Source organism: Mycobacterium sp. NTMscope_MAC_12 (assembly GCF_976985675.1).
In genome coordinates this window covers 3440036-3496002 of sequence record NZ_CDRJYY010000001.1, presented here as the reverse complement: position 1 = coordinate 3496002, position 55967 = coordinate 3440036, and the positions used below count along the sequence as shown (strand labels likewise).

The window sequence follows — 55967 nt, the reverse complement described above, 5'->3', positions numbered from 1 at the left end:
GGCGCGTTCGTAGACGGGGACACCCCCGCGCGCCAGCCAGGCGCCGGGAATGTCGAAGGCGCCGTAGATCGGCCGGATCGTGATGCCGGCCAGGTCGGCGGCGACCACCGCCGGCGGGTGCAGGTGCGCGACGGCCGCGTGCTGCGGATGGGCCAGCATCGTTTCGACGTGGATGGGCAGTTCGTTGGGCACGCGGTACCCGTCGAGTTCGCCTGGGGCGCCGGCGGTGCCGTCGAATCGGACGAGCCGGATGTCGCCGGGCCGGGTGAACGCCACGCCGGTGTCGGTGTCGCTGCGGCAGCGCACCAGCAGGCGGTCGTCGTCGACCCGCCGGCTCAGGTGGCCGAGGATGCCGTCGACCAGGCCGCGGGCGGCCGCCACGCGGCAGGCCTGCGCTATTACGGCGCGCTGCTGGTCCAGGTCCGTCATCGCGGCGCGCCCAGCCCGAATCCGCCGTCGGGGCGCACGGTTTCGCCGGTGATCCCGCGGGAGCGGTCGGACGCCAGGAACACGAAGCTGGACGCGTGGTCGGCGCCGGTGAGCGCGACGTGCAGGGGAGTCCGCGCCGCCACCTCGCGGGCCCGGCCGGGGGTGTCGTCCAGGCGGGTGTCGCCCAGCCCCAGGCTGGCGAGGCCGCGCAGGTCGGTGTTCAGTGTGCCGCCGGGCGCCACCCCGTTGACGCGGATCCGCGGCGCCAGCTCGTGGGCCAGCGCCGAGACCAACCCGCGCACCGCGAATTTCGAGGAGACGTAGAGTGCGCCGCCGCGCCCCGGATAGAACGACGAGGCGGACTCGGTCAGCACGATCGAGGACCCTCCCGAACCGCCGGCCCGTTGCAGCGCCGGGATCGCCGCCTTGACCGACTGCGCATGGCTCAGCACGTTGGTGCGAAACATTTCGTCGAACGCGCCGGGCAGGTCGTCGGGGTCGATGTCGCCGATGCCCCTGTAGAAGTCGAAGATTCCGACGCAGTTGACCAGCGTGTCCAGTCCGCCGAAGGCATCCACCGCGGCGGTGACCGCCTGTTCGTTGGCCTCGTACGTGGTGGCGTCGCTCTCGACCACCGGCACGTCGGGCAGCTGCGCGCGCAGCGCCGCGCACTTTCCCCGATCACGTTCCAGCGCAGCGACTTTCGCCCCCTCGTCGCGGAACGCGTCCACCACGGCGCGGCCGATCCCCGAACCGGCGCCGACGACCAAGGCGCGCTTGCCCTCAAGCCAGCCCGTCATCGCGCTCCTCGGGGTCATCGGGTAGCAACGGCGCGTAGGAATTGCCGACCATGGCAGCCAGCGTACGGGGATTCTGCCAGGTCAAGGCCTCCACCTCGAGCGCGTCGAGGGTGATCGACTGCCCGGATCTGGGGGCGCTGATCTGCAGGCGTGATCCGTTGCGGGTGTCGACCCGGCGCACCACGACCTCGGTGAACTCGTTGGCGATCGTGATGGGTTCGTCGCTCATAGGAACACCGCCAGGTTCTGCATCCGTAGTACCGACTCGTCGGCGAGGATGGTGCGGCGCGCCAGCTTCCAGCGATCGCCACACCGGCGCAGCACGTCCTCGCGCCCGCAGGACAGCAGGGCGCTGTCGTTGACGTCGCCGCGGCTGCGAAACAACAACTCGGCCGATTCGACGACGAGGTCGTCGGGGTCGTCGCACGCGAAGGTGCGCACGTTGGTGATGAAGTGCCGCAGCCGCGACGGCGGGTCCTCGGCCCACACGTGCTCGGTGCCCATCCGCGCGACCCGCTGGCTCAGCGAGTACTTGTCCTCGTCGAAGTGCGCCATGCCGGGGCTGGTGTCGAACCCGGCGCCGCGCGCGGTCGTGACCCGCACCGGCATCGTGTAGCGGACGTCGTCGGTCAGCGTGTCCAGCCACGCCTCATACCGCTGGCCGTCGAGCAGGTACGCCTCGTCCACCAGGAACTGGTGCGCCTCGAGGTGCCGAGGGTCGTTGAAGGGCAACGGTTTTCTCATGCGCCGGCCTTCTGCAGGTAGTCGGCCCACATGGTCACCCACGCGCGCTGGTTGTGTTCGTTGTAGCCGACCTGCGCGCGTCCGGGGCCGTGAAAGGCGCTGGGCGGCAACGCCTCGACGACGGGGCGGTCGTCGGCGAGCAGGCCCATCCGGCTGTTCAGCAGCAGCCGCCGCGCCATCGAGCCACCCGCGGTGGTGGTCAGCGAGACCCAGTTCTCCACATCGTCCTGCTCGAACATGCCCGTCGACCCGAAGCACATCAGGTACGCCTTGTACGAATCCTGTTTGTACTGCGGGGGAGCGGCGGAGTCCACGGCGAACCACGAACACACTTCGGTCTCGTTCTCGCTGATGGGCTGCCATAACCGGATGGAGATGAATGGCAGCACCTCGTCATCGCGATCGCGCACCTTGGGCCAGTTGTGTACGAAGCTGAGGTTCGGAAAGCAGGTCGCGGCCGAGATCATGAACCCGTCCTCGCCGACGACCCGCTGCTGTTGCGGTGTCCACACGTCTTTGATCCGGTCGATCATCTCGGTGGGGTAGCCGACGTAGCGCATCCGCTCCTCGAAGCTGCCGGGCGGCAATTTGTAGGTGGTTCCTCCGCCGCGGTGCGCCCAATAGGTGGCGCCGTCCTTGCGCTTCTGGGCTTTCGGCTCGCGGAACAGGCCGATGTCGACGATCGACGCGTGGGTGTGCGGGGTGTGGTACATGTCGCCGGCGAAGTTCTCCGCGCCGATCTTCCAGTTCGCCTTGATCCGCCAGCGCTGCGGCCCCCGCACCTCGACGCCGCCGGCGCTTTGTTTGGTGTAGTAGTCCAGGTAGAACCTGAAGTCGCCCAGGAAGTCTTCCAGCGGTTCGGCGAACGCGTCGAGGCTGATGAACAGCAGGCCGTTGTAGCTCGCGAAATTCGGTGCGGGCAACAGGGTTTGGTCCTTGGCGAACCCCTCGTCACCACCGTAGGCCTCCCGGTGGAACGGCAGCCCGGTGAGCCGTCCGTCATTGCGGTAGGTCCAGCCGTGGTAGGGGCAGCGGAAGTTGGAGGCGTTTCCCATCTCCGCGCGACAGACCTGCATTCCGCGGTGCAGGCACATATTGAACAGGGCCCGCACGGTGCCGTCCGAATCGCGCGTGATGATGAACGAGTCGTCGAGGACCCGGCGCACCACGTAGTCGCCGTCGTGCGGGATTTCGGACTCGTGTCCCACGAACGTCCACGCCCGGCCGAACAGCCGTTCCTTCTCCAGCGCGAACAGTTCTTTGTCGTTGTAGATGTGCGCGGGGATCATCCCGCGGCGCACGTTGTCGAAGACCCCGACCAATTCGTCGCTGTGGTCCCTCATCAAGATCCTCTGTTCTCAAGAAATACTCTCCGCTCAGTAGAATCCCGCAGTCTTCGACGCCGGTCAATCGCCGGGGCGATCGGGTCGGCGGGTGGCCACCAGAATCCTTGGGGCCGATTCACAGGTTGCACACAATTACAAGCCGGAAACCCCCGGCTACGGTGGGTCACGGCAGCCGTTCGACGTATGTGAGCGCGGAGTAAACTCCGGGTAATCGTTCGGTTTTGCGGTTATTAACCGTTGTTTTTCACTGATTTGAGGAAAGGCGGGGCGCCATGGTGGGTCGGCCACGAGGGGGTCGATTGCAGCGGGTTGGATCGAAGGTTCTGGCCGTTATCGGGCGCCAGGAGTGGATGGATCGACCGAGCTATCGGTTCGAACACCTGCTCAGCTTCGCCTACAACGGGCTGGGCGGCGCCCGCAACACCGTCACCAACGCGCTGAACGGAGTGTGGCTCGGGCACCCGGTGCACCCGCCGCTGGCGTCGCTGACCAGTGGCGCGCTCGGCACGACGGTGGCGCTGGACGCGCTCAGCGTGCTGCCGGGCCAGCCCGCCTCCGAGGTCGTCGACGCCTCGCGATTCGCCTCCCGCGCCCTCGGGGTCGGCATCCTGGCGAGCCTGGGCTCGGCCGTCACCGGCGTCACCGACTGGCAGCACACCCACGAGGAGGACCGCCGGGTCGGCGCGGTGCACGGCCTGTTGAACGTTGCCGCCACCGCGCTGTACATGCAGTCGTGGTGGGACCGGCGCAAGGGGCGCCACGGGCGAGGCATCCTGCTCACCGCGCTGGGCTACGGCATCACCGTCGCCGGCAGCTACCTCGGCGGGGCGCTGGTCTTCGACTCCGGCATCGGCATCGACCAGTCTGGTCCGCGGCTGCGCACCTCCACCTGGACGCCGGTCCTGCCCGCGAGCTCGTTGAACGGCAAGCCGGTGCGCGTCGAGGTCGACGGGGTGGGCCTGGTGGTCTGTCAGACCAAGCCCGGTGAAGTCGCGGCGTACGGAGAATTCTGTCCCCACCTGGCCGCCCCGATGGCCGACGGCTGGATGGACCGTGGCCGGTTGGTATGCCCCTGGCACGGCTCATGGTTCGCGGCCGAGTCGGGCGACGTGGTGCGCGGTCCGGCGGCAGCGCCGCTGCCGTGCTACGAGGCCAGGTTGGTCGACGGAGTGGTCGAAGTCCGCGGCGAGCAGCAGCCCGCTCCCGGCGGCGCGGTCGGAATCGCTAAAGGAGGAGCCAATTGAACGCCTACGAGGTTCTCAAGGAACACCACATCGTGCTCAAGGGTCTCGGCCGCAAGGTCAGCGAGGCGCCGCTGAATTCCGAAGAGCGCCATGCCCTTTTCGACGACATGCTGATCGAGCTCGACATCCACTTCCGGATCGAGGACGACCTGTACTACCCGGCGCTGCGCGCGGCCACCAAGCTGATCGCCGTCGCGCACGCCGAACACCGCCAGGTGGTCGACCAGCTCTCCGTGCTGCTCAAGACGCCGCAGAACGCCCCGGGCTATGAGGACGAGTGGAATTCGTTCAAGACGGTCCTCGAGGCGCACGCGGACGAAGAGGAACGGGACATGATCCCGGCTCCTCCGCAGGTGAAGATCACCGACGCGGAGCTCGAGGAGTTGGGCAACAAGATGGCCGCCACCATCGAGCAATACCGCGGCTCCGCCGTGCACCGCCTGCGGACCAAGGGCCGCGCGGCGTTGATCCGCGCCCTGTAGGGGACCATCGAGAGTAGCGTCACGGCTCATGGACGCCGGGTGTGTCGCTTCTCAGGCCGACATCACGGCGGAGATCGCCCGCATCGCAGCGCAATACCCGGGCGCCGCCGGGGGGCCGCACGGGCAGCCGCGGCTCGACTATCCGCCGTACCGCAGCACGACGCTGCGCCATCCGAAGCAGCCCCTGGTCGCCGTCGATCCCGAAGGGGTCGAGCTCTGGGCGCCGTGCTTCGGCCCTCAGGACGTCGACCCGCTCGACGCGGACCTGACGGCCGGGCATCCGGGCGAGCCGCTCGGGGAGCGCGTCGTGGTGAGCGGACGCGTCCTCGACGACGGCTGCCGGCCGGTGGCGGGTCAGCTGGTCGAGATCTGGCAAGCCAATGCCGGCGGGCGCTACCGCCACCAGCGTGACCAGCACCCGGCCCCGCTCGACCCGAACTTCACCGGCGCGGGCCGCTGCCTGACCGGGCCGGACGGCTCGTATCGGTTCCTGACCATCAAGCCCGGCCCGTACCCGTGGCGCAACCACCACAACGCCTGGCGCCCGGCGCACATCCACTTCTCCGTCTTCGGAACCGCTTTCACCCAGCGCCTGGTCACCCAGATGTACTTTCCCGGCGACCCCATGTTCGAGCTGGATCCGATCTTCCAGTCGATCCTCGATCCGACCGCACGGCAACGACTGATCGCCCGCTACGACCACGACCTCACCGAGCCCGAGTACGCGACCGGGTACCGGTGGGACATCGTCCTGGCCGGCGGCGCGCCCACCCCCACCGCGGGTGCGCATGACTGAAACAGCGTGCACGCCAGGGCAAACGGTCGGTCCGTTCCTCGACCTGGGATTGCCGTACCCCGGTGACAGCGAGCTGGTCGACCACGCCCATCCGCAGGCCATCCGGCTGCACGGCACGGTGTACGACGGCGGCGGCGCCGTGGTCCCCGACGCGTTGGTCGAACTCTGGCAGCCCGACAGCGCGGGACGCATTGCGCGGCAGTCCGGTTCGCTGCACCGCGACCATGGGGCACCGGTGTCGTTCACCGGCTGGGGCCGGTGCGCGACCGACGGCGCCGGACGTTACGCGTTCACCACCCTGACCCCCGGTTCGGTGATCGACGGGCGGCCGCCGTTCTTCGCGCTCACCGTGTTCGCGCGCGGGCTGCTGAACCGGCTGTTCACCCGCGCCTACCTACCCGGCGCCGACCCGGACGCCGATCCGCTGCTCGCGGCCGTCTCCGCCGAGCGCCTGGCCACGTTGCTCTGCGCCGCCGAAAACGACGGCGCCACATACCGTTTCGACATCCACCTGCAGGGCCCGGCCGAGACGGTGTTCCTGGAGTACCGGGCGGACACGCGATGACCAACCTGCTGTGGCCCGGGGACCATCGAGCCGGCGAGCACATGACCGACGAGGCCCTGCTGGGCTCGATGGTCGCCGTGGAATCCGCGTGGCTGAGCGCCCTCGCGGGCGCCGGTCTGGCGCCCGCCGACTGCGCCGCCGCGGACCTGTGGAACCTGGTCACGCACAACGATTGTGCGACACTCGCCGTTACCGCCGAGGACGGCGGCAACCCGGTCATTCCCCTGGTGACGCTGCTGCGCCAACGCGCCGAGCCCGCCGTCGCGCCGTGGATCCACCGCGGACTCACCAGCCAGGACGTCCTGGACACCAGCCTGATGCTGGCCACGCGCGCCGCCGCCGACGAGCTGATCACGCAGCTGAGAGAGCAGATCTCCGCGCTGTCCGAACTCGTCGCCCGGCACCGGGCCACGCCGATGGTGGCCCGCACCCTCACCCAGCACGCCGCGCCCACCACCTTCGGCGCCAAGGCCGCCGGCTGGCTGAACGGGGTCGTCGACGCCGTCGAACGGGTCGCCACGCTGACCACGCCCGTCCAGATCGGCGGCGCGGCAGGGACCTTGGCCGCCACCACGGAGCTGGCGGCGTTGCTCACCGGCACCCTCGACCCGGCCGGGGTGTCGGCCGGCCTCGCCGCGGACACGGCAACCGCGTTGGGCCTGCAGCCGCGGCCGCCCTGGCACACGGCCCGCGCGCCGATCACCGCGGCCGCCGACGCTTTCGTCGGCTGCACCGACTGCTGGGGCCGCATCGCCTCCGACGTCGTCACGCTGGCCCGCCCGGAGATCGGCGAACTCAGCGAGCCGGTAGCCGACGGCCGGGGCGGCTCGTCGTCCATGCCGCACAAGCGAAACCCCGTGCTGTCCATCCTGATCCGCCGCGCCGCCCTGGCCGCGCCACCGCTGGCCGCGACCCTGCACACCGCCGCGGCGCTGGCCAACGACGAGCGGCCCGACGGGGCCTGGCACGCCGAATGGGACACCCTGCGCACCCTGGCCCGGCGCGCCGTCGTCGCGGGATCCCAAACCGCCGAGCTACTGAGCGGACTGGCCGTCCATACCCAGCGCATGTCCGAAAACCTTGATGCTGCAGATGTTTTGGGCGAGCAGCAAGCGGTCGCCGAGCTGGCGGGTCGAGCGCCGTCACCGACCTACTTCGGCGCCGTCGACCGGCTGGTCGACGACAGCCTGGGCCGCGCCGCGCGGGTACTCGCTCAGCGCTGACGGGCGATTTTCAGTCGGCCACCGCGATCTCGATGGACAGGCACTCGCCCAGGGCGTGCGCCGCGGCCCAGTCGCCGCCGCACACGGCGCGCTCGAGTTCGTCGACCAGCGGGCTGTCGGCACCCAGGTCGGCCAGCCACGCCGACACGGTCGCCGTGATCTGATGAGCGGGCACCCGGGCGACATGCCCGCGGTGCAGCCGGTCGGTCAACTGGTAGATCGTGGCCGTCGGCCTGCGCTGTGGCCAATGAACCATCCATTTCGGTGAATTCATCGTCCCCTCCCCGCTAGCCTCAACGACTCATCCATCCCAGGCGGCACGTCTGGCTCTAGGCCGCAATAGTACGTCTGTACCAATGCGTGGGTTGTCATTTCGGCCGTCAAAACTCGAACTTTTTCGCGGTTTTTGTTCATCGCCGTCGCCTACCTGGTTCTGCAGCAGAAGAGCAGGCCGATCAATGCCGCGCCAGTGAGGCACGGCCCGCCCGGGACATGATGCGTTGCAAGACGTTGTGGGACAGGTCGCCGTCGTTGGCCACCCTGGCGAGGCCACGCCGCCTCAGGAACATGTCGAGCCGCCGATCCGGCGACCAATCGGCATAGATGGAGCCGAGGTAATGCGACTGCAGGAAATCCGACGCCAACGCGTCGAGGTCGGAATCCGTCAGCGACGGCGGGCTAGCACCCATAGCCGGCAAGCTCCTTCGTTCTCCCCACACTGCCGCAGCCAAGTTACGTCAGGGGGCGTCACTAAACCGTCACGCAGAGATTGCGGAACGGGCCCAAAGTCGGAACCCGCTGTCAGAAGCGGCGCAACGGCGAACGGGGGAGGCCGTCCTCAAGCCCTGCGGGGCGCTAGCCGGTGGCCGATGCCGCCGGCTTGTGGGCGACGATCGCGACGGCGGCCAGTTGCTTGCGATGCTTGCGGAACGTGCGGCGCATCGCCAGCACCCGCTTGCGGGCATCGGGGTGAAGGAGCACGTTCCTGGCGAAGCGCAGCGCCCCGACAAGACCCTCGTCGGAGACCAGCCTGCGGGGCTGCAGCAGGGCCATCGGAGCGGTGGTGACGTTGTCGACCACCAGTCCGTGCTCGGCGAGCAGTTTCGACCACTCGGCAATCGTCAACGGGCGCGCGTTCACCTTGATCGAACGCGCGAGCGCCTGCCGGATGTCGGTGCTGATCTCCTCCGACACCGTGTCCGGGGTGAGGGCGAGTTCGTGGATCGCGTAGCGGCCCCCCGGGCGCAGCACGCGGGCGGCCTCGGCGACGATGGCGTGCTTGGCCGCGTCGCCCTGCATGGTCAGCATCGCCTCTCCGATGACGACATCGCTGCTGGCGTCCGGCAATCCGGTCTCGGCCGCGTCCGCCACCCGCACGGCGGCATTTTGTGCACCGAGATCGGAAAGCACGCCGCGGACCATGTTGGCCGCGTCCGGGTCGCCCTCGGCGCCGACGTAGGACCGTGGCCCGCGGGCGACGATCTCGGTGGCGGTACGGCCCAGGCCCGGCGCCAGCTCGACGACGTCGGCGCCGCTCAGCTCCGCGCGGGACAGCAGGGTGCGGGTCAGCTCGACCCCGCCGGGGCGCAACACGCGTTTGCCGAGCCGCGCCAGCAGCCAGTGGCCGGCGACCGCGCTGTCATCACGGCGCGATGCCGGCAGCGGGAGTTCGGAACCTGCTCGTTGTCCTGGCATCAGATCTCCTGTGGGGCAGCGCTTTGCGGTGACTCCGGGACCAGCTCGAGGTGTCCATGGCGCACCGGGGGTGGGGTGTCGACGAGCTTAGCGTTGGCTTTCACCGTTCTCCGAGCTCAAAGCTAATTATTACAAGATATGTTGTGTAAACTCTAGCCCATGACCTACGTGATCGGGAAGCCATGCATCGATGTGATGGATCGCGCGTGCGTCGACGAATGTCCCGTGGATTGCATTTACGAGGGCGGCCGGGCGCTCTACATTCATCCAGACGAGTGTGTCGACTGCGGTGCGTGCGAGCCGGTTTGTCCGGTGGAGGCGATTTACTACGAAGATGACCTGCCTGAGGACCTCAAGCCGCACCTCGCCGATAACGAAGCATTCTTCGCTGAGACGCTGCCGGGCCGCGACGAACCCCTCGGGTCCCCGGGCGGGGCGGCCAAGATCGGCCCGCTCGGCGTTGACACACCGCTGGTGGCGGGTCAGCCCAGTACCGTTCATTCGGACGGGGCATGAAGGACGAGCAGTGTGAGGGATCCGGTGAAGACCCAGAAGACGCAGAAGCCCCAGAAGGCCCGGCAGGTCGAGAAACTCCAGGAGCTCCAGGGCTCGGTCCCGGGCGAATCGGCCGGCCGGCGCCGCGCGGTGATGCGGCTGCTCCGCGCCTCGCCGCAACCGATGAGCATCGCCGGGATCGCCGACGAACTCGGGGTGCACCCCAACACCGTCCGCTTCCACCTCGACAGCCTAGTCACCGACGGGCAGGTCGAACACGTCGAGCTGGACCGCAAAGGACCGGGGCGCCCACCGCTGATGTTCCGCGCGGTCCGGCAGATGGATCGCGGCGGCACGCGGCATTACCGGCTGCTGGCCGAGATCCTGACCATGGCCTTCGCCACCGAGCGTGATCCCGGGCCCAAGGCCCTCGCCGCGGGCCGAGCCTGGGGGCGGAAGGTCGACGCCGAGCTGCATGCGCCGGCCGACGCCCCCGCCACCACCGAAGAGGTCATCGCCCGTCTGATCGAGGTGCTCGACGAACTCGGCTTCGCGCCCGAGCGCCGGGTGGTCGACGGAGAGCAACAGGTCGGACTGCGGCACTGCCCGTTTCTGGAATTGGCCGAAAACCGGTCCAGTGTCGTGTGTCCGGTGCACCTCGGCCTCATGCAGGGAGCGGTGGAGACGTGGGGGGCGCCGGTCTCGGTGGACCGGCTCGACTCGTTCGTCGAGCCGGATCTGTGCCTGGCTCACCTGACGCTGCAGGGGGCGGCCAAATGAGCACCGGAACGGCGATCGCCGTCGCGCTCACCTTCGTCTGGCTCGGCATGGTGCTGGCCATCTCGTTCCTGGAAGCCCCGCTGAAGTTCCGGGCGCCCAACGTGACGTTGCAGATCGGGCTCAGCATCGGCCGGCTGGTCTTCCGCGCGCTCAACACCGTCGAGGTGGCCTTCGCGCTCGTCATCGGGGCGATCGTGATCGCGGGCCCCACCCCGGGGGGCGTCATCGCGGCGATCGCCGTCGCCGTCGCCGCGTTGGCGGTCCAGCTGGTCGTCGTGCGGCCCGCATTGACCCGTCGTTCCGACCGGGTGCTGGCCGGATCGGACGGGCCGCGCTCCCGGGCCCACTACGGCTACGTCGCGCTGGAGGCGGTCAAGGTGGCCGCCCTGATCGCGGCGGGGATACTGCTACTGAGCGGTTAACCACCAACCCCCAAGGCCGTTGGTGAAAGGCCTTGCAACTACGAAGGACTCACGATGGATTCCATTTCGTTGACCGACCTCGCGTCCGAAAAGCTCGCCGAGGCCAAACAGTCGCACAGCGGGCGGGCCGCGCACACCATCCACGGCGGACACAACCACGAGCTTCGGCAAACCGTGCTCGCCCTGCTGGCCGACCACGACCTCTCCGAACACGACAGCCCCGGCGAGGCCACGCTGCAGGTGCTGCACGGCCACGTGCGCCTGACCACCGGCGGCGACGCCTGGGAGGGCAAGGCCGGCGGATATCTGGCGATTCCGCCCGAACGCCATGCCCTGCACGCGATCGAGGACTCGGTGGTCCTGCTGACCGTGCTGAAGACCATCCCCTCGGCGCACTAGCCGCCGATGCTCTCGACGCCCTGGGCAGCGAGCTTCGGTCTGCGGGCACCCATCGTCAACGCCCCGATGGGCGGGGTCGCCGGCGGCCGGCTGGCCGCGGCGGTCACCGCGGCCGGTGGTCTGGGCATGGTCGGCATGGGCAGTGTCGCGACCCGCGAGCTGCTGGCCGAGCAGTTACAGCACGTCGACGGCCGGTTCGGCATCGGCCTGGTCGACTGGGTGATGCGCAACGAGGCCGGGCTACTCGAGGATGCGCTCGCCGCGCGGCCCGCCCTGTTGTCGGTCAGTTTCGGAACCGACTGGTCCTGGGTCGCCAAGGCGCATGACGCCGGAATCCCCACCGTCACACAGGTTTACGACAGCGACGGGGCGCGGAAGGCGGTCGACGCCGGCGTCGACGTCCTGGTCGCTCGCGGCTCCGAGGGCGGCGGGCACGGCGAGGTCAAGCTGGGCCTGCTGCCGCTGCTGGACGCCGTCCTCGACGCCGTCACGGTGCCGGTGCTGGCCGGCGGCGGCGTCGCCTCGGCGCGCAGCCTGGCCGCCGTGCTGGCCGCCGGCGCCAGCGGTGCGTGGGTGGGCACCCGCCTGTCGGCCTGCCCGGAGGCGCTGACCGGCGACGCCGGCCGACGGGCCCTGGTCGCCGCCAGCGAAACCGACACCGCCGTCACCCGGGTCTTCGACGTCGCCAAGGGGTTGCCCTGGCCGGCGCGATTCCCGTCGCGGGTGCTGGCCAACGACTTCGTCGAGCACTGGACGGGCCACGAGGAAGCGCTGGACCCGGGCGCCTGCGAGGAGCTGGCCAAGGCGATCGCCGCCGGGGACTGCCGGATCGCGCCCGTGGACGCCGGTCAGGGCGTCGGGATGATCCGCGACGACGCCTCGGTGGCCGAGGTCATCGACGAGATGTGCACGGGCGCGGCGAAGTTGCTGTCCGGCTGGGGGCCATAGACCGGGCATAGCCGCGGGCTATCCACGCCCCGGCGCCGGCACGACGCATCGGTCCCGCCCCGGGCAGAGGTGGGCGTCCGGGCCGTCCGGGGCCAGCGCCGCCGATCAGCGGTTCCCTCGCCATTTCTAACAGACAAAATGCTTGACGGTACAGTCTGCCGGTTCTACCGTTCAAAATATTATTCGTTAGAAATGGAGGCACCATGAGCACCAGACACGTCGGCGCGACGACCCCGACGCTCGCCGAGCAGTTGCGGGACCCGGCGTACTCGGCCTACCTCGCGCTACGCACCGTGTTCACGATCGCGCCGATCGTGTTCGGGTTGGACAAGTTCTTCAACCTGCTGACCGACCCGCATCACTGGAGCATGTATCTGGCCGGCTGGATCGACGACCTGGTACCCGGAACGGCCGATCAGTGCATGTACCTCGTCGGGATCATCGAGATCGTGGCCGGCGTGGTGGTGGCGGTGGCCCCACGCGTGGGTGCCTGGGTGGTCGCGGCCTGGCTGGCCGGGATCATCATCGACCTGGTCACCGGGCCCGGCTTCTACGACGTCGCGCTGCGCGACTTCGGGTTGTTCGTCGGCGCCGTCGCGCTGGCCCGCCTGGCGCAGGGCGTGCACAGCGGCAGCGTCGGGGGCGGCGTCACGGCCCGGTAGCCGTCACACCGCCCGCAGGTAGCGCTTGGCGATGAGGCGCTGGGTCACCCGCACCACGGGCCCGCCGGCCTTGCTCCACCAGGTCGCGGGGCGGGAGAACGCCGACACCTCCGCGTAGACCGCGGAGGTGATCGGGTCGTGACGCACCACGAAACGTTCCTCGCCGGACTCCGGGTGGCCCGGCAGGGTGCCGTAGCCGAAGCCGCGGATGTCGGGTTCGTCAACGACGTACACGACGCGGCAGGGCGCCGGCAGGAAACCCATCCGCACCACGACCACCGCGTCGACGACGGCGACCTCGGAGCTGGCCTGCACGCGCAGCCCCGAGCCGGTCTGCATGCCCCAGCGCATGACGGCGTCGGCGGCCTGCTCGAAACGCTGCCGGCCCGTGCCGATTTGGCGCGCGGCGTGTTGATGGTCGTATCCCGCGGGCAGCTCGCCGCCCGCCGTCGCACCCACTTCCGGATAGGTCAGCGGGAGTTCCTCGAGCGCTCGTAGGTCCACGTGTTCAGCTTGCCACGCCCAGGTGCGGGACGGCGTTCGGCGAGTACGGTCGGAGAAGTGACCGCACAAAAATCGAAAACCGTTGCCGGGGCGTCCGGAACATTCACCCTCGGTGGAGATCTGACCATCAACCGACTCGGCTTCGGGGCGATGCGTCTGACCGCGAAGGGCGTGTGGGGCCCGCCCGACGACCGCGACGAATGCGTCCGGGTCCTGCGCCGCGCCGTCGAGCTCGGGGTGAACTTCATCGACACCGCCGACTCCTACGGCCCGTACTTCTCCGAGGAGATCATCCACGAGGCGCTGCATCCCTATGACGGCCTGGTGATCGCGACCAAGGCGGGGCTGCTGCGCACCGGCCCGGACATCTGGATCCCGTTGGGCAATCCCAGTTATCTGCGTCAGGAATGCGAGCTGAGCCTGCGTCGGCTGGGCGTGGAGACCATCGACCTGTTCCAGCTGCACCGCATCGACAAGAACTTCCCGCTCGAGGATCAGGTCGGCGAGCTGCTGACCCTGAAGAACGAGGGCAAGATCCGCCACATCGGCCTGTCCGAGATCAACGTCGACCAGCTCGGTGCGGCTCAGAAATCACCGAAATCGTGTCGGTGCAGAACATGTACAACCTGTCGGCCCGCGACGCCGAGCCGCTGCTGGACGCGGTGACCGAACAGGGCATCGGTTTCATCCCGTGGTTCCCGCTGGCCGCCGGGCCGCTGGCCGCCCCCGACGGGCCGCTGCAGCGCATCGCCGCCGAGCACGACGCGACGCCGTCACAGCTGGCGCTGGCGTGGTTGCTGAAGCGGTCACCGGTGATGCTGCCGATTCCGGGGACGTCGAAGGTGGCGCACCTGGAGGAGAACGTCGCCGCCGCCGAGATCACGCTGTCGGACGACGAGTTCGAAACCTTGTCGGCCGCCGGCGCTCAGCAGACCGGCTAGCCACCACGCGGATGCGCGCGCCCGGCGGGCAATACGGTGTGGTGGTGGCCGAACATCAGCGACACCCCGGCGGGGGATTCAACCCGCCCGAACCCACCACCAAGGGTGGGCCCGACTACGGCAGGTTCATCGACGCCGTGCGCACGTTGCAGGATCACGCCCGCGCCGCCGACGCCCCCGACGAGGTGATCACCGAGGCGGCCGACCTGCTGGAGAAGGTGTCGGCGCTGCTGGCGCCGTACGACGCCGACGAGTGGGCCTCCCCATCGGGCCGCCGGATGGACCTGCCGATGCGCGGCAACATCCTGACGATCCCGATGCAGGCCCGCAAGGGCGACGACGGCCGCGTCCATGGCGAGGCCCGCTTCGCCCGGTTCCATCTCGGGCGCAACGGCGCCGTGCACGGCGGCGCGCTGGGGATGCTGTTCGATTCCATCCTGGGGTTGAGCGCCGCGGTGCTCACCGGCAACCCGCGGCAGCGCACCGCCTATCTGAAGATCGACTACCGCCACATCGTCCCGGTGGAGAAGGAACTGCAGTTCGAAGCGGGGGTCGACCGCGTGGAGGGGCGCAAGATCTTCGTGTCGGGCCGGTTGACCGACGGCGAGCGCCTGCTGACCGAAGCCGACGCGCTGTTTGTGCGGCTCAAACCCGGACAGCCCTGAGAGTCGTTTGCCCGCAAGGCTTTTCATGAAGCGCCGCCGCACACAGGGAGGACCGAAACGATGAACAGCGAATCGGCGGTGCTCGCCGGTCTGGACGACGTCCGTGGCTGGCAGGAGGACCTGTATCGCGATCTGCACCGGCATCCGGAGCTGTCGCACCGAGAACACGAGACCGCGGCAGCGGCGGCGCAACGGCTGCGCGACTTCGGCTATGAGGTCCACGAGGGCATCGGCGGAACCGGGGTCGTCGGGATCCTGCGCAACGGCGACGGCCCCGCCGTGCTGCTGCGCGCCGACATGGACGCGCTGCCGGTGGCCGAGGACACCGGACTCCCGTACGCCAGCGCCGTCACCGCCACCGATGCGGACGGCCACGAACGGCCGGTGATGCACGCCTGCGGGCACGACGTTCATGTGACCTGTCTGCTCGGCGCGGCCTCGCTGCTCGCCGGGGCGCGTGCGCACTGGCGCGGCACCGTGATCGCGCTGTTCCAACCCGCCGAGGAAGTCGGCGACGGCGCACGGCGCATGGTCGACGACGGGTTGGCGAAGTTGGTCGGTCACGTCGACGTCGCCCTGGCCCAGCATGTCCTGCCGGTACCGGCAGGAAAGGTGGCGACGCGATCCGGACCCGTCCTGACGACCGCCGACAGCATGCGGATCACCGTCTACGGACGTGGTGGGCACGGGTCGATGCCGCAGGCCGCCGTCGACCCCGTCGTGCTGGCCGCCATGATCGTGATCCGGTTGCAGGCCGTCGTTTCGCGGGAGGTCGCGCCCACCGACGCCGCGGTGTTGACGATCGGCAGGATCGAGGCCGGCGCCAAGAGCAATGTGATCGGCGACCGCGCGCTGCTGGAACTGAACCTGCGCACCTACAGCGACCGGACCCGCACCAGAATGCTCGACGCGATCCGGCGCATCGTCACCGCCGAATGCCAGGCATCCGGATCCCCGAAGGAGCCCGAATTCCAACTGGTGGACCACTTTCCGACCACCGACAACGATCCCGCGGTCACCGAGCGGGTGCGTGCCGCGTTCGACGCCTTTTTCGGCGACCGGGCGTGCGAGCTTGCGGCGCAGACGGCGAGCGAGGACTTCAGCGACATCCCCAATGCGCTCAACGCCCCCTACAGCTATTGGGGCATAGGGGGAATCGATCCCGACGTCTATCGCAACGCCGATGCGGCGGGCCGCGTCGCCGAGGACGTTCCCGTAAACCATTCCCCGCGGTTCGCCCCGGTCATCCAGCCGACCCTCGACACCGGCACACAAGCGTTGACGGTCGCCGCGCTGGCCTGGCTGGCGTCAACTTAGCACCTTGGGAATCAAGGTCTTTCGTTGCGCCGCCGCGCCCGCGGCATGATCGGCAGCGTGCTCTCTTCGTGATCGAGTTCGCGTTCGATCGCGCGAAGGCTCTGGTCGGGCAGCATGCCCGCGTCGCGCCAGCGCACGAGCTCGTCGCGCTGGGCGTCGATGGCGACCCGGCGTATGGCGACCGCGGCCTCATAGCGGGGCGCGGCGGGGGTCTCGCCGGCGTCCGACAACAGATCGAGCCGATGCTGATACCGCTCGAGCCGTGCCGACAACTGTTGGCGCACACCGTCGATCACCCGAGGATCCACGTCCGCATCGTCCTGTTGGCCCAGCGCGTCGAGCCGGTCCAGCGCGGCCCGCACGGCGGCGGCGCGGGCCCGATTGCGCAGCCGCAGTTCGTCGGCGGCATTCGCCCGCAGGCCCAGCGCGCGCACCAGCGGGCCGAACGTGATGCCCTGTCCGATCAGCGTCACCAGCACGACGACCAGGGTGCAGAACAGCAGCAGGTCCCGGTCGGGAAACGGTGCGTGGCTGTCGGTCACGAACGGAACCGCGAAAATCGCCGCGAGGCTGACCACGCCGCGGGTGCCGGCCCAGCTCAGCACCAGGACTTCGCGGCCGCTGAGGCGCTCGGAGTGGCGGTTCGGCCGACGGCCGGTGCCGGGTCCGTCGGATTCGTCGGGTCCGTCGCCATCGGCTTCGTCGGCTTCGGCGGAGCCCGAGACGTTGCCGAGTCGGGTGTGCAGCGGCCGCGGCAGCGACTGGGTGAGCAGCAACCACAGCGGCCGCACCACGAGCACCACCGCGACGGTGACGGCGACCGCCACGACGATCGTCGACAGCTCGTAGCCGCCCAGATCGTCGAGGATGGCCGGCAGCTGATGCCCGATCAGCAGGAACACCAGGCCCTCGAGCAGGAAGTTGACCAGCCGCCACACGGCCCGGGTCTGCAACCGGCTCGCCCCCGACTCCAGCCGCGGCGAGTCGTGACCGACGATCAATCCACACACCACGACCGCCAAGACACCCGAGGCGGAAAGCTCCTCGGCCACCAGATAGGTCACGAACGGCGTGGCGAGCGAGATCGCGTTGGCCGTCAGCACGTCGTGTCGCCACCGGCGAAGCAGCCGCCGGAGGTACGCGAACACCAGCCCCACCGCCAGGCCGCCCAGGGCCGCCAGCGCGAACTCCCGGATCGCCGACGGCACGGAGAACGCCGCGCCGCGCGCGACCGTGATGGCCACCGACAGTGTGGTCAGCGCGGTCGCGTCGTTGAGCAGCCCCTCGCCCTCGATCAGGGTGACGATGTTGAGCGGGAGGCCTTCCTTGCGGGCCACGGCGAGCGCGGCCACCGGATCGGTCGGCGCTACCGCGGCGCCCAGCACCATGCCCACCGCGAGCGTCGCACCACTGACGAGCAGCCCGAACGCGACGCCGACCAACGCCGCGGTCAGCAGGACGAGGACCACCGAGAGGCTGATGACGGTGCGCAGATTGCGGCGGATGCCGACCAGCGAAGATTCCAGCGCGGCATTGAAGAGCAGCGGCGGCAGGATGCAGGTCATCACGACCTCGGGCTCGAGGCTGATGTTCGGCCCCGGGACCAGCGCATAGCCGATGCCGACGAGAACCAGCAGCGGCGCGCTGGGCAGGCCGGTGCGCTCGCTGATCCAGTTGACCAGCACGATGACCACGACGGCGCCGAGCAGCAACGTCAAAGCAGTCTGCGCCCCCATCGAGCCCATCTTGCCGGACTTGGGGGCGGCGCCTCGACGGCCCTGCTCGGCGTCGAACGGCCCCGATAGCATGGTCGTCGACCCATCGAGCCTTGGAGACCGCCACAATGACCGTCCCCGCACACCCCGCCTCGGGAGCCGTTGGCGGCGACCCGCAAGCCCCGATCCGGGTGCCTGCCGGGACCACCGCGGCCGCCGCGGTGCGGGATGCCGGGCTGCCGGGCCGCGGGGCGCCCGACGGCATCGTGGTGGTGCGCGACGCCGACGGGAAGCTGCGCGACCTGAGTTGGGCGCCCGCCGCCGACGCCGAGGTGATCCCGGTCGCGGCCAACACCGACGACGGCCGCAGCGTGATCCGGCATTCGGCCGCCCACGTGTTGGCCCAGGCCGTCCAGGAGCTGTTCCCGCAAGCCAAGCTGGGCATCGGCCCGCCCATCACCGACGGCTTCTACTACGACTTCGACGTGCCGGAGCCGTTCACGCCCGAGGATCTGGCGGCGCTGGAAAAACGGATGCGCCAGATCGTCAAGGAGGGCCAGCTGTTCGAGCGCCGCGTCTACGAGTCCAAGGACGCGGCCCGCGCGGAGCTGGCGGGGGAGCCCTACAAGCTCGAACTCGTCGACGACAAGTCCGGTGATCCGGCGGTGATGGAAGTCGGCGGCGACGAGCTCACGGCCTACGACAACCTCAATCCCCGTACGCGGGAACGGGTTTGGGGTGACCTGTGCCGGGGCCCGCACATCCCGACCACCAGACACATCCCCGCGTTCAAGCTGACCCGCAGCTCGGCCGCCTACTGGCGCGGCGACCAGAACAACGCCAGCCTGCAACGCATCTACGGCACGGCCTGGGAGTCGCAGGAAGCCCTCGAGCGCCACCTGACGCTGATCGAGGAGGCCCAGCGCCGCGATCACCGCAAGCTGGGCACCGAGCTCGACCTGTTCAGCTTCCCCGACGAAATCGGTTCGGGCTTGGCCGTTTTCCATCCCAAGGGCGGCATCGTGCGTCGCGAGCTGGAAGAGTACTCGCGGCGCAAGCACATCGCGGCCGGCTACGAGTTCGTCAACACCCCGCACATCACCAAGGCGGACCTGTTCCACACCTCCGGCCATCTGGACTGGTACGCCGAAGGCATGTACCCGCCGATGCATCTCGATGCCGAATACGACGACGACGGGACCGTGCGCAAGCCGGGCCAGGACTATTACCTGAAGCCGATGAACTGCCCGATGCACACGCTGATCTTCCGGTCGCGCGGGCGCTCCTATCGCGAACTTCCGTTGCGGCTCTTCGAATTCGGCACCGTCTACCGCTACGAGAAGTCCGGCGTGGTGCACGGGTTGACCCGGGCGCGCGGTTTCACCATGGACGACGCGCACATCTTCTGCACCCGCGAGCAGCTGCACGCCGAGCTGGCGTCGCTGCTGCGGTTCATCCTCGAACTGCTCGGCGATTACGGGCTGGAGGACTTCTATCTGGAGCTGTCCACCAAGGACCCGGAGAAGTTCGTCGGCTCCGATGCCATGTGGGAGGAATCCACCAACGCGCTGGCCGAGGTGGCGGCCGAATCCGGCCTGCAGTTGGTGCCCGACCCGGGCGGCGCGGCGTTCTACGGCCCCAAGATCTCCGTGCAGGCCCGCGACGCCCTGGGGCGCAGTTGGCAGATGTCGACCATCCAGGTGGACTTCAACTTCCCGGAGCGGTTCGAACTGGAGTACACCGCCGCCGACGGCAGCCGGCAGCGGCCGGTGATGATCCACCGCGCGCTGTTCGGATCCATCGAGCGGTTCTTCGGCATCCTCACCGAGCACTACGCCGGCGCCTTCCCGGCGTGGCTGGCGCCGGTGCAGGCGGTCGGCATCCCGGTGGCCGACGACCACCTCGACTACCTGAACGATGTTGCGGCGCAACTGCGTTCGCACGGGGTGCGGGTCGAGGTCGACGGCAGCGACGACCGGATGGCCAAGAAGATCGTCAACCACACCAACCAGCGGGTGCCGTTCATGCTGCTGGCCGGTGACCGCGACGTTGCGGCGGGCGCGGTGAGCTTCCGCTTCGGTGACCGCACACAGATCAACGGCGTGCCCCGCGACGGCGCCGTCGACGCCATCGTGAAGTGGATCGCCGATCGCGAGAATGCCGCTCCCACCGCAGAACTCGTGAAGGTGGCGGCCGGTGAGTGATCGCGAACGGGCCGAGCCGAAGACCGACGACGCCATCCTGGACCGGGGCGTCGGCGAGGAAGATCATCTGCAACGGTTGTGGACGCCGTACCGGATGACCTACCTGGCCGAGGCGCCGATGAAGCGCGACAACGGCAAAACCGAGCAGCCGTTCACCGACATCCCGCACCTGACCGACGAAGAGGGGCTGGTGGTCGCGCGCGGCGAACTCGTCTACGCCGTGCTCAACCTCTACCCGTACAACCCCGGGCACCTGATGGTGGTGCCCTACCGCCGCATCTCCGAGCTGGAGGATCTGACCGATCCGGAAAGCGCGGAGCTGATGTCCTTCATCCAGAAGGCGATTCGCGTCATCAAGAACGTGTCGCGGCCGCACGGCTTCAACGTCGGCCTCAACCTGGGGACCTCGGCCGGCGGGTCGCTGGCCGAGCACCTGCACGTGCACGTCGTGCCGCGCTGGGGCGGCGACGCCAACTTCATCACCATCATCGGCGGGGCGAAGGTGATCCCGCAGTTGCTGCGCGAAACTCGTCAGCTGCTGGCGACGGAGTGGACGAAGCAGCGATGAGTCGCGGCGGCGACGATGCAGAGCGTGGCGATGAGGCGGGGGCACCTCCCGCTCGCGGGCGAGAGCGGCGCCGATGAGTAAGGTGCCGTTCCTGTCGCGGGCGGCGTTCGCGCGGCTGACCACCCCGACCGCAAAAGCGTGCCTGCGGGTGGGATTGACTCCCGACGTCGTCACGATCCTGGGCACCGTCGTGGCCGTGGCGGGGGCGCTGATCTTCTTCCCGATGGGCAAGCTGTTCATCGGCACGCTGGTGGTTTGGTTCTTCGTCCTCTTCGACATGCTCGACGGGGCGATGGCCCGGGAAAGGGGCGGCGGCACCCGGTTTGGCGCGGTGCTGGACGCCACCTGTGACCGCGTCAGCGACGGTGCGGTGTTCTGCGGGCTGCTGTGGTGGATCGCCTTCGGACTGCACGACAAGCTGCTGGCGGCGGCCACCCTGATCTGCCTGGTCACCTCGCAGGTGATCTCCTACATCAAGGCCCGGGCCGAGGCCAGCGGCCTGCGCGGCGACGGCGGCATCATCGAACGGCCCGAGCGGCTGATCATCGTGCTGGTCGGCGCCGGCATCTCGGACTTTCCGTTCGTCGCGTGGCCGCCCGCGTTGCCGGTGGCGATGTGGCTGTTGGCGGCGGCCAGCCTGGTCACCTGTGCGCAGCGGTTGCACACGGTGCGCACCTCGCCGGGTGCGACCGACCGTGGATCGGTCGCGCCGTGATTCCCACTCCGCCGGGCATGAACGCGATCACGGCACCGAGCCGCCTGGCGAGCCGCGTCGCGGGCCGGTTGAGCGGCGTCGGGGCCGACTGGGCGTATGCGTCAGGCTGGTTGGCGGTGCGGGCGATGCCGGAGTTCGCCGCGCGCAACGCATTTGGCGCCGCGGCGCGCTACGCGGCCCGCGGCGGCGGCCCAGATCAGTTGCGCAAGAACCTGGCCCGCGTCTTGCGGGTGCCGCCCTCAGACGTTCCGGATTCACTGATGCGGGCCTCGCTGGCCTCCTACGCCCGTTATTGGCGCGAGGCGTTCCGCCTGCCGGGCATGGACCTCGCCGCGGTCGGCCGCCAGCTGCACGACTCGGTTCAGGGCCGCGACCATATCGAAGCGGCATTGTCCGGCGGCCGCGGCGCAGTGATCGCGTTGCCGCACAGCGGCAATTGGGACATGGCAGGGGTGTGGCTGGCGCAGACACACGGCACGTTCACCACCGTCGCGGAGCGGCTCAAACCCGAGTCGCTCTACCGGCGGTTCATCGACTACCGCGAAGGCCTCGGCTTCGAGGTGCTACCCCTGTCCGGGGGCGAGCGGCCACCCTTCGACGTGTTGTGCGACCGGCTGCGGGACAACCGGGTGGTGTGCCTGATGGCCGAGCGCGACCTCACCCGCACCGGTGTCCAGGTCGACTTCTTCGGCGAACCCACCCGGATGCCGGCCGGGCCGGCGAAGCTCGCGATCGCGACGGGGGCGGCGCTGCTACCGGCCCACTGCTGGTTCGAGGGCCAGGGCTGGGGCGTCGCCATCCACCCGGCGCTGGATTGCACCGGCGGCGACGTCGGCGCGATCACCCAGTTGTTGGCCGATCACTTCGAGAAGAACATCGCCGCCCGCCCCGAGGATTGGCACATGATGCAGCCGCAGTGGCTGGCCGACCTCTCCGAGAACAAGCAGGCCCGGCTAAGGGACGCCTGATGCGCATCGGGATGATCTGTCCCTACTCGTTCGACGTTCCGGGCGGGGTGCAGTCGCACGTCCTGCAGCTTGCCGAGGTGGTGCGGGCCCGCGGGCATGACGTCAGCGTGCTCGCACCGGCCTCGCCGCACGCCGTGTTGCCCGACTACGTCGTCTCGGCGGGCAAGGCCGTCCCGATTCCCTACAACGGGTCGGTGGCCCGGCTGCGGTTCGGCCCGGCCACCCACCGCAAGGTCAAAAAGTGGCTCGCCGAAGGCGATTTCGACGTGCTGCACCTGCACGAGCCCAATGCGCCGAGCCTGTCCATGCTGGCCCTCAACATCGCCGAGGGCCCGATCGTGGCGACGTTTCACACGTCGACCACCAAATCGCTGACGCTGACGGTCTTTCAGGGCATCCTGCGCCCGATGCACGAGAAGATCGTCGGCCGGATCGCGGTCTCCGACCTGGCCCGGCGCTGGCAGATGGAGGCGCTGGGAACCGACGCGGTGGAGATCCCCAACGGCGTCGACGTCGGCTCGTTCGCCTGCGCGCCGCTGCTGGGCGGGTACCCGCGGCCGGGCAAGACGGTGCTGTTCCTGGGGCGCTACGACGAGCCGCGCAAGGGCATCGGGGTGTTGCTCGACGCGCTGCCGCGGCTGGTGGCGCGGTTCGCCGACCTGCAGCTGCTCATCGTCGGGCGCGGCGACGAGGACGAATTACGCACGCAGGCAGGCGAATTCGTGAATCATATTCGCTTCCTCGGTCAGGTCGATGATCCCGGGAAGGCGTCGGCCATGCGCAGCGCCGACGTCTACTGCGCACCCAACCTCGGCGGGGAAAGCTTCGGCATCGTGTTGGTCGAGGCCATGGCCGCCGGCACCCCGGTGGTGGCCAGCGACCTGGACGCCTTCCGGCGCGTGCTGGCCGGCGGCGACGTGGGCCGCCTGGTACCCGTGGGCGACGGCGCCGCGCTCGCCGATGCGTTGATCGCGGTGCTGGAGGATGATGTGCTCGCCGAGCGCTATGTGGCGGCCGGCAGGGCCGCCGTCCAGCGCTACGACTGGTCGGTGGTGGCCAGCCAGATCCTGCGGGTTTACGAGACGGTCGCCGCGACAGGCGCCAAGGTTGAGGTGGCCGGTTGATGACATGGCTGATCGTCGCCGTCGCGGTGTTGGTCGCGGTGCTGGCCGTCTTCGGCGCCTGGGCGTACCGGACGGCCAACCGGCTGGACCGCCTGCACGTCCGCTACGACCTGTCGTGGCAGGCCCTCGACGGTGCGCTGGCCCGGCGCGCGGTGGTGGCGCGCGCCGTGGCCATCGACGCCTACGGCGGCGCGTCCGAGGGGCGGCGGCTGGCGGCGCTGGCCGACGCCGCCGAGGGGGCGCCCCGGCCCGCGCGGGAAACGTGCGAAAACGAGCTGTCGGCCGCGCTGGCCGCCGTGGACCCGGCGTCGCTGCCGGCCGGGCTGATCGCCGAGCTGGCCGACGCCGAGGCCCGGGTGGTGTTGGCCCGTCGCTTCCACAACGACGCGGTCCGAGACACGCTGGCGCTGGCCGAGCGGCCCCTGGTGCGGCTCTTTCACCTGGGCGGGACCGCCGGGCTGCCCAGCTATTTCGAGATCGTCGAGCGGCCGCACGCGCTGGCCCACGGCGATCACGGCGTGCTCAACCACCGCACCTCGGCGCGCGTCGTGCTGCTCGACGAGACCGGGGCGGTGCTGCTGCTGCGCGGGTCGGATCCGGCGCTGGCCGGCCAGCCCGCGCCCAAGTGGTGGTTCACGGTGGGCGGCGAAGTGCAGCAGGGGGAGCGGCTGGCCGAGGCCGCCGCGCGGGAGCTCGCCGAGGAGACCGGCCTGCGGGTCGCGCCCGCCGACATGGTCGGGCCCGTCTGGCGGCGCGACCAGGTCTTCGAGTTCAACGGCTCGCTGATCGACAGCGAGGAGTTCTACTTCGTCTACCGCACCCGCCGATTCGAGCCGTCCCGCACCGGCCACACCGAACTGGAACGCAGCTACATCCACGGCCACCGCTGGTGTGACGCTGCCGACATCGCCCAACTCGTCGCCGCGGGGGAGACGGTGTACCCCATGCAACTATCCGGACTGCTCACCGACGCGGCCGCGCTCGCCGGCGGCCGCGCCCCCGGCCCGCTGCTGTCCATCCGCTGACTCCGCCGGTCAACGCGGGCCAAAGCGCCTCATTAGACTGGGTCGACAACGTTGAAGGAGATCAAGCAGTGACTACCGCCCACCCCCCGGACGGCAACGGGCGAACCGGAACCGCGCGCGTCAAGCGCGGCATGGCCGAGATGCTCAAGGGCGGCGTCATCATGGACGTCGTCACGCCCGAGCAGGCCAAGATCGCCGAGGGCGCCGGCGCCGTCGCCGTGATGGCGCTGGAGCGGGTGCCCGCCGACATCCGCGCCCAGGGCGGGGTGTCGCGGATGAGCGACCCGGACATGATCGAGGGCATCATCGCCGCGGTGACCATCCCGGTCATGGCCAAGGCCCGCATCGGCCACTTCGTCGAGGCGCAGATCCTGCAGAGCCTCGGCGTCGACTACGTCGACGAGTCCGAGGTGCTCACCCCCGCCGACTACACCCACCACATCGACAAGTGGAAGTTCACCGTGCCGTTCGTGTGCGGGGCGACCAACCTCGGTGAGGCGCTGCGCCGCATCAACGAGGGCGCGGCCATGATCCGCTCCAAGGGTGAAGCAGGCACCGGAGACGTCTCCAACGCGACCACGCACATGCGGGCGATCGGTGGCGAGATCCGCCGCCTGACGTCGTTGTCCGAAGACGAATTGTACGTCGCCGCAAAGGAATTGCAGGCGCCCTACGAACTCGTCGTCGAGGTGGCCCGGGCGGGCAAGCTGCCGGTCACCATGTTCACGGCGGGCGGTATCGCCACCCCCGCCGACGCGGCGATGATGATGCAGCTCGGCGCCGAGGGCGTCTTCGTGGGCTCGGGCATCTTCAAGTCCGGCGACCCCGCCCAGCGCGCCGCGGCGATCGTGAAGGCCACCACCTTCTACGACGATCCCGACGTGCTGGCCAAGGTGTCGCGCGGGCTGGGCGAGGCGATGGTCGGCATCAATGTCGAGCAGATCGCGCAGCCCCATCGGCTGGCCGAACGCGGCTGGTAAGAACAGTCTGTGGCGATCGAAGAGATCCTCGATCTCGAGCAGCTCGAGGTCAACATCTACCGCGGCAGCATCTTCAGCCCGGAATCGGGATTCCTACAGCGCACCTTCGGCGGTCATGTGGCCGGCCAGTCGCTGGTGTCGGCGGTGCGCACCGTCGACCCGCGCTACCAGGTCCACTCGCTGCACGGATACTTCCTGCGGCCCGGGGATGCCAAGGAGCGCACGGTGTTCATCGTGGAGCGCACCCGCGACGGCGGCTCGTTCGCGACCCGTCGCGTCAACGCCATCCAGCACGGCGAGATCATCTTCAGCATGGGCGCGTCCTTCCAGACCGACCAGGAAGGCATCCACCACCAGGACCCCATGCCGCCCGCGCCGCCGCCCGACGGGCTGCCCGGGCTGGACTCGGTCAAGGTCTTCGACGACGCCGGGTTCAAGCAGTTCGAGGAGTGGGACGTCTGCATCGTGCCCCGCGAGCTCCTGCAGCTCTCGCCGGGCAAGGCCGCCCAGCAGCAGGTTTGGTTCCGCCACCGTGACCCGCTGCCCGACGACCCGGTGCTGCACATCTGCGCGCTGGCCTACATGAGCGACCTGACGCTGCTGGGATCGGCGCAGGTCACCCACCTCGACGTGCGGGAGCACCTGCAGGTGGCGTCGCTGGACCACGCCATGTGGTTCATGCGGGCGTTCCGGGCCGACGAGTGGCTGCTGTATGACCAGTCTTCGCCGTCGGCCAACGGCGGCCGCGCGCTGTGCCAGGGCAAGATCTTCACCCAATCCGGCGAGATGGTCGCGGCGGTCATGCAGGAGGGGCTGACCCGCTTCAAGCGCGGCCACGGGCCGACCAACCCGTGAGCAGCCCCCGGATCGGGGTCCTCGCGCTGCAGGGCGATACCCGCGAGCACCTGGCGGCCCTGCGCGAAGCCGGGGCCGAGGCGATGCCGGTGCGCCGGCGCGGCGAGCTGGAGGCGGTCGACGGGCTGGTCATCCCCGGTGGCGAATCGACGACCATGAGCCACCTGCTGCTCGATCTCGGCCTGCTGGAGCCCCTGCGCGGGCTGCTGGCCGACGGGCTGCCCGCCTACGGCGCGTGCGCCGGCATGATCCTGCTGGCCAGCGAGATCCTGGACGCCGGGACGGGCGGGCGGGAGGCGCTGCCTCTGCACGCGATCGATATGACCGTGCGGCGCAACGCTTTTGGGCGTCAGGTCGACTCGTTCGAAGGGGACATCGATTTCGCGGGCCTCGACGATCCGGTGCGGGCGGTGTTCATCCGCGCGCCGTGGGTCGAGCGCGTGGGCGACGGCGTGGAGGTGCTGGCCAGCGCCGCCGGTCACGTCGTCGCGGTGCGCCAGGGCCGCAAGCTGGCGACGGCGTTTCACCCCGAGGTGACCGGCGACCGGCGGATCCACCACATGTTCGTCGACCTCGTCACCGGTTGAGCCAGCGCCGCGAAACTGTATTCCACGACGCATTTCCCGAGTGGAGCCGTCGGCAGTTGCAGTCTCGCGGGCCACGTAGACTCGTCTGGCCACAAAAACAAGAGGACTCCCAGATAGGACACCGATGAGCGGCCATTCCAAGTGGGCCACCACCAAGCACCAAAAGGCCGTCAAGGACGCGCGCCGCGGCAAGGAGTTCGCCCGGCTGATCAAGAACATCGAGGTCGCCGCCCGCACCGGGGGCGGTGACCCGGCCGGCAACCCGACGCTGTATGACGCCATCCAGAAGGCGAAGAAGACGTCGGTGCCCAACGACAACATCGAGCGGGCCCGCAAGCGGGGCGCCGGCGAGGAAGCGGGCGGGGCCGACTACCAGACGATCATGTACGAGGGCTACGGGCCCAACGGCGTCGCGGTCCTGATCGAGTGCCTGACCGACAACCGCAACCGGGCGGCCGGCGAGGTCCGGGTGGCGGTGACCCGCAACGGCGGCAACATGGCCGACCCCGGCTCGGTGTCCTACCTGTTCACCCGCAAGGGCGTCGTCACCCTCGAAAAGAACGGCCTGACCGAGGACGACGTGCTGACCGCGGTGCTCGACGCCGGCGCCGAGGACGTCAACGACCTCGGCGAGAGCTTCGAGATCATCTCCGAGCCGACCGACCTGGTCGCGGTGCGCACCGCGCTGCAGGACGCCGGCATCGACTACGAATCCGCCGAGGCGAGCTTTCAGCCGTCGGTCAGCGTGCCGGTTGACGTCGAGGGCGCGCGCAAGGTGTTCAAGCTCGTCGACGCGCTGGAAGACAGCGACGACGTGCAGAACGTGTGGACCAACGTCGACCTGTCCGACGAGGTGCTCGCCGCTCTCGACGAGGACTGACTAGTCGTACCCGTGCCGCATGTCCTCGACGATGCGCGGATTGTCCAGGGTCGACGGCTCCACGGGCCGCGGCGCGATGTCGCCGGAGAACACGCCGGCCGCCTCGAGCACCCGCTGGTTGAGAAAACGTAGCGGGGGAGCGTCGGGCGGCACCGTCGGTGTGGGCGCGGTGTCGGCGCGCTGCGCCAGGGCGAATCCCCAGTCGCCGAACGTCGGCACGTGCACGTGATACGGCGTGACGGCGTAGCCCGCCGCCCGGATCGTCGACACCGTGCGCCAGTAGGCCGTCGGGGTGGAAAAGGGGCTGCCCGCCTGCACCGCCATCAGCCCGCCGGGGGCCAGCGCCCGGGCGGCCAGCGCGTAGAACTCGGTCGAATACAGCCGGCCCAGCACGGGTGTGTCGGGATCGGGAAGGTCGACGATGATCGCATCGAACCGGTCGATGTCGGGTCCGCGCAACCAGTTCATCGCGTCCTGCGTCACCACGCTTACCCGCGGGTTGTCCAATGAACCGGCGTTGGCGCCGCGCAGCGTGGTGCGCGCGACGTCGATCACCGCGGGGTCGAGCTCGACCTGCACGATCTTGGAAATGCCGGGCTGGCGCAGCAATTCGCGAGCCACCAGGCCGTCGCCGCCGCCGAGCACCAGCACCGAACGCGCACCCTTCCCGACCGCGGGGTACACGAGGCTTTCGGTGTAGCGGTATTCGTCCCGGGTGGAGAATTGCAGCCCGCCGTCGAGGTACAGGCGGGTGTCGTTGCCGCGCCGCGTCACCACGATCTCCTGGTAGGGCGTGTGCCGATACGCGACGATCGGATCGGCGTAAAGCCTTTGCCGGCTTGTGGTTTCGACGTCGGCCGAACGCAGCAACAGGGTGGCGAGCAGCCCCAGCGCGGCGGCCAGCGCGCACAGCGCCAGCAGCAGCTGGCGCGTCGAAACCACTTGGCGCAGCAGGAAAATGGCGACGACGGCCGCCGCCGCCAGGTTGATCATGCCGGTGACGGCCGCGCCGCGAATCATCCCCAGCTGCGGCAGCAGCAGGAACGGCCAGACCAGCCCGCCCAGCAGCGCGCCGAGGTAATCGGCGGCGTTGAGGTTGGCGAGCGTGCGCCCGGCGTCGGCCGCACCCGCCACCCGCCCGCTCTGCAGCAGCGTCATCAACAGCGGCACCTCGGCGCCGACCAGGCCACCGATCAGGGCCGTGCTCACCGCCAGCACCCACGTCGAACCGACCGCGCCGTCCAGGAACGCGAACACCATGTACAGGGCCGCCGCGGACAGCCCGCCGATGACGCCGAGGGCCGCCTCCACCGCGATGAAGGTGATCGCCGCATGCGCCAGCAGCGGTTTGACCAGCAGGGCGCCCACGCCTAGCGCGGCGATGTAGCCCGCGACGATCAGTGAGGTGGCGACGATGCCGCCGCCGTCGAGGCTGGCCGACAACGTCAGCAGCGCGAGTTCATAGATGAGGCCGCAGGCCGCGCACGCCGCCACGGCGGCCAACAGCAGCGCCCGCCACCGCCCCGACGCCGCCGCGGACGGCGCCGCCGGGGGCGTGGCCACGTCGACGGAGCTCATGACACCGCCGCGGCGGTCACCCCTCCGACGGCGAGCAGTATCAGGGCCACCGCGAACGAGCCGGGATGCAGCACCTGCTCGTCGATGTGCTCATGGAAACTCCCCGGTATCAGCAGATGCATTGTGAGCAGCGCGATCCCGAGCAGGATCACGCCCATCAACCCGTACACCGCCACGCCGAGGAGTCCCTGCCCCAGCTGGCTGTAGCTGTTGGCGATCGCGGTGATGATGACGACGGTCAGCGCGATGTACATCGCGCCCGCGACGATCACGGCGTTCGGGCGGCGGTCGATGAACACCAGCTGGCGCAGCTTGCCCGGGGTCAGCACGTCGACCACGTAGAACCCGACGAGCAGGACGGCCATGCCGACGACGAAGTACAGGATCGTCGCGACCGCGCCTTTCAGGACGGGATTGAGGTCGACGGTTCCGATCTCGACGGCGAGGTACATGGTTGTCTCCTTTGCGGTGGTGCCATCACTTGGTTCCGCCCGGGCCGCCGGGGCTGCCTCCGGAACCACCCGACGGGGAGCCGGGGGTGAATCCGGGGCCGAGGAAGATGAACGCGCCGTGGCTGTAGCCGGCGCTCAGCGGTTCGACGCGGATGCTGCACGGGTAGTTGCCGTCGGGGCCGACGACCACGATGTCGTTGGCATAACGCAGGTATTCGGTGTTGCCGTTGTCGGCGCGCGCCTCGGGGTGCGCATACGCGGCGAGCGCGTCGGCCGCCTGTCGTGGCGATCCCGTGCACTGGTAGCGCGTGCCGTTCACGTCGTGGGCGTACTCGTGATAGTGGCCCGCGACGTACGACGCAATGTTCTTCTGCAGCAAGATGATTCCGGTGATCAGGCACACCACGGCGCCGGCCGCCAGCAGACCGGCGATCACGAACAGGCGGGTTCGGCTCACGGTTGCCACCGGCTCGCGGTGTGAACCACCGTCCCGCCGGAGCCGGGCGGACGCCCCGGGTACAGATGCCATGTCTGCCAACGCCATCCGGCGCCGTCGGGCTCGGCGGCCAGCACGGTCAGCGCGGCGTCGTCGCCCGGGAACGTGCCGCCGAGCCAGCCCGCCCGTCGGGCGCAGCGGCCCCGCAGCTCGTGCGCGAGGCGGCGGAAGGCCGCCTCGTCGCGGGTGTCGGTGACCGATTGCAGGTGGTAGCCGGGCGCGTCGGTGCTCTCGGGCAGGGCCGCCCCGAGATTGCGTGCCGTGCAAGAGATTTCCTCGGAGAACCGGCCCGCGGCGTGCTCGACCGCGACGACGTGCGACGCGCCGAGCACCCCGAGCAGCAACGCCCCCGCGCCGCCCGGGTGCTCGAGGCGGCAGGCGGCCAGCGGCGGGGGGACCGGCGCGTTGAGCGCGAGTCCCAGCCGCTCCCCGGATACGTCCGCCGGGGTCACGGCGAGCTGATGAAGGGGCACCGGCCTGACCTCGCGCGCGTTAGGCGGGGCTGGGCGGGGGAGCCGCGTAGACGGTGAGTTCGCCGGGGGACACGGACTTTCCCGTCGACACCTCCCAGGGCATGTCCGCGGCCCAGCGCTCGAAGGAGAGCAGGACCGTCTCGTCGTCGCTGGTGCAGTCGACGAATTCCATCTCGCCGCCGGCCGGCAGCCCGGTGGTGCCTTCGGTCGTGTAGGAGGCGCGGCCGCGTTCGGTTTCGTGAAACATCACGCCGTCGACGACGTAGGGATCGCCGGGCCGCAGCGGCACGTCCTTGCGGGTGATCCACATCGCCAGTTCCAGCCGTCCGTCGTCCTCTTCGACGCTGAACCAGATCGGCTGCTCGCCGCCCTCGAGCAGGTGTTCCCACCACACGAACGGTCCCTCGCGGAAGGTGACCGACCCGCGCACGATGTAGTCGGTGCCGCCGTAGCTGACGATGGCGCCGGGGCCGAGCTGGCGGGGCCCGAACTGCGGCATCGCGTCCGACGCGAGCGGATCCGGGCGCCCGGCGCTCTGCGCCGGCCGCTTGGGGCGGCGCAAAGCGATGACGAGCACCACGATCGACGCGATGAACAGCACGATGGCGAGCATGACCAGCAGAGATCCCACGCGCAGCCTCCCGTTGCCACAATGCTTGAGCGAACGTGGGCTAAAGCTAACAGCTTTTTCGCGGGTCCGGCGCGGTAACCTCCCGGCCCGGAATCGGCCTGGAATCGGGGTGGCCGCCGCGTGTCGCACCCGGGGCGCGTCGGTGCCGGCCGCTAGGGTATCGAACAGCTGTTCTACTAGGTGGGAGCGGGTAATGCGGGTGATGGGCGTCGACCCCGGCCTGACCCGGTGCGGGTTGTCGGTCGTCGAGAGCGGGCGTGGGCGCAGCGTCGTCGCGCTCGACGTCGACGTGGTGCGCACCCCGTCGGACGCGCCGCTCGCCGAGCGGCTGCTGAAGATCAGTGACGCCGTCGAGCATTGGCTGGCCACCCACCAGCCGGACGTCGTGGCTATCGAGCGGGTGTTCTCCCAGCTGAACGTGTCGACGGTGATGGGCACCGCCCAGGCCGGCGGCGTGGTCGCGCTGGCGGCGGCCAAGCGGGGCGTCGACGTGCACTTCCACACCCCCAGCGAGGTCAAGGCCGCGGTCACCGGCAACGGCGCTGCCGACAAGGCCCAGGTTACTGCGATGGTCACCAGAATCCTTGCGCTGCAAGCGAAACCGACGCCGGCGGACGCCGCCGACGCGCTCGCGCTGGCGATTTGTCACTGCTGGCGGGCGCCGATGATCGCCCGGATGGCGGCGGCCGAGGCGCTGGCCGCCGAGCAGCGGCAGAAGTACCGGGCCAAGCTGAAGGCCGCCCGATGATCGCCGCGGTGCGCGGCGAGGTGCTCGAGGTGGCGCTCGATCATGTGGTGATCGAGGCCGCCGGTGTCGGCTACCGGGTGAACGCGACGCCGTCGACGCTGTCCACGCTGCGGACCGGGACCGAGGCGCGGCTGATCACGGCGATGATCGTCCGCGAGGATTCGATGACGCTGTACGGCTTCACCGACACCGACACCCGCGACCTGTTTTTGACCCTGCTGTCGGTGTCGGGGGTCGGGCCCCGGCTGGCGATGGCGACCCTGGCCGTGCACGACGCCGGCGCGCTGCGCCAGGCGCTGCATGACGGCGACGTCACCGCGCTGACCCGGGTGCCCGGGATCGGCAAACGCAGCGCCGAACGGATGGTCCTGGAGCTGCGGGACAAGGTGGGCGCGGCCGGCGCCGGCGCGGCGTCCGTGGCCACCGGTCTCAACGGCCACGCGATACGCGGGCCGGTGGTGGAGGCCCTGGTCGGCCTCGGCTTCGCCGTCAAGCAGGCCGAGGAGGCCACCGACAAGGTGCTGGCCGCCGAGCAGGACGCGACCACCTCCGGTGCGCTGCGCGCCGCCCTGTCGCTGCTGGGTAAGTCTCGATGACCCCCACCGAGGAAGACTGGTCCGACCGGGACGTCTCCGGCGCGCTGGCCCCCGGCGAGGGCGACGTCGACGTCAGCCTGCGGCCCCGCTCGCTGCGGGAGTTCATCGGCCAGCCGCGGGTGCGCGAACAGCTGCAACTGGTCATCGAGGGGGCCAAAAACCGCGGCGGCACACCGGATCACATCCTGCTGTCCGGCCCGCCGGGGCTGGGCAAGACGTCGCTGGCGATGATCATCGCGGCCGAGCTCGGATCCTCGTTGCGGCTGACGTCCGGGCCCGCGCTGGAGCGCGCCGGGGACCTGGCGGCGATGCTGTCCAATCTGGTCGAGCACGACGTGTTGTTCATCGACGAGATCCACCGCATCGCGCGGCCCGCCGAGGAGATGCTCTACCTGGCGATGGAGGACTTCCGGGTGGACGTGGTCGTCGGCAAGGGCCCCGGCGCGACGTCGATCCCGCTGGAGGTGGCGCCGTTCACCCTGGTCGGCGCGACCACCCGTTCCGGCGCGCTGACCGGCCCGCTGCGGGATCGGTTCGGCTTCACCGCGCACATGGACTTCTACGAGCCCCCCGAGCTGGAGCGGGTGCTGGCCCGCTCCGCCGGGATCCTGGGAATCGAACTCGGCGGTGATGCGGCCGAGGAGATCGCGCGCCGCTCGCGCGGCACGCCGCGGATCGCCAACCGGCTGTTGCGCCGGGTGCGGGACTTCGCCGAGGTGCGCGCCGACGGCGTGATCACCCGCGACGTCGCCAAGTCCGCGCTGGCGGTCTACGACGTCGACGAACTGGGTCTGGATCGGCTGGACCGGGCGGTGCTCTCGGCGCTGACCCGCAGCTTCGGTGGCGGCCCGGTCGGGGTGTCGACGCTGGCGGTGGCGGTTGGCGAGGAGGCCACCACCGTCGAGGAGGTGTGCGAGCCGTTCCTGGTCCGCGCCGGCATGGTGGCCCGGACTCCGCGTGGCCGGGTGGCCACCGCCCAGGCGTGGACGCACCTCGGCATGGTGCCGCCCGCCGGGGCCGCCGGTCTCGGGCAGCCCGGCCTGTTCGAGTAGCCAGCAAACGATCGCGCGGGCCCATCCGGTTACATCGTGGCGCGGTGGGTAACCAACCTCACAGGTATCACGCCTCGTGAAGGAGACTGAAGATGAGGAACAGGCGCCACGACTATGAACGCCCTCGCGCGCTGTACATGCCGCGTACCCGCGGCGCGCTGACCGGGTTACTCCTGATCCTTTTGGGTGCGTGGGGTGCGTTGGTGCCGTTCTTCGGTCCCAACATCGATTGGGCGTACGCCGCGGACCCGGCATGGACGTGGACGGCGGCAAAAGGCTGGCTGGAGGTGCTCCCCGGGGTGGCCGCGGCGGTGGGTGGCCTGCTGGTGCTCCTCTCCGGCAATCGCGCCAACGCCGTGTTCGGTGGCTGGCTGGCGGTCCTGGGCGGCGCCTGGTTCGTGGTCGGCCGCGCGTTCGCGCCGACGCTGGGCATCGGGAGCGTCGGTCAGCCGGGTGCCGCCTCGACGGACCTGAAACGAGCCCTGCTCGAGGTCACCTACTTCACCGGCCTGGGTGCGCTGATCGTCTTCCTGGGTGGCGCGGCCGTGGCGCGGCTGGCGGTTCGGCACGCGCGCGACGTCGTGATGACCCAACCGGCGCCCATGGCAGGCGATGCCGTGCCGGCGGGCCAACCGGCCATGTATGACGAGACGGGCGCACGGACGGACGCGGTGGCGGCCGAGCCCGCGGCCCGGGAGCGCGGCGGTGGTGGCTTGTTCCATCGGCGCACCGGCGGCGGCTTGTTCCACCGCCATCACCACGCCGCTTAGCCCACTTAGCCGGCAACGCGAAACGGCACCGGGAGCCCTTGGCTTCCGGTGCCGTTTTGCGCCAAGGTAGTGCGAGCAACCGTGACCGGCGAGGAGGACGCGATGATCGCGACCGCGCTGCTGTTCGCCGCACTGGCGGCGTTACTGCACGTCTACATCTTCGTGATGGAATCGTTGACCTGGACCTCGCCGCGCACCCGCGCCACGTTCGGCACCACCCCCGCGGAAGCCGAGACCACCAAGCTGCTCGCCTTCAACCAAGGTTTCTACAATTTGTTTCTCGCCATCGTCACCGTCGTCGGCATCGCCGTAATTGCCTTGGGGCACACCGATGTTGGCGCGGGACTGGTTTTCGCCGGCATCGGATCGATGGCCGCGGCCGCGGTGGTGCTGCTGGTGTCCGCACCCGACAAGGGGCGGGCGGCGCTCGCCCAGGGCACCTTCCCGGCGATGGCGATCGTGCTGTTGTTGCTCGGCCTTCAGTAGTAACACCAGTCTCACCAGCCACAATAATCACCGCCAGCGGTTGGCTTTCGTTTGCCGCGTGGGTTACTAGTGGAAGTCGCCGGGTACCCATCTCGAGCCGGAAATAGGCCCGGTATTCAACGAGGGGATGTCATGAAATACGCAGAAGACGGCCGAACCCGCGGGCTGAGCATGCCGCGCTCGCGAGGCGCGGTCAGCGGATTGCTCCTGGTCATTCTGGGAGCCTGGGGGGCGTTAATACCGTTTGTCGGTCCACACTTCAACTTCGCATACACGCCGGACCGAAACTGGGCATGGAGCTCGGCGCGGGGCTGGCTGGAAGTCGCGCCGGGAGCGGCCACCGCCATCGGCGGCCTGCTGCTGATCGTTGCCGGCAATCGCGTCGCCGCGATGTTGGGCGGGTGGCTGGCCGTGCTGGCCGGCGCCTGGTTCGTCGTGGGTGGCGATGTCGCCCCGCTGCTGGGAATCGGCTCCGCCGGCGACCCGATCGCAGCAACCGACCGCAAGCGCGCGGTGCTCGAGGTCACCTACTTCTCGGGCCTGGGCGCGCTGATCATCTTCGTGGGCGGTGTCGTGCTGGCACGCACCGCCGTACGCCTGGCGCGCGACGTGCAGCCGTCGGCGCCGGCGTCCTCAGGCACACCGGCCGTCGAGCCGTATCGGGATTCGGTTTACGAGCAGCCGGCCGAGGTCTCCTCGGGTGCGCTGACCAAGCCGCGCGCGTCGTCTGACCCCGAACCAAAGCGGGGATGGCGCCGCCACCGCGCAGGTGCGGGATCTGGGGGTAACGCCGCGTATTTGCGGTGGCCGCACCCGCAGCAGTAGGTCAGTACACCGAAACAGGTCGCCCAGCCCCAAAAGGGCTGGGCGACTTGCTGTTCGGCTGACCTCAGAGCAGTCCGAGCAACTCCAGGTCGGTGATGTACTTGACGATGACCGGCGCCGACACATGCGGGATGTCTTTGTCGGGGCCGATTTTCGCTTCCTGCACCGCCGCACGGAACACGTCGGTGGGTGCCATCGAGCCGTTGATCGGCTTTTCCGGCTTCTGGTAGTTGTGCAGCAGGGGCAGCAGCGAGTACTGACGCTGCCGATCCGGCAGGGCCCGCAGCGACGTCTCGAACCGCCGCAGCCACTCGGAGTAATCGGCGATGCGCTCGATCGAATACCCGGCCTCGATCAGCCAATCGATGTACTCGTCCAGCCCGATGCCGTCGTCGTACGGGTTCATCACGTGGTACGTCTGGAAGCCGGTGTCGCTGTCGGTGATTTGCGTCCCCAGCGTCGAGATCGCCGCGGCGATGAACTCGACCGGCAGGCCGTCGTAGTGCGACCGCTGCCGGTTGCCCTCGGCGTCGAGCTCGTAGAACGACCCGGGCGCGATACCGGTGGCGACCAGGCTCAGCATCAGCCGGGTGAACATGTCCGGCAGGTTGAGCTGCCCGGCGTAGGTGGTGTCGGCCAGGATCATGTCGCAGCGGAACACCGAGACGGGCAGGCCGCACAGGTCGTGCGCCTCGCGCAGCAGCACCTCGCCGGCCCACTTGCTGTTGCCGTAGCCGTTGGCGTAGCCGTCGTTGATCTCGCGGGTGGCGCTGATCTGCCGGATGTCGCCGTTCTCGACGAACTTGCCGGGTGGGATCTGGTCGCCCACGCCGATCGTCGACACGTACGTGTACGGCTTTTGCTTGGAGGTCAGCGCGATCCGGATCAGCTCCGCGGTACCCAGGGCGTTGGGCCCGAACAGCTCGCTGTACGGCAGCACGTGGTTGACCAGCGCGGCGGGGTCGACGATGACGTCGACCTCGTCGGCCAGTCGCTGCCAGGTCTGCTGGTCCAGGCCGAGGTTGGCCTCACCCTTGTCGCCCGCGATGACCTCCAGGTGGTCGGCGGCCAGCTGCTGGTAGTGCGCCAGCAGTTTGGGGTCGCCTTGAGGAGAGCCGACGCCGAAGGTCTTGTCCAGCCGGGCGCGGGCCTCTTCATCCGTGCGGGCCCGCACCAGGGCGATGACCTTGCCGTCGACCATGTCCATGCGCTCGAGCCAGTCCAGCGCCAGGTAGCGGCCCAAAAAGCCGGTCGCGCCGGTCAACAGCACCGTGCGCACCTCGGTGGCCGGCTTGGGCAGGCTCGGCGCGGCGGCCAGGGTCGCCTCGTCGAGGAACTTGTCCAGCGTGAGGTCACTGGCGTGCACCGTGGTCGCGCCGCGACCGTGCACGGCGGCGAACGTCGGCCGCTTGGAGCCCTGCCGCTCGGCCTCGATGTAGCTGGCGATGGCCGCGAGGTCGTTGGCCGGGCTGACGATGACACCCACCGGCACGTCGACATCGAAGATCTCGCGCAGCAGGTTGCCAAAGGTCAACGCCGACAACGAGTCTCCACCAAGATCGGTGAAGTGGGAATCTGCGGACAGATCCCCGGCCGCCGCACCCAGCAGGGCGGCCGCGGCCCGGCTCACGGTCTGGGCCACCGGCGCCGCCGCGCCGCTGCGGCGCAGTTCGGCCAACTCGTTGGCCTGCCCCGCGGCCAGGTCGGCATACATCTGCTCGAGCCGTTCCCCGTAGTGCGCCTTGAGCTTCGGCCACGCCAGCTTGCGGATCCCGGTCAGCAGACCGTTTTCCAGCGTGAACGGTGTGGTCTCGATGATGAAGTCGCGCGGCACCTCGTAGGACTGCAGGCCGGTCTCTTTGGCGACCTTCTGCAGCGAGTCGGCGATCTTCGGCTTGAGCGACTCAAGATCGTTGTCCGCCAACGCTTCCTCGGTCGGCACCACCACGGCCAGCAGGTAGGGCTGGGCGCTGTTGCCGTAGACGTAGATCTGGCGGATCAGCGGGCTGTTGCCGAACACCGCCTCCAGCTTGGCCAGGGTGACGAACTCGCCCTGCGCGAGCTTGAGCACGTTGTTGCGGCGGTCGACGTACACCAGCCGGTCCGGAGCGATCTCGGCGAACACGTCACCGGTGCGGTAGTAGCCGTCGTCGTCGAACACGTTGGCGGTGGTCTCGGCCCGCTTGTAGTAGCCGGGGAACATGTTCTCGGTGCGCAGCAACAGCTCACCGCGCGGATGCGGGCGGTCGGTGCTGAAGTAGCCCAGATCCGGAACGTCGACCAGCTTGTAGTCGATGACCGGCGGACGCTGAATCTCCCCGTCGAACAACACCATTCCGGCCTCGGTGGAGCCGTAGCCGTCCATCAGGTGCATCTGCAGCAGCGACTCGGCCCACGCCTTGAGCTCCGGCGAGGTGGGTGCCGAGCCCGTCATCGCGAAGATGAACCGCCCGCCCAGCAGGTACTGCCGCTGTTCGGCCATCACCTGCGCCTCGACGGCTTCGCGGTCTGCGCCGTCGGCCAGCCGCCGCTCGACCTGGCGCTGGAATTCGCCATACAGCGTCTCCCAGATGCGGGGGACGAAGTTCATCTCGGTGGGCCGCACCAACTCGAGGTCCTCGAGCAGGGTGGACAGGTCGCTGCGGGCGGCGAAGTACGCGGTGCCGCCATTGCCCAACGTGCCGTACAGGATTCCGCGCCCCATGACGTGGCTCATCGGCATGAAGTTGAGGGTGATCGACGCGGCGCTCTCCCCGAACCAGTTCTTGCTGCCGCGCCGCCACATCTTGCCGACGTTGCTCTGCGGGTACATCGCGCCCTTGGGGGCGCCGGTGCTGCCGGAGGTGTAGATCAGCAGGGCCAGCGAGTCCTCGTCGGTCTCCTGCTCGGCGACGGGCGCCAGGCCCTTGCCGCGCGCCAGCACGTCGGCGAGCGCCTCGACGGCGACGCCGGTGTCGGCCAACCGGGCGGCGGCGCTCTCCACGGCCTCGCGCTGGTCGTCGACCTGGGGCTGGTAGTCGAACACGACGAGCCTGCCGGGCGCGTGGTCGCCGGCCAGGATCAGCTCCACGGCGTCGGCCAGCTGGTTGACGCTCGAGGCGATCAGGCTGGGCTCGGTCTCGGCGACGATCGGCTGCAGCGACGAGATCGCCGCGCTGGTCTGCAGCGGCACCGACACGGCCCCGATGGTGCCCAGCGCGATGTCGATGGTGGCGTAGTCAACGCTGTTGAAGCCGAGCACGCAGACGCGGTCGCCGGGGCGCACCGAGTCGCCGGCCCAGGCGCGGCCGAGGGCCGAAACCCGTTCGCCGAGTTCGCCGTACGTGATGGTCTCGAAGCGGGGGAGCAGCTCGGCCGAGGTCCGTCCGGTCTTGGCGTCGGTCACGAACTCCACGACGCGCTGCCCCAGTGCGGGCCGGGCGGCGTAGCCGTCGAGCACGGTCCGGATGATCTGCGGCAGCCGCAGCCCGGGCCGCTCGGTGGCGGCGGTGATCGCCGGGTCCGGCCGGGCGGCGGCGAACTGGGGGTCGGTGGCGATGAGTTCCTCGATGCGACGGTCGAGTTGTTCGTCATGAATGGCAGTCGACATAAACAGATCCCTTGCGAATGAAAGTTAGCGAGTCAATATGCGCTGTCCGCGCTGACACATAGAACGTTAGCTAAAGTAACGGTATTCCACCATGATGCGGCCTTGGGCGTGCATGTGAGATTGCCCACGGGGGCCGGGGTCCTACAGGTCGCGCAACAACCCGCTCAAGATCTCGATGCCCTCGGTCAGCAGCTCGTCGCCGATGGTCAGCGGCGGCAGCAACCGGATGATGTTGCCGAACATGCCGCAGGTCAAGACGATGACGCCGGCCGCCTGGGCGGCGACGGTCAGCTTCTGGGTCAATTCCTTGTCCGGCTCGGCGGTGCCCGACTTCACCAATTCGATCGCGATCATGGCGCCCCGGCCGCGGACGTCGCCGATCCGGTCGTCGCCGGCCTGCAGCCGCAGCAGCGGTTCGGTGATCAGGCGTTCCAGCTGCCGGGCCCGTTCGACCAGCCCGTCGCTCTCGATCGTCTCGATCGTGGCCAGCGCGGCCGCGCAGGCCAGGGGGTTTCCGCCGAACGTGCCGCCCAGGCCGCCGACGTGCGGTGCGTCCATGATCTGGGCCCGGCCGGTAATCGCCGACAGCGGCAGCCCGTCGGCGATGGCCTTGGCGGTGCAGATCAGATCGGGCTCGATGCCCTCGTGCTCGCAGGCGAACATGGCGCCCGACCGCGCGAAACCGGTCTGCACCTCGTCGGCGATGAACACCACGTCGTTCCGGCGGCACCACTCCAGCAGAGCGGGCAGGAATCCCTCGGCCGGGACGATGAACCCGCCTTCGCCCTGGATCGGCTCGATGATGAGCGCGGCCAGGTTGTCGGCGCCGATCTGGCTGTCGATGACCCTGATGGCCCGCGCGGCGGCCTTCTCCCCGTCGGTGGCCAGCTCCTTGTCGATCAGGCCGTCCCGATACGGGTAGGACAGCGGCGCCCGGTAGACCTCCGGCGCGAACGGGCCGAAGCCGGCCTTGTAGGGCATGGACTTGGCGGTCAGCGCCATCGTCAGGTTGGTGCGGCCGTGGTAGGCGTGGTTGAACGCCACCACCGCGGACTTGCGGGTGTAGGCGCGCGCCACCTTGACGGCGTTCTCGACGGCCTCGGCGCCGGAGTTGAACAGCACCGAGCGCTTCTCGCCGGAGCCCGGCGTGATCCGGTTGAGCGTCTCGGCGACGGCGACGTACGACTCGTAGGGCGTCACCATGAAGCAGGTGTGGGTGAACTCGGCGACCTGCGCGCGCACCGCGTCGACCACCCGGGGCGCCGAGTTGCCGATGGTCGTCACCGCGATGCCGGAACCGAGGTCGATGAGCCGGTTGCCGTCGACGTCCTCGATGATGCCGCCACCGGCGCGCGCCACGAAGACCGGGACGGAGACGTTGACCGCGTGCGACACCGCCGCCGCCCGGCGCTTGCTCAGTTCGAGCGAGACCGGGCCGGGGATCTCGGTGACCAGTTGGCGAGTCTGCTCAAGGCTGGCCACCACGTACTCCTCCCCGCGGCGCGCGTGTCACGCCGCGTTGAAAGCCTATCGAGCTTGCCGCCGGCGGGCACTCGTTGCACCGCGGCGGTCGGTGACGGGCCGCGGCCTGCCAGACTGGACGGGCACACTGGACCGTGACGAGGTGCGCGGCGCCCGATTCGGACCGGCACCTTTTCCTTGCATTCCCTCGAAACCCCTCGAGAATCACGAAGAAAGACGGGCGCGCCCATGGAGAGTTTGATCCTGTTTTTGCCGTTCCTGCTCATCATGGGCGGGTTCATGTACTTCGCCTCGCGGCGCCAGAAGCGCGCGATGCAGGCCACCATCGACCTACACGAGTCATTGAGCCCGGGCGACCGGGTGCACACCACCTCGGGCCTGCAGGCCACCGTCGTCGCGATCACCGACGACACCGTCGACCTCGAGATCGCCCCCGGCGTGGTGACCACCTGGATGAAGCTGGCGATCCGCGACCGGGTCCTGCCCGACGACGACGAGGATCTGGTCGACGGGGACGACTCCGCCGACGAGGGCTCGGTCGCCAAGGATTCCTGACGCCCAATACTTCGGGGGAGGACCGCTTGCGCGACGGGCTCCTCGGGGCCACGTAGGCTTTTCTAGGCTCTGTCCGGGGTAACTAACCGATTCTCGAGGAGATAGAAGGAACGTGGCATCGTCTTCGGCGCCGGTGCACCCTGCCCGCTACCTGTCGGTCTTCTTGTTGTTGCTCGTCGGCGTCTACCTGCTGGTGTTCCTCACCGGCGACAAGCGGGCCGCGCCCAAGCTCGGGATCGACCTGCAGGGCGGCACCCGCGTCACGCTGACCGCGCGCACCCCGGACGGTTCGCGCCCCAGCCGCGAGGCGCTGGCGCAGGCGCAGCAGATCATCGGCGCCCGGGTCAACGGACTCGGCGTCTCCGGGTCGGAGGTCGTCGTCGACGGCGACAACCTGATCATCACGGTCCCCGGGACAGACGGCAACGAGGCCCGCAACCTGGGCCAGACGGCCCGGCTGTACATCCGTCCGGTGCTCAACTCGATGCCGGCCCAAAGCGCCGAGCCCAAGCCCGCGCCGCGCCAGCCGGCCCCCGGCCAGCCGGCGCCGGGCGGCCAACCGGCACCCGGTCAGCCCGCGCCCGGGGAACCGGAGCAACCGGCTCCACCCCCTGCGGGACAGCCCGCGCCGGGCAGCAAGCCGGGCGCTCAGCCCCGGCCCTACCCGCAGGACCCGCCGCCGTCGCCCAGCCCCGCGCCTCCCGCGCCCGCCCCGGGCGCCCCGGCGCCCGCTCCGGCCCCGGCCGGGGAGGCGCCCCCGCCCGCCGAGGCGCCCGCGCCACCGGATCCGCGCAAGGACCTCGCCGACCGCATCGCCGATGAGAAGAAGTGGCGCCAGAGCACCCGGCAGGGCATTCAGTTCCTGGCGCTGCAGTTCCAGGCGACGCGCTGCGACAAAGAAGACATCCTGGCCGGCAACGACGACCCCGCCCAGCCATTGATCACCTGCTCGACCGATCACAAGGTGGCCTACCTGCTGGGCCCGTCGATCATCAGCGGTGACCAGATCCAGGACGCCACCTCGAGCCAGAACCAGCGCGGGATCGGCTACGTCGTCGACCTTCAGTTCAAGTCCGCCGCGGCGAACACCTGGGCGGACTTCACCGCCGCCCATATCGGCACCCAGACCGCGTTCACGCTGGACTCACAGGTCGTCAGCGCCCCGATGATCCAGGAAGCCATCCCCGGCGGCCGCACCCAGATCAGCGGTGGCGACCCGCCGTTCACCGCGGCAACCGCCAAGCAGCTGGCCAACGTCCTGAAATACGGTTCGCTGCCGCTGTCGTTCGAAGCCTCGGAGGCCCAAACCGTCTCGGCGACACTGGGTTTGACCTCGCTGCGCGCGGGGCTGATCGCCGGCGCGATCGGGCTGGTCCTGGTGCTGCTGTACTCGCTGCTCTACTACCGGGTGCTGGGACTGCTCACGGCGCTGTCGCTGGGCGCTTCGGGCGCAATGGTTTTCGCGATCCTGGTGATTCTGGGCCGTCAGATCAACTACACCCTCGACCTGGCGGGCATCGCGGGTCTGATCATCGGTATCGGTACCACCGCCGACTCGTTCGTCGTATTCTTCGAACGCATCAAAGACGAGATCCGCGAAGGGCGTTCGTTCCGGTCGGCGGTGCCCCGAGGCTGGTCGCGGGCGCGTAAGACGATCGTCTCCGGTAACGCGGTCACCTTCCTGGCCGCCGCGGTGCTGTACGCGCTGGCGATCGGTCAGGTGAAGGGCTTCGCATTCACGTTGGGCCTCACCACGATCCTCGACCTGGTGGTGGTGTTCCTGGTGACCTGGCCGCTGGTCTACCTGGCCTCCAAGTCACCGACGTTGGCGAAACCCGCATACAACGGCTTGGGCGCCATTCAGCAGGTCGCCCGCGAACGCCGGGGTTCGTCGCAGGTCAAGACGGGACGGGGATAGCGTGATGGCCTCCAAAGACGCGACCGAGATCACCGAAACCTCGGAGGGCACAACCGAATTGACCGACAGCACCGCCGGCACGGCCGGGGCGCCGCACCACAGCTTCCTGTCGCGCCTCTACACCGGCACCGGTGCGTTCGAGGTGGTCGGACGGCGGCGGTTGTGGTTCGGCATCAGCGGCGCGATCGTCGCGATCGCGCTCCTGTCCATCGTGTTGCGGGGCTTCAGCTTCGGCATCGACTTCAACGGCGGTACGACGGTGTCGATGCCCGCCAACGGGGCGAACGGCGTGGTGCGCACCTCCCAAGTCCAGGAGGTGTTCCACAAGACCCTCGGCAACGACGCGGAATCGGTCGTCGTCGTCGGCAACGGCGCCGCAGCGACCGTGCAGATTCGCTCCGAGACGCTGTCCAACGACCAGACGACCAAGCTGCGCAACGCGCTGTTCGACGCGTTCGGGCCCAAAGGCCCCGACGGCAAACCCAGCAAGCAGGCCATCAGCGACTCGGCGGTCTCCGAGACCTGGGGCGACCAGATCACCATGAAGGCGCTGTTCGCCCTCGTGGTGTTCCTGGCGCTGGTCGGCGTGTACATCACGGTCCGCTACGAGCGGTACATGACACTGGCCGCGATCGCGGCGATGTTCTTCGACCTGGCCGTGACGGCCGGCGTGTACTCGCTGGTGGGTTTCGAGGTCACCCCGGCCACCGTCATCGGCCTGCTGACGATCCTCGGTTTCTCCCTCTACGACACCGTCATCGTGTTCGACAAGGTCGAGGAGAACACCCACGGCTTCCAGCACAAACCCAAGCGCACCTTCGCCGAAGAGGCCAACCTGGCGATCAACCAGACGTTCATGCGCTCCATCAACACCAGCCTCATCGGGGTGCTGCCGGTGCTGGCGCTGATGGTGGTGGCGGTGTGGCTGCTGGGCGTCGGCACCCTGAAGGACCTGGCGCTGGTGCAGCTGATCGGCATCATCGTCGGCACCTACTCCTCGATCTTCTTCGCCACGCCGCTGCTGGTCAGCATGCGCGAACGCACCGAGCTGGTGCGCACCCACACCCGCCGCGTCCTGCGTCGGCGGGCCGGCGGGTCGCGCGCGGGCGCCGAGAACGCCCCGGACGTGAACGACGCCGACGAGACCGCCGAGGACGCCAAAGCGACCGCCGGCGAATCGGCGTCGAAGCCGACCCAGCCGTCCAAGCCCGCGCCGAGCAAGCCCGCGCCGGGTGCCCGTCCCGTGCGGCCGACCGGGACCCGCCGTCCCACCGGCAAGCGGAACGTCGGCCGGCGGTAGACGCGATGGCCACCAGGTACCGGGGAACTGGGGCCGATCGTGGCGTGCTAACCGGCCGGCGGAGCATCGCGCTGTGGATCAGCGCCGGGCTGGCGGTGGTGCTGGCCGCGGCTTTCGTGGTGACCGCGTGCGCCGGTAGCGCCGCCTCCGAGGTCGATTACGTGGTCGACGGCCCGCTGAGCACCTACAACACCAACACCGTCGTCGGCGCCGCCTCGGCCGGAGCGCAGGCTTTCGCCCGCACGCTCACCGGGTTCAGCTACCACGGCCCGGGCGGGCAGATCGTCGCCGACCGCGACTTCGGCACGGTGTCGGTGGTCGGCGGCACGCCGCTGGTGCTGGACTATCAGATCGCCGACAACGCCGTCTACTCCGACGGCAAGCCGTTGACCTGTGACGACATCGTGCTCGCGTGGGCGGCCCAGTCCGGCCGCTTCCCGGAATTCACTGCGGCCACCCAGGGCGGTTATATCGACATCGCCAACGTCGAGTGCATCCCCGGGCAAAAGAAGGCGCGGGTGTCGTTCGTCCCGGACCGCGGCGTCGTCGACTACAACGAGCTGTTCACCGCGACCTCGCTGATGCCGTCGCACGTCATCGCCGACCAGCTCAACGTCGACGTGACCGCGGCGCTGCTCAGCCACAACGCGCCGCTGGTGCAACAGATCGCGAAGCTGTGGAACACCACCTGGGACCTCAAACCGGGTGTCGACCTCAAGCGCTTCCCGTCGTCGGGGCCCTACAAAATCGGATCCATCTTGGAGGGCGGGGCGGTGGTGCTCGTCGCCAACGACCGGTGGTGGGGGCCCAGGGCCGTCACCAAGCGGATCACGGTGTGGCCGCAGGGGCCCGACATCCAGGACCGGGTCAACAACCGCACCGTCGACGTCGTCGACGTCGCCGCGGGTTCCTCGGGAACGCTGGCCACGCCGGACAACTACGAGCGCTCCGATGCGCCGTCGGACGGCATCGAGCAGCTGATCTTCGCGCCGCAGGGCCCGCTGTCGGCGCCCAAGGCGCGCCGGGCCGTCGCGCTGTGCACGCCGCGCGACGCGCTGGCCCACGACGCGGGGACACCGATCGCCAATTCACGCCTGAGCCCGGCCCGCGATGACGCCGTCACCGCCGCCGACGGGGCCGCCGAGGCCGGCCCGTTCGGCAAGGCGGATCCGGTCGCCGCGCGCAACGCACTGGGCGGTGCGCCGCTGGCGGTGCGGATCGGCTACCAGGGGCCCAACGCGCGGCTCGCGGTCAATGTCGGCGTCGTCACCAAATCGTGCGCCGCGGCCGGGATCACGGTCACCGGCGTCACCCTGGACACCTCGGGCCCGCAGGCGCTGAGGGACGGCAAGATCGACGCGCTGCTGGCCAGCACGGGCGGCGCCACCGGCAGCGGTTCGACAGGCTCCTCGGCGCTGGACGCCTACGCCCTGCACACCGGCAACGGCAACAACCTGTCCGGATACACCAATCCGCAGGTCGACAGCGCGATCGGGGCGCTGGCGGTGTCGGCCGACGCCGCCGAGCGGGTCCGGCTGCTGGCCGAAACCGCGCCCATACTGTGGGGCGACATGCCCACCCTGCCCCTGTACCGGCAGCAGCGCACGTTGCTGATGTCGAAGAAGATGTACGCGGTGAGCAACAATCCGACCCGGTGGGGCGTGGGCTGGAACATGGACCGATGGGCCCTGGTGCAGTGAGGTTGCCGTGACGAATGTCGGCGGGCGGACGCCCGTGGCGGAGCTCATCGCGTCGCTGACGCGCAAGGTGGCTGACTTCCCCAAGCCGGGGATCCAGTTCAAGGACCTCACCCCGGTGTTCGCCGATGCGACGGCGATGACGGCGATCACCGGTGCGGTGGCCGAGCTCGCGTCGGGCGCCGATCTGGTGGCCGGCATCGAGGCCCGGGGATTTCTGGTGGCCGCGGCCGTCGCCGACCGGCTGCACACGGGCGTGCTGGCCATCCGCAAGGCCGGGAAACTGCCGCCGCCGGTGCACGCCGAGCGGTACGACCTGGAATACGGCACCGCGACGTTGGAGATCCCCGGCGAGGGCATCGACCTGCGCGGACGCGACATCGTGATCGTCGACGACGTGCTGGCCACCGGCGGCACCCTGGCCGCCTCGGCCCGGCTGCTCGGGCGCGCCGGGGCGAACGTGGTGGCGGCGGTGGTGCTGTTCGAACTCGGCGGGCTGGGCGGCCGGGATGCCGTCGCGCCATTGCCGGTGCACAGCCTGACTTGCGAGTAGCGCTCGCCGCCCGGCGACGATGCGCGCCGCGACGGGGGTTCCTCCCAGCCGCGGAGCGGCGCGAGAAGGAGCCGGGCTGTTGATTCGGGAGGACGTATCCTCGAATTCGGAGGTGACCACACGTGGCGGATGACAACAGCGCGGCGCAAGCGCTCGACGCGCCCACCAACGTCACGGAGTCGCCAGCCATCACGCAGCCGATGGAGGCCCCGGAGCCGCCGACGGAATCCCTGAAGACGTCCAGCAGCGCGTCGCGGCGGGTCCGGGCGCGGCTGGCCCGGCGGATGACCGCGCAGCGCAGCACGCTCAACCCGGTGCTCGAACCGCTGGTGGCGGTGCACCGGGAGATCTACCCGAAGGCGAACGTGTCGCTGCTGCAGCGCGCCTTCGAGGTCGCCGACCAGCGTCACGCCACCCAGCTGCGGCACTCCGGCGACCCTTACATCACCCACCCGCTGGCCGTGGCCACCATCCTGGCCGAATTGGGCATGGACACCACCACTTTGGTGGCCGCCCTGTTGCACGACACGGTCGAGGACACCGGCTACACCCTGGACGCCTTGAGCGAGGAGTTCGGGGAAGAGGTGGGCCATCTCGTCGACGGCGTGACGAAGTTGGATCGGGTGGTGCTGGGCAGCGCCGCCGAGGGCGAGACGATCCGCAAGATGATCACCGCGATGGCGCGCGATCCCCGCGTGTTGGTGATCAAGGTCGCCGACCGGCTGCACAACATGCGCACCATGCGGTTCCTGCCGCCGGAGAAGCAGGCCCGCAAGGCCCGCGAGACGTTGGAAGTCATTGCGCCCCTGGCGCATCGGCTGGGTATGGCCAGCGTCAAGTGGGAATTGGAAGACCTGTCGTTCGCGATCCTGCATCCCAAGAAGTACGAGGAGATCGTTCGTCTGGTCGCGGGGCGCGCGCCGTCGCGGGACACCTACCTGGCGAAGGTCCGCGCCGAGATCGTCAGCACGTTGGGCGCGTCGAAGATCAAGGCGACGGTGGAGGGCCGCCCCAAGCACTACTGGTCGATCTACCAGAAGATGATCGTCAAGGGTCGAGACTTCGACGACATCCACGACCTGGTCGGCATCCGCATCCTGTGCGACGAGATCCGGGACTGCTATGCCGCTGTGGGCGTGGTGCATTCGCTGTGGCAGCCGATGGCCGGCCGGTTCAAGGATTACATCGCCCAGCCCCGGTACGGCGTCTACCAGTCGCTGCACACCACGGTCGTCGGGCCCGAGGGCAAGCCGCTGGAGGTGCAGATCCGCACCCGCGACATGCACCGCACCGCCGAATACGGCATCGCCGCGCACTGGCGCTACAAGGAGGCCAAGGGCCGCAACGGTGTTCCGCATCCGCACGCCGCCGCCGAGATCGACGACATGGCGTGGATGCGCCAGCTGCTCGACTGGCAACGGGAGGCCGCCGACCCCGGCGAATTCCTCGAGTCGTTGCGGTATGACCTTGCGGTACAAGAGATTTTCGTCTTCACCCCCAAGGGCGACGTCATCACCCTGCCGACCGGCTCGACGCCGGTGGACTTCGCCTACGCCGTGCACACCGAGGTGGGGCACCGCTGCATCGGCGCCCGGGTCAACGGGCGCCTGGTGGCGCTGGAACGCAAGCTCGAAAACGGCGAAGTCGTCGAGGTTTTCACCTCGAAGGCGGCCAACGCGGGGCCGTCGCGGGACTGGCAGCAGTTCGTGGTGTCACCGCGCGCCAAGGCCAAGATCCGGCAGTGGTTCGCCAAGGAGCGCCGCGAGGAGGCGCTGGAGGCCGGCAAGGACGCCATGGCCCGCGAGGTGCGTCGCGGCGGACTTCCGTTGCAGCGCTTGGTCAATGGCGAAACCCTGTCCGCGGTGGCGCGCGAGCTGCACTACCTCGACGTGTCCGCCCTCTACACCGCGATCGGTGAGGGGCACGTGTCGGCTCGGCACGTCGTGCAGCGGCTGCTGGCCGAAATCGGCGGCATCGACCAGGCCGAAGAGGACCTCGCCGAACGGTCCACCCCCACGACCATGCTGCGGCGCCCCCGCAGCAGCGACGACGTCGGGGTGTCGGTCCCCGGCGCGCCGGGCGTGCTGACCAAGCTGGCGAAGTGCTGCACGCCGGTGCCCGGCGACCAGATCATGGGGTTCGTCACCCGCGGCGGCGGTGTCAGCGTGCACCGCACCGACTGCACCAACGCCGCCTCGCTGCAGCAGCAGTCCGAGCGCATCATCGAGGTGCATTGGGCGCCGTCACCGTCGTCGGTGTTCCTGGTGGCCATTCAGGTCGAGGCGCTCGACCGGCACCGCTTGCTGTCGGACGTCACGCGCGTGTTGGCCGACGAGAAGGTCAACATCCTGTCCGCGTCGGTGACCACGTCCGGTGATCGAGTTGCCATCAGCCGGTTCACCTTTGAGATGGGTGACCCCAAGCACCTCGGCCATCTCCTCAACGTGGTGCGCAACGTCGAGGGCGTCTACGACGTCTACCGCGTGACGTCCGCGGCCTGAGCTCTTCCGGTCCTAGATGGGATTCAGTCGAGCAGCACCGAGGTGATGGTGACCTCGCTGGCGGGTGCCCCGTCCTCGCCGCCGCCGGCGACGCCGGCCTTGGCGATCTTGTCCAGGGTGGCCAGCCCGTCGGGCTGGATGGTGCCGAACACGGTGTACTGCGGCGGCAGCTGGGAGTCCTTGTACACCATGAAGAATTGGCTGCCGTTGGTGCCGGGCCCGGCGTTGGCCATGGCCAGGGTGCCGCGCGGGTAGAGGACGGGCTGCTGCGCCTTGGGGTCATTCGGCGGGTACTGGTCGGTCGGGTACTCGTTGGCGAATTGGTAGCCCGGGCCGCCGGTGCCCTCGCCCTTGGGGTCGCCGCACTGCAAGACGCCCAGCCCCGGCGAGGTCGTCAGCCGGTGGCACTTGGTGTTGTCGAAGTACTTCTGGCCGACCAGGCTCGCGAAACTGTTGACCGTGCAAGGTGATTCGTTGTTGGCCAGCATCAGGCCGATGTGGCCCTGGTTGGTCACCATGCTCACGCTCACCTGCGCCGGATCGGTCGGCACCTTGCCGGTCCGCGGCGGCTTGACCTGCTTGGCCGCCGGCTCGGGCGATGCGGGGTACTGACAGTTGGCGCCCACCTCGGCCGACGGCTTGAACGCCGGCAACGGCGGGGCGGACGGCGCCGGCCCGGCGGGCGTCGTGGACTCCGGCGAACTGCTGCTGGTGGTCGTCGACGCCGCGGTGTTGCTCTTGTGTTCGTGCTTGGTGTTGACGATCGTCAGGACCACCGCCACGACCACGGCGACGGCCACGATCGAGCCGGCAGCGATCAGCACGATCCGGCGCGTCTTGGCTTGCTTCGCGCGCCGCTCCAGCTGGCGTTCGAGCTTGCGCTTGGCGTTGGCACGTCGTTGTTCGTTGGTCGGCACGGCCGCTATGCCTCCATGCTTGGTGAAGTCGGAGCCTCTGAAACCCGTGAGGTGGCCAGCTCAGGCTAATGTGGGCGCCGCGACTCGTGTCAAGTGGGCCCCATGGGAAAATGGGAACCGTGTTGATCACCGGATTTCCCGCCGGCATGTTGCAGTGCAACTGCTACGTGCTGGCCGAGCGGCGGGGAACGGACGCCGTCATCGTGGATCCGGGTCAGCGGGCGATGGCCCCGCTGCGGCGCATCCTGGACGAGAACCGGCTGACGCCCGCCGCCGTGCTGCTGACCCACGGGCACATCGACCACATGTGGTCGGCGCAGAAGGTCTCCGATACCTACGGTTGCCCGACCTACATCCATCCCGAGGACAGGTTCATGCTCAAAGACCCGATCTACGGCCTGGGCCCGCGCCTGGCGCAGCTGGTGGCGGGCGCGTTCTGGCGGGAGCCCAAGCAGGTCGTCGAGCTCGACCGCGACGGCGACAAGCTCGACCTGGGCAGCGTGACGGTCAACGTCGACCACACCCCCGGGCACACCCGCGGATCGGTGGTGTTCCGAGTGACGGGGGACAAGGATGTCGTGTTCACCGGTGACACCCTGTTCGAGCGTTCGGTGGGGCGCACCGACCTGTTCGGCGGCAGCGGCCGCGACTTGCTGACCTCGATCGTCGACAAGCTCCTGGTGCTCGACGACGCGACGGTGGTGCTGCCCGGGCACGGCAGCTCCACCACCATCGGCGCCGAGCGGCGCCTCAACCCCTTCCTCGAAGGCCTGTAGCCCGTGGCGGAATTTTCAGCGCCCAAGGGCGTGCCCGACTACGTCCCGCCGGACTCGGCGCAGTTCGTGGCGGTGCGCGACGGACTGCTCGGCGCCGCCCGCCGCGCCGGTTACGGCGATATCGAGCTGCCCATTTTCGAGGACACCGCCCTGTTCGCCCGCGGCGTCGGCGAATCCACCGACGTGGTGTCCAAGGAGATGTACACGTTCGCCGACCGCGGCGACCGCTCGGTGACGCTGCGGCCCGAGGGGACCGCCGGCGTGGTGCGCGCGGTCATCGAACACGGCCTGGACCGCGGCGCGTTGCCGGTCAAACTCTGTTATGCGGGACCGTTTTTCCGCTACGAACGCCCGCAGGCCGGCCGTTATCGCCAGCTGCAACAGGTCGGCGTGGAGGCGATCGGCGTGGACGATCCGGCCCTCGACGCCGAGGTCATCGCCGTCGCCGACGCGGGATTCCGTTCGCTCGGGCTCGACGGGTTCCGGCTCGAGATCACCTCGCTGGGAGACGACAGCTGCCGACCGGCGTATCGAGAACTGTTGCAGGAGTTCCTGTTTGGCCTCCCGCTTGACGAGGAGACGCGCCGGCGCGCCGAGATCAACCCGTTGCGGGTGCTCGACGACAAACGCCCGCAGGTGAAAGCCATGACGGCCGATGCGCCGGTGCTGCTCGATCACCTGTCCGATGCGGCCAAGCAGCACTTCGACACTGTGCTGGCACACCTGGATGCGCTCTCGGTGCCCTACGTCATCAACCCGCGCATGGTGCGCGGGCTGGACTACTACACCAAGACCACCTTCGAGTTCGTGCACGACGGGCTGGGCGCGCAATCCGGCATCGGGGGCGGCGGCCGTTACGACGGCCTGATGCGCGAGCTCGGCGGACAAGACCTGTCCGGCATCGGGTTTGGGCTCGGCGTGGACCGGACGCTGTTGGCGCTGCGGGCCGAGGGCAAGAGCGTGGGGTCGGCGGCGCGCTGCGAGGTCTTCGGCGTGCCGTTGAGCGAGCAGGCCAAGCTGCGGTTGGCGGTGGTGGCCGGTCAGCTGCGTGCCGCCGGGGTGCGCGTCGACCTGGCCTACGGCGACCGCGGGCTCAAGGGCGCGATGCGCGCGGCCGACCGGTCGGGCGCCCGGGTCGCCCTGGTGCTGGGCGACCGCGATATCGAGGCCGGCACCGTCGGGGTGAAGGACCTCGGGACGGGGGAGCAGTCAGCCGTCGCTTCGGAGTCCGTTGTCGCCGACGTGCTTGCGCGACTGGGTCGGTAGCCCGTTTCGGGGCTCGACGGCCGCGCCTGATTTTGTCGGACCCGCGTGGCATACTCGAACACATGTTCGATGAGGCGCGGCTCCGGCGGGGTGAGGTGATCGCCGAGTTTGATGAGCTGATCGAGCGGTGTTATCCGTCGTCGACCCGGGAGTCGGCGGCGCTGCTGGAGTGGATCGGTGTGGCGGGGCGGGTGGAGAATCGGGCGGCCGCGGCGCAGTTGGTGGCGATCGGGGAGTTGTTTGCCTATCGGCTCTCGCGCTGTGCGGAGACCGAGGGCTGGGCGGTGGATACCGAGGCGGCGGTGGCCGCGGAGGTGGGCGCGCAGTTGCGGATCGGCCAGGGCCTGGCGGCGAGTCGGGTGCGTTATGCGCGGGTGATGCGGGAGCGGTTGCCGAAGGTGGGGGCGGTGTTTGCCGCCGGGGATATCGATTACCGGATGTTTCAGACGATCGTGTTCCGCACCGATCTGATCACCGACCCCGAGGTGCTGGGGGCGGTGGACGCGGCGTTGGCGGGCTGTGTGGGTCGGTGGCCGTCGTTGAGTCAGGGCCGGCTGGCCGCGGCGGTCGACAAGGTGGTCGCGCGTGCGGACGTCGATGCGGTGCGCCGGCGCCAGGAGCGTGCGGCCGGCCGCGAGGTGTGGATGGCCGACATGGGCGACGGGCTGGCGCATGTGGAAGCCACCCTGTACGCCGCGGACGCCCATGCCCTGGACAAACGGTTGGATGGGTTGGCGGCCACGGTGTGTGTACATGACCCGCGCACCCGTGAGCAGCGCCGTGCTGATGCGTTGGGGGCGTTGGCCGCCGACGCCGATCGGTTGGGGTGTCGCTGCGGTCGCCCGGATTGCGCGGCCGGGGGACGGGCCGCGGGCCCGGTGGTGATCCATGTGATCGGCGAGCAGGCCACCCTGGCCGGCACCGGCGCAACCCAGGGGTGCGAGGTGGGTGGCGAGGGATTGATCCCATCCGAGGTGGTTGCGGAGTTGGCGGCCTCGGCCCGGCTGGTGCCGCTGACCCATCCCGGCGACGCCGCCCCGGAGCCGGGGTATGTGCCCTCGAAGGCGTTGGCCGATTTCGTGCGGTGTCGGGATCTGACCTGTCGCTGGCCCGGCTGTGATCGCCCGGCCACCGCCTGCGATGTGGACCATACGATCCCGTACGCCGAAGGCGGTCCCACCCACGCGTCGAAGCTGAGATAATGTTAAACTACCCTCATGTCACGCCGGAAAGCCACTGCTCAGCGAGTTGGTGTTCAGTCGGCCGCGGTCTACGCACGTATCTCTGCTGACGTTGAGGGCGCCGGGTTAGGGGTGGCGCGCCAGTTGGAGGATTGCCGCAAGCTGGCCGCCGATCGCGGCTGGCCAGTCGGTGATGAGTACGTCGATAATGATGTGTCGGCCTTCTCTGGTAAACCGCGCCGCGAGTACGCACGGATGCTGGCCGATCTGGAGTCGGGTGCGCGCGATGCGGTGCTCGTCTACAACTTGGATCGGTTGCATCGCCGCCCGGTGGAGCTGGAAGAGTTCGTCGCGTTGTGTGAATCGGTAGGAGTGCGCGACGTGGCCACCGTGACCGCCGATATCGATCTGGGCAATGATGACGGGTTGTTCATGGCCCGGATTTTCGCCGCGTTCGCCGCCAAAGAGTCCGGACGCAAATCCGCACGCATCCGCCGCAAGATGTTGCAGAACGCCGAACAAGGACGCCCGCACGGCTCGGTGCGCCCGTTCGGGTACGAACCCGACAAGATCACCGTGCGCAGCGAGGAGGCTGCCGTGGTGCGTGAGATGGTGGACCGGTATCTGGCGGGGGCCTCGATCCGCTCATTGACCATGTGGCTCAACGATTCCGGGATCGCGCCTGCGGCATCGAAATCGTGGCGGACCTCGGCGGTGCGCCAAATCCTATGCTCGGGTCGCGTGGCGGGACTGCGCGAGCATCACGGCCAGGTGATCGGTGAGGCCGCGTGGCCAGCGATCATCAGCCCCATGCAGCGCGATCAGGTGTTAGCCCGCATGACCGCGCGGGCGCTGACCAAGACCCGCGCCCCGCGCACCTACCTGCTGTCGGGATTGCTGCGCTGCGGCCGGTGCGGCAACCGGTTGTATTCCCAAGCCCGCCATGTCAATCCCGAGAACCGGGTGCGCCGCTATGTGTGTCTGAGCGGCCCGGATCAGGGCGGCTGCGGCCGCTTGACGGTCGTGGCTCAACCCGTCGAGGACCTTCTCACGGACGCGGTGCTGACCCGGTTGGACTCTCCGGCACTGGCCGATGCACTAGTGGGGAAATCCAGCGTGGATGCCAATGTCGCAGAGTTGTCGGTTCAGCTCGACGCCGACACCGCCCGTTTGGATGAGCTGGCCGCGCTGTATGCGGACGGTGCCGTGACCGCGCGGGAGTGGATCGCCGCCCGTGACCCCATCACCGCCCGCATCGCCCAAACGCGTAAAGCGATCGCCGCGGCCACCGACACCGCAGACGTCAACGAACTCGCGGGCACCGGACACCTGCTCCGCGAGCAATGGGACAGCTTGGACATCGACCGCCAACAAGCGGTCATCAAGTCCGTGCTCGGTCACGCCGTGATCGCCCCGGGTACTCCCGGCGCACGCAGCCTCGACATCAACCGCGTCCATCCGCATTGGCGCATCTAGGTCAATCCGGTGACGAAGAGTCGGTCGCTGCCGGTTGGCTTTATCAGGGTGGGGAAGCCCATTACTTCGGTGAGGTTGAGCGCCTGGTCCGTTTCGAGTACTTCGAACCCGCACCGTTCGTAAAACGTTGGCAGGGCGGGCCGGTCAGCATGGAACTCACCGTAAAGGACGAGATATCCCGACTGGCGCGCAATGTCGGTCCCTACCCTGACTAGCCGCGATCCGATGCCCGTGCCGTGCACGGTTGGATCGACCGCTAGGACACCTAGTTTTGCGACGTGAAATAAGAACGCGGCATTCTGGCCATTGAATTGCGGTCCTCGTTGCAGCAGCGCTGGGGGCGGCCCGAGAAGCAACAGCCCCACTGTTTTTGCACCGCTTCGCGCCGACAGGACCAGAGTTCGCGCGCAGAGGCTGTCGAACATGTTGGCGTACTGGTTGATTGATCGCGCGTGCTTAATCCCCCCTCGTAGTGCGTGACTTAAGACGCCCGACTCCTTTGCCTCAGCGAGGTCTTCGCCCAGCGCACTGCCGGGCCCAATTCCAGCAAGTATTTGCCACCGTTCCAGGT

The 55967-nt window shown here is 69.3% G+C and carries 57 protein-coding genes and 2 pseudogenes (2 of these 59 running past the window's edge); 40 read left to right on the top strand and 19 right to left on the bottom strand.

Annotated elements, in window-relative coordinates; all coding sequences use genetic code 11:
* The 5 genes in view from phtC to AC0KS4_RS15805 are tightly spaced (each overlapping or abutting the next) and all read right to left on the bottom strand, a layout consistent with a single transcriptional unit that may run on beyond the window.
* On the bottom strand, nucleotides 1–429 hold the 5' portion of the coding sequence (gene phtC / locus AC0KS4_RS15825) for a 3,4-dihydroxyphthalate decarboxylase (RefSeq protein WP_238956341.1). It extends 294 nt beyond the left edge of the window; 429 of the gene's 723 nt are visible here — the first part of the coding sequence; the start codon lies at nucleotides 427–429; its stop codon lies off the left edge, out of view.
* Complete coding sequence (hcaB, locus tag AC0KS4_RS15820; RefSeq protein ID WP_238956340.1) at nucleotides 426–1229, bottom strand: 3-(cis-5,6-dihydroxycyclohexa-1,3-dien-1-yl)propanoate dehydrogenase; 804 nt, start codon at nucleotides 1227–1229, stop codon at nucleotides 426–428. The genes phtC and hcaB overlap by 4 nt, the downstream gene beginning before the upstream one ends.
* A complete protein-coding gene (locus tag AC0KS4_RS15815) occupies nucleotides 1213–1458 on the bottom strand; it encodes a dihydrodiol dehydrogenase (RefSeq protein ID WP_225329477.1) in 246 nt (81 codons plus the stop codon). The genes hcaB and AC0KS4_RS15815 overlap by 17 nt, the downstream gene beginning before the upstream one ends.
* A complete protein-coding gene (locus AC0KS4_RS15810; RefSeq protein WP_238956339.1) occupies nucleotides 1455–1973 on the bottom strand; it encodes a 3-phenylpropionate/cinnamic acid dioxygenase subunit beta in 519 nt (172 codons plus the stop codon). Before AC0KS4_RS15810 ends, AC0KS4_RS15815 begins: the two co-directional genes overlap by 4 nt.
* A complete protein-coding gene (locus AC0KS4_RS15805; RefSeq protein ID WP_238956338.1) occupies nucleotides 1970–3316 on the bottom strand; it encodes an aromatic ring-hydroxylating dioxygenase subunit alpha in 1347 nt (448 codons plus the stop codon). Before AC0KS4_RS15805 ends, AC0KS4_RS15810 begins: the two co-directional genes overlap by 4 nt.
* Before the next feature lie 275 nt (nucleotides 3317–3591).
* On the opposite strand from AC0KS4_RS15805, the gene AC0KS4_RS15800 reads away from it, so the two are divergent.
* Genes AC0KS4_RS15800 through AC0KS4_RS15780 form a run of 5 tightly spaced genes read left to right on the top strand, consistent with a single transcriptional unit; the run spans nucleotide 3592 to nucleotide 7629 of the window.
* A complete protein-coding gene (locus tag AC0KS4_RS15800; RefSeq protein ID WP_225329480.1) occupies nucleotides 3592–4563 on the top strand; it encodes a Rieske (2Fe-2S) protein in 972 nt (323 codons plus the stop codon).
* Nucleotides 4560–5045 (top strand): hemerythrin domain-containing protein, encoded by a 486-nt coding sequence (locus AC0KS4_RS15795; RefSeq protein WP_238956337.1) that lies wholly within the window; start codon nucleotides 4560–4562, stop codon nucleotides 5043–5045. Before AC0KS4_RS15800 ends, AC0KS4_RS15795 begins: the two co-directional genes overlap by 4 nt.
* A gap of 28 nt (nucleotides 5046–5073) precedes the next feature.
* Nucleotides 5074–5841 (top strand): protocatechuate 3,4-dioxygenase subunit beta, encoded by a 768-nt coding sequence (pcaH, locus tag AC0KS4_RS15790; RefSeq protein ID WP_238956336.1) that lies wholly within the window; start codon nucleotides 5074–5076, stop codon nucleotides 5839–5841.
* Nucleotides 5834–6406 (top strand): protocatechuate 3,4-dioxygenase subunit alpha, encoded by a 573-nt coding sequence (pcaG, locus tag AC0KS4_RS15785; RefSeq protein ID WP_238956335.1) that lies wholly within the window; start codon nucleotides 5834–5836, stop codon nucleotides 6404–6406. The genes pcaH and pcaG overlap by 8 nt, the downstream gene beginning before the upstream one ends.
* Nucleotides 6403–7629, top strand: coding sequence for a lyase family protein (locus tag AC0KS4_RS15780; RefSeq protein ID WP_238956334.1), 1227 nt, complete (start codon nucleotides 6403–6405; stop codon nucleotides 7627–7629). Before pcaG ends, AC0KS4_RS15780 begins: the two co-directional genes overlap by 4 nt.
* A 10-nt stretch (nucleotides 7630–7639) precedes the next feature.
* Here AC0KS4_RS15780 and AC0KS4_RS15775 read toward each other — a convergent pair whose 3' ends face one another.
* The 3 genes from AC0KS4_RS15775 to AC0KS4_RS15765 all read right to left on the bottom strand — a co-directional run bounded on the left by AC0KS4_RS15775 (nucleotide 7640) and on the right by AC0KS4_RS15765 (nucleotide 9324).
* Entirely contained in the window at nucleotides 7640–7903 is a 264-nt protein-coding gene (locus tag AC0KS4_RS15775; protein ID WP_225329485.1) for a hypothetical protein, read from the bottom strand.
* A gap of 181 nt (nucleotides 7904–8084) precedes the next feature.
* Nucleotides 8085–8297, bottom strand: coding sequence for a hypothetical protein (locus tag AC0KS4_RS15770; protein WP_179960355.1), 213 nt, complete (start codon nucleotides 8295–8297; stop codon nucleotides 8085–8087).
* A gap of 187 nt (nucleotides 8298–8484) precedes the next feature.
* Complete coding sequence (locus tag AC0KS4_RS15765; RefSeq protein ID WP_225329486.1) at nucleotides 8485–9324, bottom strand: class I SAM-dependent methyltransferase; 840 nt, start codon at nucleotides 9322–9324, stop codon at nucleotides 8485–8487.
* Nucleotides 9325–9483: 159 nt separating this feature from the next.
* Here AC0KS4_RS15765 and fdxA point away from each other — a divergent pair, with 159 nt between their 5' ends.
* From fdxA to AC0KS4_RS15735, 6 genes are all read left to right on the top strand, one after another.
* Nucleotides 9484–9840 (top strand): ferredoxin, encoded by a 357-nt coding sequence (fdxA, locus tag AC0KS4_RS15760; RefSeq protein ID WP_238956333.1) that lies wholly within the window; start codon nucleotides 9484–9486, stop codon nucleotides 9838–9840.
* A gap of 132 nt (nucleotides 9841–9972) precedes the next feature.
* Entirely contained in the window at nucleotides 9973–10599 is a 627-nt protein-coding gene (locus AC0KS4_RS15755) for a helix-turn-helix transcriptional regulator (protein ID WP_225329502.1), read from the top strand.
* On the top strand, nucleotides 10596–11021 hold the full coding sequence (locus tag AC0KS4_RS15750) for a hypothetical protein (protein ID WP_225329488.1): 426 nt from the start codon (nucleotides 10596–10598) through the stop codon (nucleotides 11019–11021). The genes AC0KS4_RS15755 and AC0KS4_RS15750 overlap by 4 nt, the downstream gene beginning before the upstream one ends.
* Nucleotides 11022–11075: 54 nt before the next feature.
* Nucleotides 11076–11420, top strand: coding sequence for a cupin domain-containing protein (locus AC0KS4_RS15745; protein WP_225329489.1), 345 nt, complete (start codon nucleotides 11076–11078; stop codon nucleotides 11418–11420).
* Nucleotides 11421–11426: 6 nt separating this feature from the next.
* Complete coding sequence (locus AC0KS4_RS15740; protein ID WP_238956332.1) at nucleotides 11427–12368, top strand: NAD(P)H-dependent flavin oxidoreductase; 942 nt, start codon at nucleotides 11427–11429, stop codon at nucleotides 12366–12368.
* A gap of 203 nt (nucleotides 12369–12571) precedes the next feature.
* The gene (locus AC0KS4_RS15735; protein ID WP_238956331.1) at nucleotides 12572–13030 is read left to right on the top strand and encodes an Rv2617c family stress response/phage resistance protein; all 459 of its coding nucleotides are present in this window, start codon (nucleotides 12572–12574) and stop codon (nucleotides 13028–13030) included.
* A 3-nt stretch (nucleotides 13031–13033) separates the two neighbouring features.
* Here AC0KS4_RS15735 and AC0KS4_RS15730 read toward each other — a convergent pair whose 3' ends face one another.
* Entirely contained in the window at nucleotides 13034–13534 is a 501-nt protein-coding gene (locus AC0KS4_RS15730; RefSeq protein ID WP_225329492.1) for a DUF1990 family protein, read from the bottom strand.
* A gap of 57 nt (nucleotides 13535–13591) precedes the next feature.
* On the opposite strand from AC0KS4_RS15730, the pseudogene AC0KS4_RS15725 reads away from it, so the two are divergent.
* From AC0KS4_RS15725 to AC0KS4_RS15715, 3 genes and pseudogenes are all read left to right on the top strand, one after another.
* Nucleotides 13592–14475 (top strand): annotated as a pseudogene (locus tag AC0KS4_RS15725) (aldo/keto reductase).
* Between the two features lie 11 nt (nucleotides 14476–14486).
* A complete protein-coding gene (locus AC0KS4_RS15720; protein ID WP_238956330.1) occupies nucleotides 14487–15140 on the top strand; it encodes a PaaI family thioesterase in 654 nt (217 codons plus the stop codon).
* 60 nt (nucleotides 15141–15200) lie between these two features.
* On the top strand, nucleotides 15201–16457 hold the full coding sequence (locus tag AC0KS4_RS15715) for an amidohydrolase (RefSeq protein ID WP_238956329.1): 1257 nt from the start codon (nucleotides 15201–15203) through the stop codon (nucleotides 16455–16457).
* 11 nt (nucleotides 16458–16468) lie between these two features.
* Here the strand turns inward: AC0KS4_RS15715 and AC0KS4_RS15710 are convergent, their stop codons facing one another.
* Nucleotides 16469–18202 carry a cation:proton antiporter gene (locus AC0KS4_RS15710; protein ID WP_238957327.1) on the bottom strand — a complete coding sequence of 578 codons (1734 nt, stop codon included), beginning with the start codon at nucleotides 18200–18202 and terminating at the stop codon, nucleotides 16469–16471.
* A gap of 98 nt (nucleotides 18203–18300) precedes the next feature.
* Between AC0KS4_RS15710 and thrS the strand changes: the two genes are divergently transcribed.
* From thrS to AC0KS4_RS15660, 10 genes are all read left to right on the top strand, one after another.
* Complete coding sequence (thrS, locus tag AC0KS4_RS15705; RefSeq protein ID WP_238956328.1) at nucleotides 18301–20376, top strand: threonine--tRNA ligase; 2076 nt, start codon at nucleotides 18301–18303, stop codon at nucleotides 20374–20376.
* Nucleotides 20369–20944, top strand: a complete 576-nt coding sequence (locus AC0KS4_RS15700; RefSeq protein WP_225329497.1) for an ATP adenylyltransferase — start codon at nucleotides 20369–20371, stop codon at nucleotides 20942–20944. The genes thrS and AC0KS4_RS15700 overlap by 8 nt, the downstream gene beginning before the upstream one ends.
* Nucleotides 20945–21017: 73 nt before the next feature.
* Nucleotides 21018–21659 (top strand): phosphatidylinositol phosphate synthase, encoded by a 642-nt coding sequence (pgsA, locus tag AC0KS4_RS15695; protein ID WP_238956327.1) that lies wholly within the window; start codon nucleotides 21018–21020, stop codon nucleotides 21657–21659.
* A 17-nt stretch (nucleotides 21660–21676) separates the two neighbouring features.
* The gene (locus AC0KS4_RS15690; RefSeq protein ID WP_238957326.1) at nucleotides 21677–22627 is read left to right on the top strand and encodes a phosphatidylinositol mannoside acyltransferase; all 951 of its coding nucleotides are present in this window, start codon (nucleotides 21677–21679) and stop codon (nucleotides 22625–22627) included.
* Entirely contained in the window at nucleotides 22627–23751 is a 1125-nt protein-coding gene (locus AC0KS4_RS15685; protein ID WP_238956326.1) for a glycosyltransferase family 4 protein, read from the top strand. Before AC0KS4_RS15690 ends, AC0KS4_RS15685 begins: the two co-directional genes overlap by 1 nt.
* Entirely contained in the window at nucleotides 23751–24776 is a 1026-nt protein-coding gene (locus AC0KS4_RS15680; RefSeq protein WP_225341296.1) for an NUDIX hydrolase, read from the top strand. The genes AC0KS4_RS15685 and AC0KS4_RS15680 overlap by 1 nt, the downstream gene beginning before the upstream one ends.
* Nucleotides 24777–24844: 68 nt before the next feature.
* The gene (gene pdxS / locus AC0KS4_RS15675; protein WP_225325424.1) at nucleotides 24845–25756 is read left to right on the top strand and encodes a pyridoxal 5'-phosphate synthase lyase subunit PdxS; all 912 of its coding nucleotides are present in this window, start codon (nucleotides 24845–24847) and stop codon (nucleotides 25754–25756) included.
* Between the two features lie 9 nt (nucleotides 25757–25765).
* Nucleotides 25766–26611 (top strand): acyl-CoA thioesterase II, encoded by an 846-nt coding sequence (gene tesB / locus AC0KS4_RS15670; RefSeq protein WP_225330641.1) that lies wholly within the window; start codon nucleotides 25766–25768, stop codon nucleotides 26609–26611.
* Complete coding sequence (gene pdxT, locus AC0KS4_RS15665) at nucleotides 26608–27198, top strand: pyridoxal 5'-phosphate synthase glutaminase subunit PdxT (protein WP_238956325.1); 591 nt, start codon at nucleotides 26608–26610, stop codon at nucleotides 27196–27198. The genes tesB and pdxT overlap by 4 nt, the downstream gene beginning before the upstream one ends.
* Before the next feature lie 124 nt (nucleotides 27199–27322).
* Entirely contained in the window at nucleotides 27323–28078 is a 756-nt protein-coding gene (locus tag AC0KS4_RS15660; RefSeq protein WP_064936653.1) for a YebC/PmpR family DNA-binding transcriptional regulator, read from the top strand.
* On the opposite strand, the gene AC0KS4_RS15655 is transcribed toward AC0KS4_RS15660, so the two are convergent.
* Genes AC0KS4_RS15655 through AC0KS4_RS15635 form a run of 5 tightly spaced genes read right to left on the bottom strand, consistent with a single transcriptional unit; the run spans nucleotide 28079 to nucleotide 31708 of the window.
* Nucleotides 28079–29656 carry a polyamine aminopropyltransferase gene (locus tag AC0KS4_RS15655; protein ID WP_238956324.1) on the bottom strand — a complete coding sequence of 526 codons (1578 nt, stop codon included), beginning with the start codon at nucleotides 29654–29656 and terminating at the stop codon, nucleotides 28079–28081.
* Nucleotides 29653–30108, bottom strand: a complete 456-nt coding sequence (locus AC0KS4_RS15650) for a DUF350 domain-containing protein (protein WP_225330377.1) — start codon at nucleotides 30106–30108, stop codon at nucleotides 29653–29655. Before AC0KS4_RS15650 ends, AC0KS4_RS15655 begins: the two co-directional genes overlap by 4 nt.
* 25 nt (nucleotides 30109–30133) lie before the next feature.
* A complete protein-coding gene (locus tag AC0KS4_RS15645; RefSeq protein ID WP_225330376.1) occupies nucleotides 30134–30565 on the bottom strand; it encodes a DUF4247 domain-containing protein in 432 nt (143 codons plus the stop codon).
* On the bottom strand, nucleotides 30562–31077 hold the full coding sequence (locus AC0KS4_RS15640; RefSeq protein ID WP_225330375.1) for a DUF2617 family protein: 516 nt from the start codon (nucleotides 31075–31077) through the stop codon (nucleotides 30562–30564). Before AC0KS4_RS15640 ends, AC0KS4_RS15645 begins: the two co-directional genes overlap by 4 nt.
* A 19-nt stretch (nucleotides 31078–31096) precedes the next feature.
* Nucleotides 31097–31708 carry a DUF4178 domain-containing protein gene (locus AC0KS4_RS15635; RefSeq protein ID WP_225330374.1) on the bottom strand — a complete coding sequence of 204 codons (612 nt, stop codon included), beginning with the start codon at nucleotides 31706–31708 and terminating at the stop codon, nucleotides 31097–31099.
* A 193-nt stretch (nucleotides 31709–31901) separates the two neighbouring features.
* On the opposite strand from AC0KS4_RS15635, the gene ruvC reads away from it, so the two are divergent.
* The 6 genes from ruvC (at nucleotide 31902) to AC0KS4_RS15605 (ending at nucleotide 36185) form a co-directional block, all read left to right on the top strand.
* Complete coding sequence (gene ruvC / locus AC0KS4_RS15630) at nucleotides 31902–32456, top strand: crossover junction endodeoxyribonuclease RuvC (protein WP_225330373.1); 555 nt, start codon at nucleotides 31902–31904, stop codon at nucleotides 32454–32456.
* On the top strand, nucleotides 32453–33052 hold the full coding sequence (ruvA, locus tag AC0KS4_RS15625; RefSeq protein WP_225330372.1) for a Holliday junction branch migration protein RuvA: 600 nt from the start codon (nucleotides 32453–32455) through the stop codon (nucleotides 33050–33052). The genes ruvC and ruvA overlap by 4 nt, the downstream gene beginning before the upstream one ends.
* Nucleotides 33049–34104, top strand: coding sequence for a Holliday junction branch migration DNA helicase RuvB (gene ruvB, locus AC0KS4_RS15620; RefSeq protein WP_225330371.1), 1056 nt, complete (start codon nucleotides 33049–33051; stop codon nucleotides 34102–34104). Before ruvA ends, ruvB begins: the two co-directional genes overlap by 4 nt.
* A gap of 92 nt (nucleotides 34105–34196) precedes the next feature.
* Entirely contained in the window at nucleotides 34197–34874 is a 678-nt protein-coding gene (locus AC0KS4_RS15615; RefSeq protein WP_225330370.1) for a hypothetical protein, read from the top strand.
* Between the two features lie 102 nt (nucleotides 34875–34976).
* Nucleotides 34977–35360 carry a DUF1304 domain-containing protein gene (locus tag AC0KS4_RS15610; protein WP_238957325.1) on the top strand — a complete coding sequence of 128 codons (384 nt, stop codon included), beginning with the start codon at nucleotides 34977–34979 and terminating at the stop codon, nucleotides 35358–35360.
* A gap of 132 nt (nucleotides 35361–35492) precedes the next feature.
* Nucleotides 35493–36185, top strand: coding sequence for a hypothetical protein (locus AC0KS4_RS15605; RefSeq protein WP_238956323.1), 693 nt, complete (start codon nucleotides 35493–35495; stop codon nucleotides 36183–36185).
* A 64-nt stretch (nucleotides 36186–36249) separates the two neighbouring features.
* Here AC0KS4_RS15605 and car read toward each other — a convergent pair whose 3' ends face one another.
* Complete coding sequence (car, locus tag AC0KS4_RS15600; protein ID WP_238956322.1) at nucleotides 36250–39774, bottom strand: carboxylic acid reductase; 3525 nt, start codon at nucleotides 39772–39774, stop codon at nucleotides 36250–36252.
* Between the two features lie 141 nt (nucleotides 39775–39915).
* Nucleotides 39916–41256 carry a 4-aminobutyrate--2-oxoglutarate transaminase gene (gene gabT, locus AC0KS4_RS15595; RefSeq protein ID WP_238956321.1) on the bottom strand — a complete coding sequence of 447 codons (1341 nt, stop codon included), beginning with the start codon at nucleotides 41254–41256 and terminating at the stop codon, nucleotides 39916–39918.
* Between the two features lie 228 nt (nucleotides 41257–41484).
* Between gabT and yajC the strand changes: the two genes are divergently transcribed.
* From yajC to AC0KS4_RS15565, 6 genes are all read left to right on the top strand, one after another.
* Nucleotides 41485–41811, top strand: a complete 327-nt coding sequence (gene yajC, locus AC0KS4_RS15590; protein ID WP_238956320.1) for a preprotein translocase subunit YajC — start codon at nucleotides 41485–41487, stop codon at nucleotides 41809–41811.
* Between the two features lie 112 nt (nucleotides 41812–41923).
* Nucleotides 41924–43729, top strand: coding sequence for a protein translocase subunit SecD (gene secD, locus AC0KS4_RS15585; protein WP_238956319.1), 1806 nt, complete (start codon nucleotides 41924–41926; stop codon nucleotides 43727–43729).
* Between the two features lie 4 nt (nucleotides 43730–43733).
* Complete coding sequence (secF, locus tag AC0KS4_RS15580; protein WP_238956318.1) at nucleotides 43734–45029, top strand: protein translocase subunit SecF; 1296 nt, start codon at nucleotides 43734–43736, stop codon at nucleotides 45027–45029.
* Between the two features lie 5 nt (nucleotides 45030–45034).
* Nucleotides 45035–46729: an ABC transporter substrate-binding protein gene (locus AC0KS4_RS15575; RefSeq protein ID WP_238956317.1), complete on the top strand. Its 1695-nt coding sequence runs from the start codon at nucleotides 45035–45037 to the stop codon at nucleotides 46727–46729.
* A gap of 7 nt (nucleotides 46730–46736) precedes the next feature.
* Nucleotides 46737–47279 carry an adenine phosphoribosyltransferase gene (locus tag AC0KS4_RS15570; RefSeq protein ID WP_238956316.1) on the top strand — a complete coding sequence of 181 codons (543 nt, stop codon included), beginning with the start codon at nucleotides 46737–46739 and terminating at the stop codon, nucleotides 47277–47279.
* Between the two features lie 122 nt (nucleotides 47280–47401).
* Nucleotides 47402–49780, top strand: a complete 2379-nt coding sequence (locus AC0KS4_RS15565) for a RelA/SpoT family protein (RefSeq protein WP_225330504.1) — start codon at nucleotides 47402–47404, stop codon at nucleotides 49778–49780.
* Nucleotides 49781–49803: 23 nt separating this feature from the next.
* Here the strand turns inward: AC0KS4_RS15565 and AC0KS4_RS15560 are convergent, their stop codons facing one another.
* On the bottom strand, nucleotides 49804–50697 hold the full coding sequence (locus tag AC0KS4_RS15560) for a peptidylprolyl isomerase (protein WP_238956315.1): 894 nt from the start codon (nucleotides 50695–50697) through the stop codon (nucleotides 49804–49806).
* Between the two features lie 119 nt (nucleotides 50698–50816).
* Between AC0KS4_RS15560 and AC0KS4_RS15555 the strand changes: the two genes are divergently transcribed.
* From AC0KS4_RS15555 to AC0KS4_RS15540, 4 genes and pseudogenes are all read left to right on the top strand, one after another.
* Nucleotides 50817–51473: an MBL fold metallo-hydrolase gene (locus AC0KS4_RS15555; RefSeq protein ID WP_238957324.1), complete on the top strand. Its 657-nt coding sequence runs from the start codon at nucleotides 50817–50819 to the stop codon at nucleotides 51471–51473.
* Between the two features lie 3 nt (nucleotides 51474–51476).
* Nucleotides 51477–52739 carry a histidine--tRNA ligase gene (gene hisS, locus AC0KS4_RS15550; protein WP_238956314.1) on the top strand — a complete coding sequence of 421 codons (1263 nt, stop codon included), beginning with the start codon at nucleotides 51477–51479 and terminating at the stop codon, nucleotides 52737–52739.
* Between the two features lie 62 nt (nucleotides 52740–52801).
* Nucleotides 52802–53938 (top strand): annotated as a pseudogene (locus tag AC0KS4_RS15545) (HNH endonuclease signature motif containing protein); the annotation flags it as partial.
* A gap of 18 nt (nucleotides 53939–53956) precedes the next feature.
* Nucleotides 53957–55396 (top strand): recombinase family protein, encoded by a 1440-nt coding sequence (locus AC0KS4_RS15540; RefSeq protein ID WP_072501373.1) that lies wholly within the window; start codon nucleotides 53957–53959, stop codon nucleotides 55394–55396.
* On the opposite strand, the gene AC0KS4_RS15535 is transcribed toward AC0KS4_RS15540, so the two are convergent.
* Nucleotides 55393–55967: the 3' portion of a GNAT family N-acetyltransferase gene (locus AC0KS4_RS15535; protein ID WP_008260795.1), read on the bottom strand. 52 nt of this gene lie beyond the right edge of the window; 575 of the gene's 627 nt are visible here — the last part of the coding sequence; its start codon lies beyond the right edge, outside the window; its stop codon occupies nucleotides 55393–55395. The genes AC0KS4_RS15540 and AC0KS4_RS15535 overlap by 4 nt on opposite strands.

Coding starts and splice junctions, on each gene's coding strand:
- secF (WP_238956318.1), top strand. CDS start 43,734: ATGGCCTCCAAAGACGCGACCGAGATCACCGAAACCTCGGAGGGCACA.
- AC0KS4_RS15650 (WP_225330377.1), bottom strand. CDS start 30,108: ATGTACCTCGCCGTCGAGATCGGAACCGTCGACCTCAATCCCGTCCTG.
- pcaG (WP_238956335.1), top strand. CDS start 5,834: ATGACTGAAACAGCGTGCACGCCAGGGCAAACGGTCGGTCCGTTCCTC.
- AC0KS4_RS15815 (WP_225329477.1), bottom strand. CDS start 1,458: ATGAGCGACGAACCCATCACGATCGCCAACGAGTTCACCGAGGTCGTG.
- AC0KS4_RS15810 (WP_238956339.1), bottom strand. CDS start 1,973: ATGAGAAAACCGTTGCCCTTCAACGACCCTCGGCACCTCGAGGCGCAC.
- AC0KS4_RS15615 (WP_225330370.1), top strand. CDS start 34,197: ATGAGGAACAGGCGCCACGACTATGAACGCCCTCGCGCGCTGTACATG.
- AC0KS4_RS15740 (WP_238956332.1), top strand. CDS start 11,427: ATGCTCTCGACGCCCTGGGCAGCGAGCTTCGGTCTGCGGGCACCCATC.
- pgsA (WP_238956327.1), top strand. CDS start 21,018: ATGAGTAAGGTGCCGTTCCTGTCGCGGGCGGCGTTCGCGCGGCTGACC.
- AC0KS4_RS15540 (WP_072501373.1), top strand. CDS start 53,957: ATGTCACGCCGGAAAGCCACTGCTCAGCGAGTTGGTGTTCAGTCGGCC.
- AC0KS4_RS15780 (WP_238956334.1), top strand. CDS start 6,403: ATGACCAACCTGCTGTGGCCCGGGGACCATCGAGCCGGCGAGCACATG.
- yajC (WP_238956320.1), top strand. CDS start 41,485: ATGGAGAGTTTGATCCTGTTTTTGCCGTTCCTGCTCATCATGGGCGGG.
- AC0KS4_RS15685 (WP_238956326.1), top strand. CDS start 22,627: ATGCGCATCGGGATGATCTGTCCCTACTCGTTCGACGTTCCGGGCGGG.
- pcaH (WP_238956336.1), top strand. CDS start 5,074: ATGGACGCCGGGTGTGTCGCTTCTCAGGCCGACATCACGGCGGAGATC.
- ruvC (WP_225330373.1), top strand. CDS start 31,902: ATGCGGGTGATGGGCGTCGACCCCGGCCTGACCCGGTGCGGGTTGTCG.
- AC0KS4_RS15710 (WP_238957327.1), bottom strand. CDS start 18,202: ATGGGCTCGATGGGGGCGCAGACTGCTTTGACGTTGCTGCTCGGCGCC.
- AC0KS4_RS15765 (WP_225329486.1), bottom strand. CDS start 9,324: ATGCCAGGACAACGAGCAGGTTCCGAACTCCCGCTGCCGGCATCGCGC.
- AC0KS4_RS15575 (WP_238956317.1), top strand. CDS start 45,035: ATGGCCACCAGGTACCGGGGAACTGGGGCCGATCGTGGCGTGCTAACC.
- AC0KS4_RS15605 (WP_238956323.1), top strand. CDS start 35,493: ATGAAATACGCAGAAGACGGCCGAACCCGCGGGCTGAGCATGCCGCGC.
- fdxA (WP_238956333.1), top strand. CDS start 9,484: ATGACCTACGTGATCGGGAAGCCATGCATCGATGTGATGGATCGCGCG.
- hcaB (WP_238956340.1), bottom strand. CDS start 1,229: ATGACGGGCTGGCTTGAGGGCAAGCGCGCCTTGGTCGTCGGCGCCGGT.
- AC0KS4_RS15715 (WP_238956329.1), top strand. CDS start 15,201: ATGAACAGCGAATCGGCGGTGCTCGCCGGTCTGGACGACGTCCGTGGC.
- ruvB (WP_225330371.1), top strand. CDS start 33,049: ATGACCCCCACCGAGGAAGACTGGTCCGACCGGGACGTCTCCGGCGCG.
- AC0KS4_RS15750 (WP_225329488.1), top strand. CDS start 10,596: ATGAGCACCGGAACGGCGATCGCCGTCGCGCTCACCTTCGTCTGGCTC.
- ruvA (WP_225330372.1), top strand. CDS start 32,453: ATGATCGCCGCGGTGCGCGGCGAGGTGCTCGAGGTGGCGCTCGATCAT.
- AC0KS4_RS15755 (WP_225329502.1), top strand. CDS start 9,973: ATGCGGCTGCTCCGCGCCTCGCCGCAACCGATGAGCATCGCCGGGATC.
- AC0KS4_RS15745 (WP_225329489.1), top strand. CDS start 11,076: ATGGATTCCATTTCGTTGACCGACCTCGCGTCCGAAAAGCTCGCCGAG.
- AC0KS4_RS15800 (WP_225329480.1), top strand. CDS start 3,592: ATGGTGGGTCGGCCACGAGGGGGTCGATTGCAGCGGGTTGGATCGAAG.
- AC0KS4_RS15735 (WP_238956331.1), top strand. CDS start 12,572: ATGAGCACCAGACACGTCGGCGCGACGACCCCGACGCTCGCCGAGCAG.
- car (WP_238956322.1), bottom strand. CDS start 39,774: ATGTCGACTGCCATTCATGACGAACAACTCGACCGTCGCATCGAGGAA.
- AC0KS4_RS15690 (WP_238957326.1), top strand. CDS start 21,677: ATGAACGCGATCACGGCACCGAGCCGCCTGGCGAGCCGCGTCGCGGGC.
- AC0KS4_RS15805 (WP_238956338.1), bottom strand. CDS start 3,316: ATGAGGGACCACAGCGACGAATTGGTCGGGGTCTTCGACAACGTGCGC.
- AC0KS4_RS15610 (WP_238957325.1), top strand. CDS start 34,977: ATGATCGCGACCGCGCTGCTGTTCGCCGCACTGGCGGCGTTACTGCAC.
- AC0KS4_RS15680 (WP_225341296.1), top strand. CDS start 23,751: ATGACATGGCTGATCGTCGCCGTCGCGGTGTTGGTCGCGGTGCTGGCC.
- AC0KS4_RS15660 (WP_064936653.1), top strand. CDS start 27,323: ATGAGCGGCCATTCCAAGTGGGCCACCACCAAGCACCAAAAGGCCGTC.
- thrS (WP_238956328.1), top strand. CDS start 18,301: ATGACCGTCCCCGCACACCCCGCCTCGGGAGCCGTTGGCGGCGACCCG.
- AC0KS4_RS15655 (WP_238956324.1), bottom strand. CDS start 29,656: ATGAGCTCCGTCGACGTGGCCACGCCCCCGGCGGCGCCGTCCGCGGCG.
- AC0KS4_RS15775 (WP_225329485.1), bottom strand. CDS start 7,903: ATGAATTCACCGAAATGGATGGTTCATTGGCCACAGCGCAGGCCGACG.
- AC0KS4_RS15720 (WP_238956330.1), top strand. CDS start 14,487: ATGCGCGCGCCCGGCGGGCAATACGGTGTGGTGGTGGCCGAACATCAG.